The 57,671-nt window shown below is 65.5% G+C and carries 40 protein-coding genes (2 of these 40 cut by a window edge); 22 read left to right on the top strand and 18 right to left on the bottom strand.

Features of this window, described 5'->3' with window-relative positions; all coding sequences use genetic code 11:
- The 3 genes from CH295_RS01090 to CH295_RS01080 form a co-directional block, all read left to right on the top strand.
- Positions 1-1,668, top strand: partial view of a non-ribosomal peptide synthase/polyketide synthase gene (locus CH295_RS01090; protein WP_252341849.1) — the 3' portion only. Its footprint begins 19,203 nt before the window's first position; only the last 1,668 of its 20,871 coding nucleotides appear in the window; the start codon falls outside the window, past its left edge; it ends in the stop codon at positions 1,666-1,668.
- Between the two features lie 53 nt (positions 1,669-1,721).
- Positions 1,722-23,477 (top strand): non-ribosomal peptide synthetase, encoded by a 21,756-nt coding sequence (locus tag CH295_RS01085; RefSeq protein WP_094739500.1) that lies wholly within the window; start codon positions 1,722-1,724, stop codon positions 23,475-23,477.
- A 111-nt stretch (positions 23,478-23,588) separates the two neighbouring features.
- The gene (locus tag CH295_RS01080; RefSeq protein WP_094739605.1) at positions 23,589-29,459 is read left to right on the top strand and encodes a non-ribosomal peptide synthetase; all 5,871 of its coding nucleotides are present in this window, start codon (positions 23,589-23,591) and stop codon (positions 29,457-29,459) included.
- A 71-nt stretch (positions 29,460-29,530) separates the two neighbouring features.
- Here CH295_RS01080 and CH295_RS01075 read toward each other — a convergent pair whose 3' ends face one another.
- From CH295_RS01075 to CH295_RS01040, 8 genes are all read right to left on the bottom strand, one after another.
- Entirely contained in the window at positions 29,531-30,466 is a 936-nt protein-coding gene (locus tag CH295_RS01075) for an esterase/lipase family protein (RefSeq protein WP_094739499.1), read from the bottom strand.
- A gap of 147 nt (positions 30,467-30,613) precedes the next feature.
- Positions 30,614-31,495: a glycosyltransferase family 2 protein gene (locus CH295_RS01070; RefSeq protein WP_252341865.1), complete on the bottom strand. Its 882-nt coding sequence runs from the start codon at positions 31,493-31,495 to the stop codon at positions 30,614-30,616.
- Positions 31,496-31,550: 55 nt separating this feature from the next.
- A complete protein-coding gene (locus CH295_RS01065; protein WP_052047376.1) occupies positions 31,551-32,405 on the bottom strand; it encodes an ABC transporter permease in 855 nt (284 codons plus the stop codon).
- A 10-nt stretch (positions 32,406-32,415) separates the two neighbouring features.
- A complete protein-coding gene (locus tag CH295_RS01060; RefSeq protein ID WP_037188330.1) occupies positions 32,416-33,273 on the bottom strand; it encodes an ABC transporter permease in 858 nt (285 codons plus the stop codon).
- Complete coding sequence (locus tag CH295_RS01055; RefSeq protein ID WP_037188328.1) at positions 33,270-34,241, bottom strand: daunorubicin resistance protein DrrA family ABC transporter ATP-binding protein; 972 nt, start codon at positions 34,239-34,241, stop codon at positions 33,270-33,272. The genes CH295_RS01060 and CH295_RS01055 overlap by 4 nt, the downstream gene beginning before the upstream one ends.
- A gap of 120 nt (positions 34,242-34,361) precedes the next feature.
- Positions 34,362-35,315, bottom strand: a complete 954-nt coding sequence (locus CH295_RS01050; RefSeq protein ID WP_094739604.1) for an AurF N-oxygenase family protein — start codon at positions 35,313-35,315, stop codon at positions 34,362-34,364.
- Between the two features lie 35 nt (positions 35,316-35,350).
- Positions 35,351-36,259: a prephenate dehydrogenase dimerization domain-containing protein gene (locus CH295_RS01045; RefSeq protein ID WP_094633686.1), complete on the bottom strand. Its 909-nt coding sequence runs from the start codon at positions 36,257-36,259 to the stop codon at positions 35,351-35,353.
- A gap of 12 nt (positions 36,260-36,271) precedes the next feature.
- On the bottom strand, positions 36,272-36,766 hold the full coding sequence (locus tag CH295_RS01040) for a hotdog fold domain-containing protein (protein ID WP_037188323.1): 495 nt from the start codon (positions 36,764-36,766) through the stop codon (positions 36,272-36,274).
- A 491-nt stretch (positions 36,767-37,257) separates the two neighbouring features.
- Here CH295_RS01040 and rpsJ point away from each other — a divergent pair, with 491 nt between their 5' ends.
- The 11 genes from rpsJ to rpsQ are packed head-to-tail and all read left to right on the top strand — an operon-like array spanning position 37,258 to position 42,558.
- Positions 37,258-37,563, top strand: a complete 306-nt coding sequence (rpsJ, locus tag CH295_RS01035; RefSeq protein ID WP_003938093.1) for a 30S ribosomal protein S10 — start codon at positions 37,258-37,260, stop codon at positions 37,561-37,563.
- A 14-nt stretch (positions 37,564-37,577) separates the two neighbouring features.
- Complete coding sequence (gene rplC, locus CH295_RS01030) at positions 37,578-38,243, top strand: 50S ribosomal protein L3 (protein ID WP_027496309.1); 666 nt, start codon at positions 37,578-37,580, stop codon at positions 38,241-38,243.
- Positions 38,240-38,917, top strand: coding sequence for a 50S ribosomal protein L4 (rplD, locus tag CH295_RS01025; RefSeq protein ID WP_008718317.1), 678 nt, complete (start codon positions 38,240-38,242; stop codon positions 38,915-38,917). Before rplC ends, rplD begins: the two co-directional genes overlap by 4 nt.
- Positions 38,914-39,219, top strand: coding sequence for a 50S ribosomal protein L23 (gene rplW, locus CH295_RS01020; RefSeq protein WP_027496310.1), 306 nt, complete (start codon positions 38,914-38,916; stop codon positions 39,217-39,219). Before rplD ends, rplW begins: the two co-directional genes overlap by 4 nt.
- A gap of 39 nt (positions 39,220-39,258) precedes the next feature.
- Positions 39,259-40,095 (top strand): 50S ribosomal protein L2, encoded by an 837-nt coding sequence (gene rplB / locus CH295_RS01015; protein WP_008718311.1) that lies wholly within the window; start codon positions 39,259-39,261, stop codon positions 40,093-40,095.
- A gap of 13 nt (positions 40,096-40,108) precedes the next feature.
- Positions 40,109-40,390 carry a 30S ribosomal protein S19 gene (gene rpsS / locus CH295_RS01010; RefSeq protein ID WP_008718309.1) on the top strand — a complete coding sequence of 94 codons (282 nt, stop codon included), beginning with the start codon at positions 40,109-40,111 and terminating at the stop codon, positions 40,388-40,390.
- Positions 40,387-40,809: a 50S ribosomal protein L22 gene (rplV, locus tag CH295_RS01005; protein ID WP_037188319.1), complete on the top strand. Its 423-nt coding sequence runs from the start codon at positions 40,387-40,389 to the stop codon at positions 40,807-40,809. The genes rpsS and rplV overlap by 4 nt, the downstream gene beginning before the upstream one ends.
- Positions 40,809-41,618 (top strand): 30S ribosomal protein S3, encoded by an 810-nt coding sequence (gene rpsC, locus CH295_RS01000; RefSeq protein ID WP_027496312.1) that lies wholly within the window; start codon positions 40,809-40,811, stop codon positions 41,616-41,618. Before rplV ends, rpsC begins: the two co-directional genes overlap by 1 nt.
- A 3-nt stretch (positions 41,619-41,621) precedes the next feature.
- On the top strand, positions 41,622-42,038 hold the full coding sequence (rplP, locus tag CH295_RS00995) for a 50S ribosomal protein L16 (RefSeq protein WP_027496313.1): 417 nt from the start codon (positions 41,622-41,624) through the stop codon (positions 42,036-42,038).
- Positions 42,038-42,283, top strand: coding sequence for a 50S ribosomal protein L29 (rpmC, locus tag CH295_RS00990; RefSeq protein ID WP_027496314.1), 246 nt, complete (start codon positions 42,038-42,040; stop codon positions 42,281-42,283). The genes rplP and rpmC overlap by 1 nt, the downstream gene beginning before the upstream one ends.
- Positions 42,280-42,558, top strand: coding sequence for a 30S ribosomal protein S17 (rpsQ, locus tag CH295_RS00985; RefSeq protein WP_032397542.1), 279 nt, complete (start codon positions 42,280-42,282; stop codon positions 42,556-42,558). Before rpmC ends, rpsQ begins: the two co-directional genes overlap by 4 nt.
- A 64-nt stretch (positions 42,559-42,622) precedes the next feature.
- On the opposite strand, the gene CH295_RS00980 is transcribed toward rpsQ, so the two are convergent.
- The 4 genes from CH295_RS00980 to CH295_RS00965 are packed head-to-tail and all read right to left on the bottom strand — an operon-like array spanning position 42,623 to position 48,794.
- Positions 42,623-43,945 (bottom strand): AIM24 family protein, encoded by a 1,323-nt coding sequence (locus CH295_RS00980; protein ID WP_094739497.1) that lies wholly within the window; start codon positions 43,943-43,945, stop codon positions 42,623-42,625.
- Between the two features lie 27 nt (positions 43,946-43,972).
- The gene (locus CH295_RS00975) at positions 43,973-47,098 is read right to left on the bottom strand and encodes an ATP-binding protein (protein ID WP_094633803.1); all 3,126 of its coding nucleotides are present in this window, start codon (positions 47,096-47,098) and stop codon (positions 43,973-43,975) included.
- Between the two features lie 17 nt (positions 47,099-47,115).
- A complete protein-coding gene (locus CH295_RS00970; protein ID WP_094633689.1) occupies positions 47,116-47,760 on the bottom strand; it encodes a hypothetical protein in 645 nt (214 codons plus the stop codon).
- Entirely contained in the window at positions 47,757-48,794 is a 1,038-nt protein-coding gene (locus tag CH295_RS00965) for an endonuclease domain-containing protein (RefSeq protein WP_094633690.1), read from the bottom strand. Before CH295_RS00965 ends, CH295_RS00970 begins: the two co-directional genes overlap by 4 nt.
- A 238-nt stretch (positions 48,795-49,032) precedes the next feature.
- On the opposite strand from CH295_RS00965, the gene rplN reads away from it, so the two are divergent.
- Genes rplN through CH295_RS00945 form a run of 4 tightly spaced genes read left to right on the top strand, consistent with a single transcriptional unit; the run spans position 49,033 to position 50,483 of the window.
- Positions 49,033-49,401: a 50S ribosomal protein L14 gene (rplN, locus tag CH295_RS00960; protein WP_032397538.1), complete on the top strand. Its 369-nt coding sequence runs from the start codon at positions 49,033-49,035 to the stop codon at positions 49,399-49,401.
- Positions 49,402-49,719 (top strand): 50S ribosomal protein L24, encoded by a 318-nt coding sequence (gene rplX / locus CH295_RS00955; protein WP_008718278.1) that lies wholly within the window; start codon positions 49,402-49,404, stop codon positions 49,717-49,719.
- A gap of 1 nt (position 49,720) precedes the next feature.
- Positions 49,721-50,293: a 50S ribosomal protein L5 gene (gene rplE, locus CH295_RS00950; protein ID WP_008718275.1), complete on the top strand. Its 573-nt coding sequence runs from the start codon at positions 49,721-49,723 to the stop codon at positions 50,291-50,293.
- 4 nt (positions 50,294-50,297) lie between these two features.
- Positions 50,298-50,483 carry a type Z 30S ribosomal protein S14 gene (locus CH295_RS00945; RefSeq protein ID WP_008718273.1) on the top strand — a complete coding sequence of 62 codons (186 nt, stop codon included), beginning with the start codon at positions 50,298-50,300 and terminating at the stop codon, positions 50,481-50,483.
- A gap of 91 nt (positions 50,484-50,574) precedes the next feature.
- Here the strand turns inward: CH295_RS00945 and CH295_RS00940 are convergent, their stop codons facing one another.
- The 6 genes from CH295_RS00940 to CH295_RS27640 form a co-directional block, all read right to left on the bottom strand.
- Entirely contained in the window at positions 50,575-51,273 is a 699-nt protein-coding gene (locus CH295_RS00940; protein WP_094633691.1) for a DUF6885 family protein, read from the bottom strand.
- A 1-nt stretch (position 51,274) separates the two neighbouring features.
- Positions 51,275-52,744 carry a type I glutamate--ammonia ligase gene (locus CH295_RS00935; protein WP_094739496.1) on the bottom strand — a complete coding sequence of 490 codons (1,470 nt, stop codon included), beginning with the start codon at positions 52,742-52,744 and terminating at the stop codon, positions 51,275-51,277.
- A 242-nt stretch (positions 52,745-52,986) separates the two neighbouring features.
- Positions 52,987-53,226 (bottom strand): DUF7683 domain-containing protein, encoded by a 240-nt coding sequence (locus tag CH295_RS00930; RefSeq protein ID WP_094633693.1) that lies wholly within the window; start codon positions 53,224-53,226, stop codon positions 52,987-52,989.
- 107 nt (positions 53,227-53,333) lie between these two features.
- Positions 53,334-54,536: a colicin E3/pyocin S6 family cytotoxin gene (locus tag CH295_RS00925; protein ID WP_212556132.1), complete on the bottom strand. Its 1,203-nt coding sequence runs from the start codon at positions 54,534-54,536 to the stop codon at positions 53,334-53,336.
- A complete protein-coding gene (locus CH295_RS00920) occupies positions 54,536-54,826 on the bottom strand; it encodes a WXG100 family type VII secretion target (protein WP_037188306.1) in 291 nt (96 codons plus the stop codon). Before CH295_RS00920 ends, CH295_RS00925 begins: the two co-directional genes overlap by 1 nt.
- Entirely contained in the window at positions 54,823-55,155 is a 333-nt protein-coding gene (locus tag CH295_RS27640; RefSeq protein ID WP_170945697.1) for a WXG100 family type VII secretion target, read from the bottom strand. The genes CH295_RS00920 and CH295_RS27640 overlap by 4 nt, the downstream gene beginning before the upstream one ends.
- A gap of 481 nt (positions 55,156-55,636) precedes the next feature.
- On the opposite strand from CH295_RS27640, the gene rpsH reads away from it, so the two are divergent.
- The 4 genes in view from rpsH to rpsE are tightly spaced (at most 34 nt apart) and all read left to right on the top strand, a layout consistent with a single transcriptional unit that may run on beyond the window.
- Entirely contained in the window at positions 55,637-56,035 is a 399-nt protein-coding gene (rpsH, locus tag CH295_RS00910) for a 30S ribosomal protein S8 (RefSeq protein WP_008718266.1), read from the top strand.
- Between the two features lie 14 nt (positions 56,036-56,049).
- Positions 56,050-56,589 (top strand): 50S ribosomal protein L6, encoded by a 540-nt coding sequence (gene rplF / locus CH295_RS00905; protein ID WP_032397535.1) that lies wholly within the window; start codon positions 56,050-56,052, stop codon positions 56,587-56,589.
- 1 nt (position 56,590) lies between these two features.
- The gene (gene rplR / locus CH295_RS00900; protein ID WP_032365631.1) at positions 56,591-57,007 is read left to right on the top strand and encodes a 50S ribosomal protein L18; all 417 of its coding nucleotides are present in this window, start codon (positions 56,591-56,593) and stop codon (positions 57,005-57,007) included.
- 34 nt (positions 57,008-57,041) lie between these two features.
- On the top strand, positions 57,042-57,671 hold the 5' portion of the coding sequence (rpsE, locus tag CH295_RS00895; protein WP_032397534.1) for a 30S ribosomal protein S5. 42 nt of this gene lie beyond the right edge of the window; the window shows 630 of its 672 coding nt (coding positions 1-630); its start codon is at positions 57,042-57,044; its stop codon lies beyond the right edge, outside the window.

Genomic DNA, 57,671 nt, shown 5'->3' with positions numbered 1-57,671 from the left:
GAGCGACCCGATCTGCTTCCGCTCTCGATCGCTCAGGAAAGAATGTGGACGATCAACCGGATCGACCCCGGTTCCTCGGCGTACAACATTCCTGTCGCGGTCCGGCTGACCGGCACACTCGACATCGACTCCCTGCGCGGGGCATTCGACGACGTTCTCGGACGCCACGAGATTCTGCGCACGGCATACCCCGATTCGGTCGACGGGCCGGTGCAGCAGATCGGTTCCGTCGCCGACGTGCGGGTCGACCTGACGCCCGAGCGGGTGGAACCTGATGCTGTGATCTCGCGCCTGACCGAGACCCTCGGTGCCGGGTTCGACGTCACGAAGTCGGTTCCGGTGCGGGCCGCGCTGCTGCAGGTCGCCGAGAACGAGCACGTACTCGCGGTGGTGGCACACCACATCGCCGCCGACGGCTTCTCGATGGGTCCGCTGATCCGTGATGTCATGGTGGCCTACACCGCTCGGGTTGCGGGGGAGATGCCGGCATGGACGCCGCTACCGGTCCAGTACGCCGACTTCGCGCTGTGGCAGCGTGACGTGCTCGGCAGCGAGAGCGACCCCGAGAGTCCGCTCGCGAAGCAACTGGCGTACTGGACGACCGAGTTGGCAGGAGCGCCGGAACAGTTGGCGCTCCCGCTGGATCGGCCGCGACCGCCTCGCCCGACGATGCAGGGTGCCTCGTACGACTTCTCGTTCGGCACCGACATCGCATCGGCGATCGAGAAGATCGCGCGCGAACACTCGGCGACGACGTTCATGGTGGTGCACAGTGCCTTCGCCGTGCTGCTCTCGAGGCTGAGCAACTCCTCCGACATCAGCATCGGCACTCCCACTGCAGGTCGCGGTGAACAGCAACTCGACGAGCTCGTCGGCATGTTCGTCAACACGCTCGTGTTGCGAACTCGACTCGATCAGAGCGGCACGTTCACCGAGCTGCTGCAGCAGGCCAAGGACAAGGACCTGGCGGCGTTCGGCCACGCGGACGTCCCCTTCGAGCGGCTCGTCGACGCACTGGGCCGGGCACGGTCGAGTGCCTACACCCCGCTGTTCCAGGCCATGCTGACCTTCCAGAACCACGTGACCGGAACGTTCGAGTTGCCGGGTCTGCGGGTGCAGGCCTTGCCCGCGGGCGACGACCAGGCCAAGTTCGATCTGCAGCTGACCGCAGTCGAAAGATTCGACGACACCGGCGCTTTGCGTGACATCGACGCGACGTTCACCTATGCGACGGCGATCCTCGACGAGTCGTCGATCGCGACGTTCGCCGATCGACTGCTGCGGATTCTGAACGCCGTCGTCTCGGATCCGGATGTGGTGCTGCGGTCCATCGACATCCTCTCCGACGAGGAAAAGGCCGAGTTCGCACCGCGAACCAAGCCCAAGACGGTGGACGATCTACCCGAACTGGTTGCCCGGGCAGCGAACGTCGCACCCGATGCGGTGGCACTCGAACACGAATCGACGACGATCGATTTCGCTGCTCTGCACGCCAAACTGGCACAGATGTCGGCAACGATGGGCTCGGCTATGAAGCCGCAGGCTCTGGTGACGGTCACACTGTCGGCACTGGTTCCGGGTATCTTGCCCGCCCTCGGTGCTGAGGGGCTGAACACCGCTCTGGCATCGTTGATCGAACGGGCGGAGTCGGTGATCGCGTCGTCGTGACGAGAACCGAGCTCGCCGGTTGTGCACGTGGATCGATCAGGAGGAAAAGTTAGATGGCGGTAGGACGTCGAAGCGATGCAGCTCTGACGGTCGAGGACCTTCCGCGCTTGGTTCGGAGCGTTGCAGCGGTCGAACCCGACCGCGTAGCGCTCGTGCACCTCGGTACGGAACTGACCTACGCCCGCCTGGACGAGGAGATCACCACCCTCGATGCGGCCATGGGCGGCGTCCTCGGCCCCGACGCGCTGGTCCCGGTCGTGCTGTCCAACACTCTCGCGGGCCTCATCGAGGCCACCGAGGGTGGTCTGGACGCCGTCGTGTCGACCGTCGTCGCGGATGCAGTGTCGGTTCTCGGCGACGACGATTCGACGTCGAGCCCGGCCGATCCCGAAGCCACCACGCTGTACACGTTGTTCGCCGATCAGGCCGAGCGCACCCCGGACGCACCTGCCCTCGTCTTCGGCGACGAGACTCGAACCTACGCCGAGTTCGCAGCCTCGGTGGAGCGTCTCGCCCGAGTGCTGATTGCACGGGGAGTCGGCCCCGATTCGGCGGTGGGACTGTCGATTCGCCGATCGTTCGATCTGCTGGTGGGTATGTACGCCGTCTCCGCAGCAGGCGGGGCCTACGTTCCGTTGGACCCGGATCATCCGATCGATCGACTCGGGTACGTTCTCGACACCGCGAACCCGGTCCTGGTCCTGACGACCACGATCGACCTGCCGCAGTTGCCCGAGGGCACCGTCACCGTTCTCGTCGACGACGTCGACCTGACCGATGTGCCGGGAGGGCGGATCACCGATGCGGATCGACGTGGCACCCTGACCGAGGACGACCTCGCCTACGTCATCTTCACGTCCGGTTCGACGGGACGTCCGAAGGGTGTGGCGGTGAGCCACCGCGCCATCGTCGCCAACATCTCCTGGCGTCAGCGCGAGTACGCGATGAGCGCTGCCGACGTCGTGTTGCAGAAGACTCCGTTCACGTTCGACGTGTCGGTGTGGGAGTTCTTCTGGCCGTTGCAGATCGGTGCCACGCTCGTGATCGCCGAGCCCGACGGACACCGCGATCCCGCCTATCTCGCCCGCATCATCGGCGAGCGCAGCGTGACCGTGACGCACTTCGTGCCGTCCATGCTCTCGGTGTACGTCGCCGAACCCACTGCTGCGCAGGCCGATTCGCTTCGGATGGTGTTCGCCTCCGGTGAGGCCCTCCCGGCGCGGACCGTCAACGCGTTCCACTCGATCTCGAACGCGGAACTGCACAACCTCTACGGGCCGACCGAAGCGGCCGTCGACGTCACGTACTACCGAACCCAGCAGGTGGAAGAGGCCTCGGTACCGATCGGCGCTGCCGTCGACGACACCGACCTCTACGTGCTCGACGAGGGTCTGCGGCGCTCACCCCGTGGAGTCGAGGGAGAGCTCTATCTCGCGGGCGTGCAGCTCGCTCGCGGATACCTCGGCCGCACCGACCTGACGGCCGATCGATTCGTGGCCGACCCGTTCGGTGAGCCGGGTGACCGCATGTACCGCACCGGCGACCTGGTGCGCCGACGCGGCGACGGCCTGATCGAGTACATCGGCCGCACCGACTTCCAGGTCAAGCTACGCGGCCTCCGCATCGAACTCGGCGAGATCGAGCAAGCGCTGCTCGCCGAGCCCGAGGTGACTCAGGCCGCTGTGCTCGTTCACGCCGACCGGTCGCAGGCACAGCTGGGCGAGCAGCTCGTCGGTTACGTCGTCAGTACCGAACCCGAGCTCGATCACGACGGCCTCGCGGACGCGGTGCGCCGTCGTATGCCCGAGTACATGGTGCCGTCGGTATTCGTCGTCCTGGACGAGTTCCCGCTCGGTGCCAGCGGAAAGCTCGACCGAAAGGCGTTGCCCGCTCCCGATTTCGCGTCGCTCGTACGCGAATACCGCGCCCCGAGCACCGACACCGAAACGGCCTTGGCGGCGATTTTCGAGACCGTGCTCGGCATCGATCGCATCGGCGTCGACGACGACTTCTTCGTCCTCGGCGGAAACTCGCTCAACGCCACCCGCGTGATCGCGCGAGTCAACGCAGAACTGGGCACCGCGGTGGATGTGCGGTCGTTCTTCGACGCACCGACCGTCGCCGAACTCGCCGCGGCAGTCGACGCCGCAGGCTCGACGCACGCGCGACCGGCGTTGGTTGCGCAGCAGCGGCCCGAACGTGTGCCGCTGTCGCTGGCCCAGCAACGGATGTGGTTCCTCAACCGATTCGAGCCGGACTCGGCTGTGAACAACATCCCGGTCGCCATCGCGTTGAGTGGTGAACTCGATTTCACGGCCCTGCAGTCGGCCTTGGTCGACGTGTTGGATCGGCACGAATCGCTGCGGACGGTCTACCCCGATCACGACGGTATCGGCTTCCAGCGAGTGCTCGAATCGGACTCGGTGGCAGTGGAATTGGAGCGAGCGACGGCCACCGGAGCCGACGTCCCCGCCGCGCTGCTCGAATTCGCGCTCAGGCCCTTCGATCTGGCGGTACAACTGCCCTTCCGTGCGGTGCTGCTCGAGACGTCCGAGACCGAGCACGTGCTTGCGTTCGTGGTGCACCACATCGCGGCCGACGGATTCTCGATGGGCCCGCTGACGCGAGACGTGGTGGCGGCCTACGTTGCCCGCTCGAACGACCAGGCCCCTCGATGGACTCCGCTCGAGGTGCAGTACGCGGACTTCACGCTGTGGCAGAGGGCCGTCCTCGGTAGCGAGGACGATCCGGATTCGCTGATCTCGGCGCAGGAGAACTACTGGCGGCACCAGCTCGGTGGTGCTCCCGACCAATTGGAGCTACCGACCGATCGTCCTCGCCCGGCTGTCGCCACCACCAACGGCGGCACGCACACGTTCGAGATCGACGCCGACCTCGTCCGCGAGCTGGAGAAGCTCGGACGGGACCACAACGCAACGACGTTCATGGTCGTGCATGCCGCACTGGCGGTGTTGCTGGCCAAGCTCGCCGCCGCCGACGACATCAGTATCGGTACTCCGGTCGCCGGCCGTGGTGATGCGGCCCTCGACGACGTCGTCGGGATGTTCGTCAACACACTGGTGCTGCGCACCGAAGTCGATCCACGGACGTCGTTCGACGATCTGCTGCGCGAGACGCGGGAGGTGGACCTCGCCGCGTTCTCGCACGCCGAGGTGCCGTTCGAGCGTCTGGTGGACGTGTTGGCCCCGGTGCGCTCGCAGGCACGGCACCCGCTGTTCCAGGTGATGTTGACGTTCCAGAACCTGGACCGAAGCTCGGTGGAACTGCCCGGCTTGACCATCGCGGCGGTCGACTACGAAGCAGACCTGGCGAAGTTCGATCTGCAGGTCACGCTGTGGGATTCGGCACCGGCCGGCTCCGAGCCCGCAGGCCTGACGGTCGCCCTGACCTATGCTGCGGACCTCTTCGAGAAATCGACGATGGACCGGTTCGGTGAGCGGTTCGTTCGTGTTCTTCGTGCGGTCACCGCAGCGCCCGCCGTAGCCGTCGGAGAGATCGACCTGCTCGACTCGGTCGAGCAGAAGTCCGTGCTGGCGTTCGGTTCGGGGCAGGCGCACGAGATCCCCGGCGGAACAACGCTGGTGGATCGGTTCGACGCTCGCGTCGAGCAGACCCCCGACGCGCAGGCCCTGGTGTTCGAGGACGATCGGCTGACGTACGCCGAGCTCGACGCGCGCGCGAACCGCCTGGCGCGGTACCTGATGTCCGTGGGTGTCGGGACCGATTCGACGGTCGGCCTCGCGGTAGGCCGCAGCATCGAGCTGCTCGTCGGCATGTACGCGATCGTCAAGGCCGGTGCCGCGTACGTACCCATCGATCCGGCTCAGCCGGCGGAGCGCAACGAGTACATCGTGAGCACGGCCGCGCCGGTACGGGTGCTCTCGAGCACCCGAGACCACGTCGAGTTCCCGGGTGTGGAGACGGTGGACATCGACACCGTCGACGTGTCGGAATTCTCGTCGGCGCCGGTGACCGATGCGGAGCGGACGGCACCGCTGCGGGGAGAGAACCTCGCCTACGTCATCTTCACCTCGGGGTCGACGGGTCGGCCGAAGGGCGTCGGCGTATCGCACGCGGCGATCGTCAACCGGTTGTCGTGGATGCAGCACGAGTACCCCCTCGGTCCGCAGGACGTGGTGTTGCAGAAGACACCGGCGACGTTCGACGTGTCGGTGTGGGAGTTCTTCTGGGCGTTCCAGATCGGCGCATCGGTGGTCGTCGCCGTTCCCGAAGGCCATCGGGATCCGTCGTACTTGCTCGATGTCATTGCGCGCGAACAGGTTTCGGTGGTGCACTTCGTGCCGTCGATGATGTCGGTGTTCGCGCCGGAGGCACTGCGCAGGCCGGACGCGGGAGCGTCGCTCCGTACGGTGTTCGCCTCGGGGGAGGCGCTTGCGCCTGCTACTGCACATTCGTTGCGCCGCGCACTCCCGCAGGTGTCGGTGCACAACCTGTACGGCCCGACCGAAGCTGCCGTCGACGTGACGTATCACGCGGTCACCGACGCGGACACCGCAGTGGTGCCGATCGGCTCGCCGGTGTGGAACACCGCTGTGTACGTTCTCGATTCGTCGTTGCGGCCGGTTCCGGTCGGAGTGTCGGGAGAGCTCTACCTGTCGGGTGTCCAGCTCGCCAGGGGATACGTGAGCCGACCCGATCTGACCGCGGACCGCTTCGTTGCCGATCCGTTCGCAGTCGACGGTGAGCGGATGTACCGCACCGGCGACGTGGTGCGATGGCTGCCCGCCGGTGAACTGGAGTACGTGGGCCGGTCCGACTTCCAGGTGAAGTTGCGTGGCCTGCGTATCGAACTCGGCGAAATCGAATCGGCTCTGTTGGATCTGCCCGAGATCGCTCAGGCCGTGGTGCTCGTCCGACGAGAACAACTGGTCGGCTACGTCGTCCCCACCGACGGCCCGGTCGATGTGGACCGGGTACGCACCGCGCTACGTGGACGTCTGGCCGAGTACATGGTGCCGTCCACCGTCGTGGAACTGACCGAGTTTCCGCTCGGCGGAAGTGGCAAGCTCGATCGAAAAGCGCTGCCCGATCCGGAATTCGAGGCAACACCCTACCGAGCACCGTCCGATCCGATCGAAGAGATCGTCGCGAACGTGTTCGGCGCGGTTCTCGGACTCGACCGAGTCGGTGTGGACGACGACTTCTTCGCGCTCGGCGGCAATTCTCTCGTCGCCACTCAGGTCGCGGCACGACTCGGTGCCGAACTGGGCACGACGGTGCCCGTCCGAACGATGTTCGAGGCAGGCACGGTGGCAGCCTTGGCTGCTGCGTTGGAAAGCCACGTCGGCCACGGAGCATCCGCGCCCCTGGTGCCGCAGGAACGCCCCGAACGAATTCCGCTCTCTCTCGCCCAGCAGCGGATGTGGTTCCTCAACCGATTCGAGCCCGAATCGGCGGTCAACAACATCCCCGTGGCGATCCGGCTCACCGGAGCACTCGACGCTGCGGCCCTGAACGCGGCGGTCATCGACGTTCTCGACCGGCACGAAGCACTGCGCACGGTCTACCCGAGTGTGGACGGAGCGGGGCACCAGGTAATCCTGCCTGCCGCATCGGTGGCACCGGACCTGACGCCCATCACACCGTCCGCCGACGGTGCGGTGGCCGACCTGATCGCTTTCGCCTCCGAAGGATTCGACGTCACCCAATCGATTCCGTTGCGCGCCAGACTGTTCCGAGTCACCGACGACGAGTACGTGCTGGTCGTCGTGGTTCACCACATCAGTGCCGACGGGTGGTCCATGGGGCCGCTGACCCGCGACGTGATGACGGCTTACCTCGCTCGTGTGGCCGGCGACGCTCCGCAGTGGACGCCACTGTCGGTTCAGTACGCCGACTTCGCGTTGTGGCAGCGCGCCGTGCTCGGCGACGATGCGGATCCGAGCAGCCTGATGGCAGCACAGGCGAACTACTGGCGTTCGGCACTGGCGGACCTGCCCAGTGAGCTGACCCTGCCGTACGACCGGCCGCGTCCTGCGGTCCAGACGTACTCGGGCGGGCGGTTCCAGTTCGACATCGATGCGGAGCTGCGCGCCTCGCTCGACGATCTGGCCCGGTCGACCGGAACCACCCTGTTCATGGTGCTGCACGGTGCACTCGCTCTGTTCCTCGCTCGTATGTCGACGTCGGACGACGTTGCGGTGGGTACCGCCGTCGCAGGCCGCGGCGAGGCCGTCCTGGACGACGTGATCGGTATGTTCGTCAACACCCTGGTGCTCCGCACATCGGTCGATCGAAGCAAGGGATTCACCGACCTCCTCGGCCACGTCCGGGACGTCGACCTCGATGCGTTCGCACACGCGGACATCCCCTTCGAGCGTCTCGTCGATCTGCTCGAACCCGAGCGCACGACAGCCAGGCACCCGCTGTTCCAGGTGGCGATCGCATTCGAGAACCTCCCGCCGAGCGAATTGCACCTACCTGGTCTGACGGTCTCGGCTGTGGACGTCGAGGTCGACACCGCCAAGTTCGACCTGTCGTTGACGCTGCACGAGAAGTCCGACGGCACCGGTCTGGCCGCCGGCTTCCTCTATGCGCGAGACCTGTTCGACGAGAAGACGATCGAGGTGTTCTCGCGTCGTTTCCGTTGGCTGCTCGAAGCGATCGTGGCGACACCGAACACCCCGGTGGGCGATCTGTCCATCCTCTACGACGACGAGTACGACCGGCTCACACACGTCCACGGTGACGACGTGTTGGCCGGTGGCACTCTGGCCGAGATCTTCGCTGCCGGAGCCGCACTCGACCCGTCGGCGACCGCAATCCGCTACGAGGGCCGCTCGATCTCGTACGCCGAACTCGATGCGACGTCCTCGCAGCTCGCCCGGGTGCTCATCGAGCGCGGGGCCGGCCCCGAAGCCGTTGTGGCTCTTGGATTCCAGCGCTCCTACTTCATGGTGCTCGCGGTGTGGGCAGTGGCCAAATCCGGGGCTGCACACCTACCCGTCGACCCGACGTACCCGCAGGATCGCATCGCCCACATGGTCTCGGACTCCGAGGCCGTACTCGGCCTGACCACCCGGGCGCACTCGGATCGGCTCGCCGACGGACAGCAGGATCTGCTCTGGCTGAGCGTCGACGACGAGGAGTTCGTGGCCGAGGTCCGCACCCGCTCTGCCGAGCCGGTCACCGACGCCGACCGCCTGCGACCCGTCACGTTCCAGAACCCGGCCTACGTCATCTACACCTCGGGCTCGACCGGCAAGCCGAAGGGCGTCGTCGTCACGCACGCCGGACTCGGCGGTGTTCTCGACGCAGCAACCGACCTGTACCACCTGAAACCGGCCTCGAGGTTCCTGCACGTCTGCTCGCCCAACTTCGATCCTTCGGTCCTGGAGTGGATGGCGGCGTTCTCCGTCGGCGCGACGTTGGTGGTCGTACCGGCATCGATCCTCGGCGGCACCGAGTTGTCCGAATTGTTGAAGGCGGAGAGGGTCACTCATACGATCATCACGCCCGCGGTGCTCGGCACGATGAGTCCCGACGGGATCGATTCGCTCGAGGTGCTCTCGGTCGGCGGCGACGTGACCACGCCCGAATTGCTCGCCCGGTGGGCAGGGGACCGGAAGTACTTCAACGGGTACGGACCGACCGAGACCACGATCATCTCCAGCTTCGCCGAGTTGACGCCCGGCGAGCCGATCACCATCGGTCGACCGATTCACGGCATGTCCGTGCTGATCCTCGATTCCCGACTCGAACCCGTTCCGACCGGTGTCGCGGGTGACCTCTATCTGTCGGGCGGTGCGCTCGCTCGCGGTTATCTCGGTAGGCCCGGTCTGTCTTCCGAGCGCTTCGTGGCCAACCCGTACGGCATCGACGGCGCACGGATGTATCGCACCGGCGACGTGGTGCGGTGGACCGACGACCTGCAGCTGCAGTTCGTCGGACGCACCGACTTCCAGGTCAAGGTGCGCGGCTTCCGTATCGAGCTCGGCGAGATCGATTCCGCGCTCACCGCCGTTCCCGAGGTCGACTTCGCCGTCACACTCGGTCACGAACTGCCGTCGGGCGTCACGACCCTCGTGTCGTACGTTCTGCCGACGCGCGGGTCCGTCGTCGACGTCGACGAGTTGACCGCCTTCGTCGGAAAATCACTGCCGGCCTACATGATTCCGTCGTCGATCATCGTGCTCGACACCGTTCCACTGACCCCTGTCGGCAAGTTGGATCGCGCCGCACTTCCCGCACCCGTGTTCGAGGCCCGTGAATTCCGAGCACCCACAACCGCGGTCGAAGAGATCGTTGCCGGAGTGTTCGCCGACGTCCTGCACATCGATCGAGTGGGATTGGACGACGACTTCTTCGCCCTGGGCGGTAACTCGTTGATCGCCACCCAGGTGGTCTCGCGACTCGGCGCGGCCCTGGACACCGTCGTGCCGGTGCGCGCGCTGTTCGAGAGCTCGACCGTCGCCGCGCTGGTGGCGCACGTGAAGAGCGCTGTCGGTTCGGGCGGTCGAGCTGCACTCGTGGCGGGTCCGCGTCCCGAGCGCCCACCGCTCTCGCCGGCGCAGCAGCGGTACTGGTTCCTCAACCAGTTCGACACGACGTCGTCGGTGGACAACATTCCGTTCGCCGTGCGGTTGTCCGGCGAGCTCGACGTCGCTGCGCTGCAGTCCGCGGTAGGCGACGTCGTCGAACGCCACGAGTCTCTTCGTACCCGGTACCCGGACTCGGCGCAGGGCCCGTTCCAGCAGGTGCTCTCGGCGTCCGAGGTGCCGATGGACCTCGCCGTCCGCGACGTGGCCGGTGCGAATGTCGTTGCGGCTGTTACCGAGTTCTTCGGGCGCGGCTTCGATGTCACCGTCGAGGTGCCGGTCGACGCGCGTGTGTTCCGCGTGGGTGAGAACGAGCACGTCCTGGCATTCGTCGTACACCACGTGTCGGCCGACGGTGCGTCGATGGGCCCGCTGGCCGTCGACGTCATGACCGCGTACACCGCGAGATCTGCAGGGGCGGCCCCGGACTGGGAGCCGCTAGAGGTGCAGTACGTCGACTTCGCATTGTGGCAGCGAACCGTGCTCGGTACCGAATCGGATCCTGATTCCGTTGCAGCGCAGCAGGTGTCGTTCTGGAAAGATGCGCTCGCCGAGCTCCCGGATCAACTGGTACTGCCTACCGACCGCCCGCGCCCGCCTGCGCAGAGTTTCCGCGGCGATGCGGTGCGGTTCACCGTCGACGCAGGCACGCACGCCGCTCTCGCCGAGCTCGGACGTACCGAGCAGGCAACGTTGTTCATGGTGGTGCACTCGGCATTCGCGGTGTTGCTCGCACGCCTGTCCGGTTCCGAGGACATCGCCGTCGGAACGCCCATCGCCGGCCGCGGCGAGCGGGCTCTCGATTCGATGATCGGGATGTTCGTCAACACTCTCGTCTTCCGGTCGACCGTCGAATCGTCGATGACCTTCCGTCAGTTGCTCGCTCAGGCCCGCGAGCGGGACTTGGCCGCGTTCGCGCACTCCGACGTTCCGTTCGAGCGTCTTGTGGAGGTGCTGAACCCGGTGCGGTCGACGGCACGCAACCCCCTGTTCCAGGTGGGCCTGTCCTTCCAGAACCTCGCCGAGTCGACGTTCGAGCTGCCGGGTCTGACGGTGAGTGCCGTCGAGGCGGATGCTGTGACGGCCAAGACCGATCTGCAGCTCTCCATCTCGGATCGTTACGACGCGGACGGCTCGCCTGCGGAGCTGTCGGCCGAATTCGGTTACGCCACCGATCTCTTCGATCGCGCCACGGTCGAAGCCTTTGCCGACCGGTTCGTTCGCCTCCTCGCCGCAGTGGCCCAGGACCCCTCGGCCGTCATCGGCGATCTCGCTCTGCTCTCGCCCGAGGAGCACACCCGGATCGTGCGCACGTGGAACGACACCGATCACGATGTCGATTCGTCGCAGACCCTGGTATCGCTGTTCGACCGACAGGTGCAGGCGCAGCCCGACGCGATCGCGGTGGTCCATGCGGGAGAATCGCTGTCGTACGCCGAGTTCGATCGTCGAATCAACCGGTTGGCTCGCGTCCTGATCGGTGCAGGCGTCGGTCCGCAGGTGACGGTTGCCCTGGCGATCAGGCGCTCGGTGGATCTGCTCGTGGCGATGTACGCCGTCGCCAAGGCAGGCGGGGCGTACGTACCCATCGACCCGGATCAGCCGGCGGACCGCAATGCCTACATTCTCGAGGTGGCCGCTCCCGCCCTGGTGTTGAGCACTGCGCGTGACGATGTCGACTTCGAGTCGATTCCGGTTCTGCTCGTCGACACCGATCCTCGACTGCTGGGTGCAGAGGTCTCGGACGCGCCCGTCACCGACAGCGAGCGCACCTCGCCGCTGCGGCCCGCGAACACCGCGTACGTCATCTTCACGTCCGGATCCACCGGCCGTCCCAAGGGCGTCGCGGTCGGTCATGCCGCCATCGTCAACCAGCTGCTCTGGCAGAGCGCCCATTACGGGCTGGGCAACACGGACCGGGTACTGCTCAAGACTGCCGCGACCTTCGATCTGTCCGTGTGGGAGTTCTGGGTCGCCACCGTCTCCGGTGGTGCGATCGTGGTCGCCGACGCCGAGGGCCACCGCGATCCCGCCTACCTCGTCGATCTGATGAACCGGGAATCGGTGACGACACTGCACACCGTGCCGTCCGTTCTCGACGCGTTGGTCACCGCGTCGGCGGGAGTCCTACCGCGGCATCTGACACGGATCCTGGCGATCGGCGAGGCGCTGCCCGTCGCGACGGCCGAGCGCGCACTGCGCAGTTCTGCTGCGCGACTGGACAACTTGTACGGACCGACCGAGGCAGCGGTGTCGGTGACCGCGCATCGAGTGGCGACCGTCGACGGCACCACGGTTCCCATCGGTGGCCCGGAGTGGAATACCCGTGTCTACGTTCTGGATTCGCGTCTGGCTCCCGTTCCGGCCGGCGTCGCCGGCGAGCTCTACCTCGCGGGTGCGCAGCTGGCCGACGGGTACTTCGCGCGGCCGGATCTGAGCGCCGAGCGTTTCGTCGCGGACCCGTTCACCCCCGGCGGCCGCCTGTACCGGACCGGTGACCTCGTTTCCTGGCGCGCCGACGGCGAACTGGAGTACGTCGGCCGTACCGACTTCCAGGTGAAGATTCGCGGTTTCCGTATCGAACTCGGCGACATCGATGCCGCTCTCGGATCGCTCGACGAGATCCGTGACGTCGCCGTGATCGCTCTCGCTGACACGGGATCGGGCGCACGGCTGGTGGCCTACCTCGTGCCCGCCATCGGGGTGACACTGGATCAGGACGGCATCCGCCGGACACTCGCCGAACGTCTGCCGTCGTACATGATTCCGTCGGCCTTCGTCGTGCTCGACGCTCTCCCACGAGGCGTCAACGGCAAGCTGGATCGACAGGCGCTCCCCGAACCACAGTTCGAGACAGCCGAGTTCCGCGCACCGACCAACCCGGTGGAAGAGACCGTCGCGGCGGTCTTCGCCGAGGTACTCGCTGTGGAGCGCGTGGGTCTGGACGACGACTTCTTCGCGCTCGGCGGTAACTCGTTGATCGCCACCCAGGTGGTCTCCCGGCTGGGGGCGGCGCTCGATACGCAGGTGCCGGTCCGCTCGATCTTCGAGTCGCCGACGGTGCAGTCGCTCGCACGCGCGATCGAGTCCGAGGTGGGTACCGGCGCGCGCCGGGCACTGACGGCTCGAACACGACCGGACTCGGTGCCGCTGTCGATGGCTCAGCAGCGCATGTGGTTCCTGAGCCAATTCGATCCGACCTCCGCCGTGAACAACATCCCGGTCGCAATTCGATTGTCCGGCAGCGTCGATGTCGATGCACTCACCAACGCCGTGCACGACGTGCTGGCGCGGCACGAAATTCTGCGCACCGTGTACCCGGAGGTCGACGGACGAGGCCATCAGGTGGTGCTCGGTACCGCGGAGGCCGGCGTGACGGTCGTCGTCGACGACGTGGACGAGAGTTCGATCGAGCAGGCCCTGCGCGACTTCGTTTCCGCGGGGTTCGATGTGACCCGAGCTGTTCCGGTGCGAATCCGGATCCTGCGGGTGAGCGAGACCGAGCACGTATTGGCGTTCGTCGCCCACCACATCGCCGCTGACGGGTTCTCGATGGGACCCCTGACGCGCGACGTCATGGTGGCCTACACCGCCCGTGCCGCGGGGGAGAGCCCGCAGTGGGCACCACTTCCGGTGCAGTACGCGGACTACGCGTTGTGGCAACGCGAGGTGCTCGGCTCCGAGGACGACCCCGATTCGCCGTTGGCGAAGCAGCTCGCCTACTGGACGTCGGCTCTGGCCGGTGCCCCGGCGCAGCTCGATCTCGCGACCGACCGGCCGCGCCCGGCGGTGGCGTCGTATCGCGGTGCGGCATACAACTTCTCGATCGACTCGACACTTCAGTCGAACATCGCTCGGGCCGCCCGAGCAGGAAACGCCACGAACTTCATGGTGGTGCACACCGCGCTCGCGGTGCTCCTCGGCGCGATGGCGGGAACCGACGACGTGACGATCGGAACCCCGGTCGCAGGTCGCGGTGACGCGGATCTGGACGAGCTCGTCGGCATGTTCGTCAACACGCTCGCCCTCCGTACCGCGATGAACCCCGCGGCAACGTTGCGCGAGCAGCTCGCCGCAGTTCGTGAGGCCGACCTGGGTGCCTTCGGACACGCCGACGTGCCGTTCGAGCGGCTCGTCGACGAGCTGGCCCCGGACCGCTCTCAGGCTCGTCACCCGATCTTCCAGGTCATGTTGACGTTCCAGAACCTGAATCGTCAGACGTTGGCCCTGCCCGGGCTGAGCGTCGAGGGAATCGATCTCGGTAGCGCGTTCGCGAAGTTCGACCTGCAGGTGACACTGTGGGAGAACACCGACGAGCACGGTGCTGCGGCCGGCATCGACGTGCAATTCGACTATGCCACCGATCTTTTCGACGAGTCCAGCATGGCGTCTCTCGGGCGACGGCTCGTGCGGGTGCTGCACGCGCTCACCGACGCACCGGACGGAGTCGTCGGCGACATCGACATCCTCGAGGAAGGCGAACGTACCCGCGTCCTCGAGGAATGGAACGCGACCGCGCACGAGGTGGATCCCGGCGCAACTCTGGTGTCGCTGTTCGAGACCCGAGTTGCGGCGTCGCCGGAGAACATCGCCACGAGCTTCGCCGACGATCGCGTGACCTACCGCGAGTTCTCCGAGCGGGTCAACGCGCTCGCGCGCCTGCTCATCGCCGAGGGAGTCGGCCCGGAAACCGTGGTGGCCACGGCCATGCGCCGCTCGATCGACATGCTGACGGGTATCTACGCCGTGCTCGCCGCCGGTGGTGCCTACGTCCCGGTCGACCCGGACCTTCCGGCCGAACGAATCGGCTACATCCTGGACACGGCGGCACCGGTGGTGCTGCTCACGACCGAGCACGACGGCGCAGGTCTCGTCACCGACGCCGCCACGATCCTGGTCGACACCGTCGACACGACAGGTCTGTCCACGGCACCGGTGACCGATGCCGAGCGAACCGCACCGCTGCGACCGGCGGACACCGCGTACGTCATCTTCACCTCCGGCTCCACCGGTCGCCCCAAAGGCGTTGCGGTCAGCCACGAGGCCATCGTCAACCGTCTGCTGTGGATGCAGGACGAGTACCGTCTCACCGAGCAGGACAAGGTCCTGCAGAAGACTCCGGTCACGTTCGACGTATCGGTCTGGGAACTGTTCTGGCCGTTGCAGATCGGTGCCGAACTCGTCATCGCGGTGCCCGACGGCCACCGAGACCCGGCATACCTGGTGAGCACCGTCGCCGAACGCGGCATCACGGTCGCGCACTTCGTCCCGTCGCTGCTGGCCGTGTTCGCCGCCGCGGACGGTGTCTCGAGCTGCACCGGTCTGCGTGCGGTCTTCGCCTCGGGCGAGGCGCTGCCTGCATCGGTTGCCTCCGCCCTGCGCGCTGCACTGCCTGCCACCGAACTGCACAACCTGTACGGCCCGACCGAGGCCGCGGTCGACGTCACCTATCACCGAGTCCTGCCGTCGGACACCGTGTCGGTTCCCATTGGTGCACCGGTCTGGAACACCCGAGTCACCGTGCTCGATGCACGCCTGCACCCGGTCCCGGTCGGGGTACCCGGGGAGCTGTATCTCGCCGGGCGGCAACTGGCCCGCGGATACCTCGGCCGTCCGGACCTCACCGCCGACCGGTTCGTCGCCGACCCGCACGGCAGTGTCGGCTCGCGGATGTACCGCACCGGCGACCTGGTTCGCTGGAACGCAGACGGCGAACTCGAGTACCTCGGCCGCACCGACTTCCAGGTCAAACTCCGAGGCCTGCGGATCGAGCTCGGCGAAATCGAAGCCGCGTTGACTGCCGACCCGTCGGTCGACCAGGCCGTGGTTCTCGTCCGCCGGACCCCGTCGGCAGGTGAACTACTGGTCGGGTACGTCGTTCCTGTCTCCGGGGAGACGATCGACACCGCCGCGGTCACCACCTCGGTCGCCACCCTGGTTCCGGAATACATGGTTCCGGCCGGGCTCATCGTGCTCGATGCCCTCCCACTCGGGCCGAACGGCAAGCTGGACCGCAGAGCACTACCCGAACCGGAATTCGGCAGCGATGCCGAATTCCGTACGGCGACAACCGACACCGAACGCGTCATTGCCGAGGTCTTCGCGGACGTGCTCGGCCTCGACACCGTCGGCGTCGACGATTCGTTCTTCGCGCTCGGCGGCGACAGCATCGTCTCGATTCAGCTCGTCTCTCGCGCGAAGGCCAGGGGAATTCAGTTCGGGCCGCGAGATGTGTTCGAGCGCAAGACTGTTGCCGGTCTCGCCGAGGTCGCCGTGATCGTCGGTGAGGGCGCTGACGCGGCCGTGCTCGAAGAACTCGACGGCGGCGGCGTCGGCTGGATGCCGCTACCTCCGTTCGGTGTGGCGATGATCGAGCGCGGCGGCGGATGGTCACGCTTCCATCAGGCCGTCACACTGGAGCTGCCGCTCGGTATCGACCGAGCCGGGATTCTCGCCACGGTGACCGCAGTGGTCGATCGACACGACGTGCTGCGGTCGACCCTGGTGCGCGACGACCGCGGCTGGGGTCTCGATGTTGCGGGCACCGGTACCGTCGACGTGGATGCACTGCTCACCCGGGCCGATACCGGCTCGGCTGCGTCATCGTTCGACGATGCAGTCGGAACGCTCGACCCCACGGCCGGGCGCATGCTCGCCCTCGTCTGGGTCGATCGAGGACCCGAGGAAGCGGGCACGCTGACCGTCGCGGCGCACCACCTCGTGATCGACGGAGTGTCGTGGCGAATTCTGGTTCCCGACTTCGTCTCCGCCTGGGCTCAGGTGTCCGGGGGAGTGGACCCGAGCCTCCCCGAGGTCGGAACCTCGATGCGGCGGTGGACGCATGCACTGGTCGACGCGGCAGCGAGCGAGGCCCGGCTGGCCGAGTTGCCGCTGTGGCGCTCGATCGCCGACACCGAGGATCCCGTGCTGGGCGACCGGCCCTTCGATCCCGCCGTCGACGTCGTGGCGACGCTCGAACGGGTGAACATCGAACTGGCACCCGACGTCACGCGCACCTTGCTGACCACCGTTCCGGAGATCTTCCGCGGTGGTGTCGGCGACGGGTTGCTGGCCGGGCTCGCTCTGGCCGTCACGAGACTACGGTCGGAGAGCGGCGTCACCGCACCGGCAACGCTGGTGCAGCTCGAAGGCCACGGCCGCGAGGAAGCGGTGGTTCCCGGAGCGGATCTGGGACGCATCGTCGGCTGGCTGACCAGCCTGTTCCCCGTCCGCCTCGACCTGACCGGAATCGATGTCCAGGCTGCGTTCGCGGGAGGGTCGCAGCTCGGCGATGCCGTCAAGGCCGTCAAGGAACAGATGCTGGCGCTGCCCGATCGAGGCATGGGCTGGGGACTGCTCCGTTACCTGAACTCCGAGACCGCTGCGGAACTGGCGGAACTCGGGACCGGACAGATCAGCTTCAACTACCTGGGTCGGGTCGACACCGGCGAGGTCCCGGACGAGATGAAGGCGCTCGGCTGGTTGCCGGCCGCCGACGGTGAGCTCTCCGCGCCCGGCGACGCCGACATGGCCGCGAACAAGACGATCGACATCAACGCGATCGTGCTCGACACCGACGAGGGTGGGGTCCTGAGTGCGTCCTTCGCATTCCCGACCGGAGCCGTGTCCGCGGACACGGTCGAGCGTCTCGCCGGGCTGTGGTCCGACGCGTTGTCGGCGCTGGCCACGTACGCCGAGGCACCCGGCTCGGGTGGCCTGACCCCGTCGGACGTTCCGCTGGTGCGGCTCTCACAGCCCGACATCTCGTCGTTCGAGGCGCGGTACCCGGATCTGGCGGACATCTGGTCGCTGTCGCCGCTGCAGCAGGGACTGCTCTTCCACGCGTTGTTCGCCGATGCGTCGATCGACGTCTACACCATGCAGGTCGTACTCGATCTGGCCGGCGAGGTGGACGCCGAACGGTTGCATCGCGCTGCGCAGACGCTGCTGGACCGGTACGACAATCTGCGTACGTCGTTCACCGCGACCGCGGACGGCGAGACGGTGCAGATCGTTCAGCAGAACGTTCGGCTGCCGTGGAACACGATCGATCTGTCTCATCTCGACGGGCTCGAACGCGACGCTGCCGTCGCCGACGCACTGGCCGCGGATCAGCGACGGCACTTCGACGTCTCCACGGCACCCCTGCTGCGGTTCCTGCTCGTCAGGATCACGCCGACCACGTACAAGCTCGCGATGACCAACCATCACGTGTTGCTCGACGGGTGGTCGTTGCCGCTGGTGATGAAGGAACTGTTGTACCTGTACGCGGCGCAGAGCTCCACGGCGGCGCTGCCTCGGGTGCGGTCGTATCGCTCGTACCTGGCGTGGCTCGATCGACAGGACCCGGCCGTGTCTCTGAGCGCGTGGACTCGGGCACTTGACGGTGTCGAGGAATCGACCTTCGTCGCACCGCCGAGTGTCGGACGAGAGATCTCCGCACGCTCGGCCGAGACGGAGCGATTCGTCGATGCCGAGACCACCGCGTCGCTCGTTGCGCTCGGTGGCAGACTCGGCGTCACCGTCAACACGCTGGTGCAAGCGGCATACGGACTGTTGATCGCACACATCACCGGCCGCACCGATGTCGTGTTCGGTGCCACGGTCTCCGGTCGTCCCGCTGCTCTTCCCGGCGTCGAGTCGATGATCGGGCTGTTCATCAACACCATCCCGGTGCGGGTGCGCTTCGATCCCGCCGACACGGTGGAGAACTACCTGGTCCGGATCCAGGGTGAACAAGCAGATCTTCTCGACCATCACCACATGGGGCTGGTCGACATCCAGCGGGCGATCGGCGTCGGGAATCTGTTCGACACCCTGACCATCTTCGAGTCCTACCCGGTGGACGAAGCGCAACTGACGCAACAGGCTGCGGCCATCGACGGCATGACCGTCGAGGGCGTGAGCTCCAACGACAACACCCACTATCCGCTGACGTTGCTCGTCGTGGCCGAGGACCGAATCTCGTTCACGCTCAAGTACATCAGCGATCTGTTCGACGCTGCGTACGTGGAATCGATCCTGTCCCGGCTCGTCGGTGTTCTCGAGACCTTCGTCTCCGACACCGCGGCGGCGGTCGGCGATATCGATCTGCTCGGCTCGGACGAACGAACTCGAGTGATCGACACCTGGAACGACACTGCGCACGAGGTCGACGCCGGCATCATGTTGACCGCGCCGTTCAGGGCTCGGGTTGCGGCGAACCCGGACGCCACGGCCGTGCTGTACGAGGGCACCGCAGTGACCTACGCCGAGTTCTCGGAGCGGGTCAATCGTCTTGCCAGAAAACTGATTTCGCTCGGCGTCGGCCCGCAGTCGCTCGTCGCTCTCGGCATGAGGCGAGGCATCGACCTGATGGTCGGCATGTACGCCGTCCTCGAAGCCGGCGGCGCATACGTACCCATCGATCCGGACCACCCGGCCGAGCGCATCGAGTACATCCTCGACACCGCGGTGCCCGTCGCCGTTCTCTCGACCAGCCACGATCGGACGGGACTGCCGGAACGGTTCCCGATTCTCGAACTGGACACCCTCGATCTCGCGTCCTACCCGGCAGACACCGTGGCCGACGCCGACCGATTGGCACCGGTACGCCCGGAGAACACCGCCTACGTCATCTTCACGTCCGGGTCGACCGGGCGACCCAAGGGCGTCGCGGTGCCGCACCGCGCGATCGTCAACGAGATGGCGTGGATGATCGACCAGTACTCGCTCGACGAGAACGACGTCTACCTGCAGAAGACGGCGACGACGTTCGACGTGTCACTGTGGGGCTTCTTCCTCCCACTCCAGGTCGGTGCGAGCGTCGTTCTCGCGACCGCCGACGGCCACCGCGACCCGGCGTACGTCGCGGAGCGCATCGCCCGGCACGGCGTCACCGTCACGGACTTCGTGCCGTCGATGCTCACGGTGTTCGCCGCGTACGCCACCGAGGAGCAGTGCCGGTCGTTGAGACACGTCTACGTGGTGGGTGAGGCACTGCCCCCGGAGACGGTGAAGGACTTCCGCGCGATCACCTCTGCCGGGATCCACAACCTGTACGGCCCCACCGAAGCCGCAGTGAGTGTGACGTACTGGGAGACGTCTGCCGACGAGGGCGCGACCGTCCCGATCGGTGCGCCGGAATGGAACACCCAGGCCTACGTTCTCGACGGCAGGCTGCATCCGGTTGCCGCAGGGACCGCGGGTGAGCTGTATCTGGCGGGGACGCAGCTCGCCGACGGATACCTCGGGCGAGTCGACCTGACGATGGACCGCTTCGTCGCGAACCCGTTCTCGGCTGCCGGCGAGCGCATGTATCGCACCGGAGACCTTGTCCGATGGCGATCGGGGCCGGGCGCTGCAGGAGTCCTGGAGTACATCGGGCGCACCGACTTCCAGGTCAAGTTCCGTGGCCAGCGGATCGAGCTCGGTGAGATCGAGACCGCACTGTTGGCCCATCCCGACGTCAACCAGGCCACGGCCGTGGTGGCGACCACCGGTGCCGGTGACCAGCTCGTCGGATATGTAGTGCCTGCGCCGGGTAGAACGCTGGACCCGGCCGAGGTACGCACCGTCGTCGGCGGCGCGCTGCCGAAGTACATGGTGCCGGCGACGGTGATGGTGCTCGCGGAATTCCCGCTGAACACCAGCGGCAAGCTGGATCGAAAGGCACTGCCGGAGCCGGTGTTCGAGGTTCGCGAGTTCCGTGCTCCCGCAACGCCGGTCGAGGAGGTCGTGGCGGAGATCTACGCGGAGCTGCTCGGCGTGCAGCGGGTCGGATCGGACGACGACTTCTTCGATCTCGGTGGTAACTCGCTGATCGCCACGCGAGTGGCGGCACGGGTGTCTGCTGCGCTCGGGAAGAAGGTCGGTGTCCGAGACCTGTTCGAGGCCTCGACGGTCTCGGCACTCGCCGCGCGCGCCGAATCACGCATCGACGACGCGAACGGTGTGCCGCTGCGTCGCCGACCGGCCGGACAGACCGTTCCGTTGGCGCTCGCGCAACAGCGCATGTGGGTACTGAACCGACTCGACCCCGAGTCCGGGGCCTACAACATGCCGCTGGCGCTCCGTCTGCGAGGCGAGCTGGATGTCGCGGCACTGCAGAGCGCCGTGTCCAGCACCGTGGAACGCCACGAGGCACTGCGCACGCGCTACCCGGAAGATGCGAACGGTTCGCCGTACCAGGAGTTCGTCGACGCCGGATCGGTCGTACCCGATCTGACTCCGATCGACGCGACCGACGACTCCGACACCGCCGAACGGATTCGCGCACTCGTCCACGAGGGCTTCGACGTCACCGTCGCACCCCCGGTCCGGGGAGCACTGTTCCGCTTCGACCCGGACGAGTACGTCTTCGTCATCGTGATGCACCACATCAGCGGAGACGGCGCATCGATGGCACCGCTGGCCCGTGACGTCATGACTGCGTACCTCGCTGCCGCGTCGGGAACCGACTACACGCCCGAACCGCTGACGGTGCAGTACGCGGACTTCGCGGTATGGCAGCGGCAGGTGCTGGGCTCGGACAGCGACCCCACGTCGATTCTGTCGCAGCAGTTGGCCTTCTGGGCGGACGAGCTCAGCGGGATCACCCCGGTCGTGTCGTTGCCGTGGGATCGGCCGCGGGCGGCTACCGCCAACCTGCGCGGAGCCAGTGTGAGTGTCGAGCTGGACGAGTCGGTACACACCGGGCTCGCCGCGATCGCGCGGGAGAACCACGCGACTCTGTTCATGGTGTTGCACGCGGTCCTCGGGGTGCTGTTGTCGCGGATGAGCGGCTCTCGCAGCTTCGCCGTCGGCACGCCCATCGCCGGGCGCGGGCACGAGGCGCTCGACGGACTGGTGGGCATGTTCGTCAACACGCTGGCGCTGCGGACGGACGTGGACCCGGATGCGACGTTCGCAGAGCTGCTGACCGCTCTACGCGAGACCGACCTGCGGGCCTTCGCGAATTCGGACGTCCCGTTCGAGCGGGTCGTCGACACCATCGCACCGGACCGGAACGCCGGGTACACCCCGCTGTTCCAGACGGTGCTGTCGGTGGAGCCCCACGGCGAGGCGCGCTTCGAGCTGCCGAACCTGGTGGTCGAACCCGTCAGCGGCTTCGAGCCGACGGCGAAATTCGACCTGCAGGTCACGGTGGAGACCCAGCACGCCGACGGGAACAGCGGCACCGGAACCCTGAACGTCGAATGGGTGTATGCCGCCGATCTGTTCGACGAGTCCACGGTCGCGTCGCTGGCGGAACGATTTGCACGCATCGCCGGTGCTGTGGCGGCAACACCCGCGGTCGTCGTCGGCGACATCGACGTGCTCGACGCCTCCGAGCGGGCGGCACTGACCGAGACCCCGCAGACCGCTGACTCCACTGCGGCACCGGCACGGTCGGACCTGACCTTGCCGCAGGTACTCACCTCGACGGTGGACGCAGATCCCGATGCGCCCGCGTTGTCGTCGGACGGAGTCGAGACCACCTACCGTCAACTCGACGAGCAGTCCTCACGTATGGCTCGGGTACTGATCGAACGTGGCGTCCGAACCGGAGTCGTCGTCGGCGTCACTGTTACCGACGCTGTTGCGGCAGTCGTGACGCGGTGGGCGGTGGCGAAGGCAGGCGGAGCCGTGGCTCCGATTGCCACGTCGAACTCTTCCGACGTTCTCGAGCGGGCAGGCGCATCCGTCCTCGTCCTCGACGGTGACGACGCGCCGAGCCGGACCGGGTCCGTCACGACCATTCACCTCGGGCAACCGGACGTCGTCGACGCCATTGCCGCGAGTTCCGCGCGGCCGGTGACGTATTCGGACAGAACGGCCGTTCTGGGACCGGACAGCCCGGCGTTGGTCGTGGACGAAGACGGCACCGTCATAGATCATGGAACGCTCGCTGCGCTGGCGACGAATGCGGTGAGCGACTGGTCCGTGGCCTACGATTCACGGCTGGCCGTTCCCACCCGGTTCGACACCGCTGCAGCAGTTCTGGCCGGCGTGATCGCTGCGGCGGCAGGTGCAGCTCTGGTGACCGACCGGGCGGAATCGGCAGAGGACGCCGCCGACCTCGTGTCGGCCGAGTGGGTGACCCATGCGTTCCTCACCGCCGCAGACATCGTCGGGGTCGATCGGCTGCAGCCCGAGGACACCGAGGCCCTCGTTGCGATCGTGTCGGTCGACGGTGACGGTGCCGAGATGAGCGGTGTCGACATTCCGGTGCATCGTCTGCCCGGGTCGATAGGAACCGTCGACCGATAGGGTGAGGCGAACTGCAACGCTCGCCGCGTCGTGGACGATGAACGGTCGTATCGGCCGACGCGTCGTCCACGACCACGCGCGGGGCAACACTGGTGAGGAGTCTTGGATCAGATGAGTTCGGATGGATCGACCGGTATACCGTCCGAGTGGGGTGGCCGAGTGGGGGGACGGCCGAGTCGCCCCCGGCCCACTCGCGCCCGGCCGACCCGAAGTCGACCCGCTCGTACGGTGTCGCTGCCGACCCTGCTCGCCGCGGCGGTGGAGAAGAATCCGGACGGCACGGCGGTGGAATTCGGTACCCGATCGCTCACCTATCGAGAGATCGACTCCCGGTCGTCCAGGCTGGCCCGGTTGCTCATCGAACGCGGGGTCGGCCCCGAGGATTTCGTGGCACTGGCACTGACCCGTTCGATCGAATCTGTCACGGCCGTGTGGGCCGTGGCGAAGACCGGTGCTGCATTCGTGCCCATCGACCCCAACTACCCGGCCGCCCGAATCACGCACATGGTGAACGACTCCGGCGTGCGAATGGGTGTCACTGCAACACAATTCGAAGAGGCGATGCCGACGTCGGTGTCGTGGATCAGCCTCGACTCGTCCGACACCGAAGGTGCACTCCAGGGGTTGTCCGACGATCCCGTCGTGGCGGACGACCGACGGGCACCGATTCGCCCGTCCACGCTCGCGTACGTCATCTACACCTCCGGCTCGACCGGTCTGCCGAAGGGCGTCGCCGTCTCCCACGCCGGGCTGGCACCGCTGACCTCCACTCAGGTCGAGATCTACGGGCTGGACTCCGATTCGCGCACACTGCATTTCGCGTCCCCCAGCTTCGATGCGTCCGTGCTGGAGCTACTGATGGCTGTGGGCGCCGGTTCGACGATGGTCATCGTCCCGCCCGGTGTATACGGCGGTTCCGATCTGGGTGACATGCTCCGCCACCACCGCGTCAGCCATGCGTTCATCACCCCGGCAGCGCTGGCCTCACTCGATCCGGCAGAGGTGCCCGACATGCGAGTCCTCGCGATCGGCGGCGAGGCCTTCACCTCGGAACTGATGTCGAAGTGGGCACCGGGCAGACGTTTCCACAACGTCTACGGCCCCACCGAAGCGTCGATGGTGTGCAACATCTCGCCACCGTTGAACGCGGGCGAAGCCGTGCTGCTCGGGCCGTCCACCAAGGACATGGGCTACCACGTGCTCGACGACCGGTTGCGGCAGGTGCCCGCCGGGGTGCCGGGGGAGCTGTATCTGACCGGTGCCGGCCTTGCGCGGGGATACCATCGACGATTCGCGCTGACCGCGGCGCGTTTCGTCGCCAATCCGTATGCGGCCGAGGGTAACTCGGATCAGAGTCGGCTGTACCGCACCGGTGACCTGGTGCGCTGGCGGGAGGTGGCGTCCGGACGGGCCATCGAATACCTGGGCCGCAACGACTTTCAGGTCCAGATCCGAGGCTTCAGAATCGAACTCGGTGAAATCGACGCCGTTCTCACAGCGCAGGACGGGGTCGATTTCGCTGTGACTCTCGGTCACCGCAGTCCCACCGGCGCAACCGTTCTCGCAGCATACGTATTGCCGGTGGCAGGGACGGACGTCGACCTGGACCGGGTGCTGGACGAGGCCGGGCGGAGTCTGCCTGCGCACATGGTGCCTTCGGTGATCACGCGGATCGATTCGATCCCGCTGACTCCCACCGGCAAGCTGGACCGAGACGCACTGCCGGAACCGGTGTTCGAGGCCGCGGAGTTCCGGTCCCCGTCGACCACTACCGAACATGTGGTGGCCGATATCTTCGTCGAGCTGCTCGGGGTCGAACGTGTCGGCCTGGACGACGACTTCTTCGCGCTCGGGGGTAACTCCCTGATCGCCACACAGCTCGCGGCTCGATTGGGTTCGGCTCTGGGCGTCCATGTTCCGGCGCGCTCGGTGTTCGAGTCCTCCACCGTCGAGGCCTTGGCGCAGGCCGCCGATTCGGCGGACGGTCCGGTTCGAGCTGCGCTCGACACGTCGAGGCAGCGGCCCGAGCGCATCCCGCTCTCGTCCGCACAGCAGCGCATGTGGTTTCTCAACCGCCTCGACACCGACTCCGCCCTCAACAACGTGCCGGTCGCTCTATTGCTCCGCGGAGAACTCGATGTCGACGCGTTGCAGGCCGCCGTGGGAGACGTGGTCGGTCGACACGAATCGTTGCGCACCGTGTACCCGGAGATCGACGGTGTCGGGTACCAACAGGTGCGGGACGAGGCCGAGACGCACGTCGGGATGGACGTGGTCCGCATCGCTCGTGACGACGCGCTCGCTGCGGTCACACAGTTCTTCACCCGGGGATTCGACGTCACCGTCGAGATCCCGTTTCGTGTCCGGCTGTTCCACATCACGGACCCCGCCGGTGCAGCACCGGAGTACGTGCTGGCCTTCGTTGCACACCACATCTCGGCGGACGGGCTCTCGATGGCCCCGCTGTCCCGCGACGTCATGACGGCGTACCTCGCGCGGCACGGCGGATCGGCACCGCAGTGGGCACCGCTGCCGGTCCAGTACGTCGACTACACACTCTGGCAACTCGACATGCTCGGCTCCGAATCGGATCCGAAGTCGTTGGCCCGCAAGCAGATCGACTATTGGCGTCGCACGCTCGACGGCCTCCCCGAGCAGTTGGATCTGCCCTCCGACCGGCCGCGCCCGCGGGTCGCATCGGGACAGGGGGCGGTGACGGCGTTCGAGATCGACGCTGCACTGCACGCCCGTGTACTCGACTGTGCACGCGAGCACGACGCCACCGCGTTCATGGTGGTGCACGCAGCGTTCGCGGTGCTGCTGGCCACGTTGTCCGGGACGTCCGACATCGCCGTGGGAGCACCGGTGGGTGGCCGCGGCGACGCACGGTTGGACGACCTGGTTGGCATGTTCGTCAACACGGTGGTCCTGCGAACGCAGATCGCTCGAGACGCCTCGTTCGGTGCAGTACTCGCTGCCGTACGTACCTCCGACCTGGAGGCATTCGACAATGTGGACGTACCCTTCGAGCGTCTTGTCGAGGTACTCGATCCGGTGCGATCGCAAGGGCGGCACCCGCTGGTCCAGGTGGCGCTGTTCTTCCAGAACTTCTCCCAGGGATCGTTCGAGCTCCCCGATCTCGGCGTCGAGGCATTCGGGTCCGGGGCGGCCTCGGCGAAGTTCGATCTCCAGGTGACGCTCACCGAACTCGGAGACGGCGCAGGTCTGGCCGGCGAGCTCATGTACGCGACGGATCTGTTCGACGAGGCGACGGTGGCGTCGTTCGGGCGGCGGTTGGTCGCTGTTCTCGAGGCGGTGACCGCTAGTCCGGATGTCGTGGTCGGTGACATCGACGTTCTCGATCCGGATGAGCGTGAACAACTCTCGTCGCGGGGGAACGGCAGCACAGTGGCTGTCGATTCGGGCGAGGTGTTGTTGGATGGTTTCGACCGCACGGTGGTCGATTCGCCGGATGCGGTGGCATTGGTGTTCGGTGAACAATCGTTGACGTATCGGCAGTTCTCGGACCGGGTGGATGCGACTGCGTCGTTGTTGCAGGAACGTGGTGCCGGGCCGGGTGTGTTGGTGGGGTTGGCGATGCGGCGGTCGGTCGAGCTGGTGGTCGGCATGTATGCCGTGCTTCGATCCGGTGCGGCCTATGTGCCGGTGGATCCGGATCAGCCGGCCGAGCGCAACGACTACATTCTCGATACGGCGTCGCCGGTTGTCGTGTTGTCGACGGCACGGGACGAATTCGTCACGGGGACAGCGATTCCGATCGTCGACATCACCGATCCGCCTGAGCCGTCCGGGTCGGTGGTGTTTCCGCGCGCCTCCGGGGACGACCTGGCGTACGTGCTGTTCACGTCCGGGTCGACCGGTCGTCCGAAGGGCGTGGCGATCGAACACCGGGCCATCGTCAACCAGATGTTGTGGATGACGCAGGAATACGGTCTCGATCCGTCGGATGTGTACCTGCAGAAGACGGCCACGACGTTCGACGTCTCGCTGTGGGGTTTCTTCCTGCCGCTGCGAACCGGCGGTCGGTTGATCGTTGCGGCCCCGGGTGCGCAACGTGACGTCGAGGCGGTCGCCGCCGATATCCCGCGGCACGGTGTGACCGTGACGGACTTCGTGCCGTCGATGCTGACGGTCTTCGTCGAAGCGGTGTCGGCGCAGTCGATCTCGTCGTTGCGACATGTTTTCGTCATCGGTGAGGCGTTGCCCGCGGGTACCGTCGATGCCTGGCGGGCCGTATCGGATGCGCGGGTGCACAACCTGTACGGTCCGACCGAGGCGGCGGTGAGTGTCACCTATCGCGACGTGTCCGAGGACGGGGCGTTGTCCGCATCGGGGGCCGGTTCGGTCTCCATCGGTGTGTCGGAGTGGAACACGTCGGTGTACGTGCTGGATTCGCGGTTGCATCCGGTACCGGCGGGCGTGCCGGGGGAGTTGTACTTGGCGGGTGTGCAGTTGGCGCGGGGTTACGTTGCGCGGCCCGACTTGTCGGCGGAGCGGTTCGTGGCGAACCCGTTCGGCGATGCGGGGGCGCGGATGTATCGAACTGGTGACCTGGTGCGGTGGTCGATGGATTCCGATCGGCTCGAGTACATCGGTCGCACCGATTTTCAGGTGAAGTTCCGTGGGCAGCGAATCGAGTTGGGAGAGATCGAGACTGCGCTGACGGCGCGGTCGTCGGTGAGTCAGGCTGTCGTCGTGGTGTCGCACTCGGCGGTCGGTGAGTCGTTGGCGGCGTACCTGGTTCCCACTCCCGGCACCGACATCGATGTCGAGGCGGTGCGGTCGGAGGCGGTGTCTGCGCTGCCGTCGTACATGGTTCCGTCGGCCTTCGTCGTGCTCGACGCTCTACCTCTCAACGCTGCAGGAAAGTTGGATCGTCGTGCGCTGCCTGCTCCGGAGTTCGAGACCCGAGAGTTCAGGGCCCCGCAGACACCGGTGGAGGAAGCTGTTGCCGGCGTGTTCGCGGACGTTCTGGGAGTCGAACGTGTGGGACTCGATGACGACTTCTTCTCGCTCGGCGGCAACTCTCTGCTGGCTGTCAAGTTGGTCTCCGCGCTGAAGGGGGCCCTCGGTGGTCGGTCTGTTCCTCTGAACTGGTTGTTCGTGGACGCGTCCGTCGCCTCGCTTGCGGCGCGAATCACTGCTGCCACGGCATCGGGAGTCGGCGGAGCGGAAGCAAGCGGGCTCGAGGTCCTCATACCTCTACGGGTAGGTGGTTCTTCGGCCCCGCTGTTCTGTGTCCACCCCATCGTGGGTCTGTCCTGGGCCTTCGGCGCTCTGGCACCGCACATTGGCGACGACCGCCCGATCTACGGATTGCAGTCGCCCGCGCTGTCCGGTGCAGAACCTGTGCCGCAGTCGATAGAGCAGTGGGCTGCCGTATTCGTGGACAAGATTCGCGCCGTGCAACCGTCGGGCCCGTATCACCTGCTGGGGTGGTCCATGGGCGGACTGATCGCGCATGCGATGGCCGTGCAACTGCAACGTGAGGGCCACGAGGTCTCGACGCTGGCCATGATGGACTCGTTCGTTGCGGGTGGATCGGACCACCTCGTCGACAGGCCGGTGTCGGTGGACGAAATTCTCGGCGGGCTGGGTATCGGTACGGACGATCACCCCGAGATCGGTGAACTCACGGTCGACTCCGTGGCCGAACTGTTGAAGTCGATGCCCGCACCCTTCGACTCGATTTCCCGCGAACGGGTCTCCGGGATACTCGACGGCATCGCACGATCGGCAGAGCTCATCGAAACTTATGTGCCGCAGACCTTCACGGGTCGGGCGCTGCTGTTCGCATCGGTCACCGACGATCCCACGGGCAACGTGGCGGCGGCGACGTGGCACGGTGCGCTGAGCGAGGGCGTGACGGTCGTTCCGGTCCATGCGACGCACTGGCAGATGGCGTCGTCGCCGGCATCGACCGAGATCGGGCCCGTGCTGGACGCGGAATTGCGCCGGTAGGCCGCTCGGCAACGACGAAGGCCTCACGACACCGTGTCGTGAGGCCCTTGTCGTTGCGTGTGGAGAAACGCTCAGCAGGGTGCAGGCGTGGTGGTTGCGTACTCGGGATCGAGTGCGGTCTTCACCATGTACAGGGGAGCGGGATCGGCAACGAGACCGACGTGGGACGTCGTCGCCGCGGGGCACACGTCCTGAACCCAGACGTTGTGCACCATCGCCGGGTCGCCGGACTTGAGGAAGGTGTTCGCGGGCGGCGTCGAGACGGTGTCGTTGCGCGTGGCGATGACGGTGTACTCCACCCCGGGTTCGACGTCTCCACCCTCGTTCAAGCTCGTAAGCGTCGTCGAACCGACGAGTTGCTGTGCACCCGCCATGTTGTATGTCAGGGGGGTGAGTGCGTCGCCGGGCAGACCGAGCGACGTGAGCAATTCGGAGAGTTGCTGCAGACCACCGAAGGTCGTGCCGTGATTGGTGGCACCGAGGGTGACCAGCGTGTGCACCTTGTTGCGGGCTGGGTCCTGCGCATCGGTGCCGCCATCGAACTTCATGTACTGCCGAGTTGCGGTGCCGCCCTGCGAATGGCCGACCATGTCGACTTGCTCGGCACCGGTTGCCGCGAGTACTTCGTCGACGAAACGGCCGATCTGTCGGCCTGACTCAGCGATGTCGCCGGAGCCCCAGATGGTCGTGCCCGGGTCGAGGAGGAGCGAGACGCCGCCGTAGTTGGGGGCGAAGACGCAGTAGCCCTCGCTCTTCAACTGCGGTGCCAGGATCTTCCACGTGGACGCATCCATCTTGGTTCCGTGGACGAGCACAACCGGACGGGGATGGGCCGCGCTGGGAACGCAGCCGAAGTCGTTGGCACCCTCGAGCGTAGGCGTGGCGGACACCGAGGTGCCGGTGGGCGACGGTGCAGCGACCGCTGTGCCCGTCCCGGTGAAGGACAGGGCACCGGCCACCGCGACAGCAATCGCTGTGGGCAGTACTCTCGTGAACTTCTTCGGCATGGCCTCAATCTCGTCTGGGGCGTGGATCCGCCGCTGTTCGCAAGCATCTGCGTCACCGACCGTAACAGCCGGACACGCGTACGTAACAGGCGTGCTGGTCAAGGGTGCCCGCCACGCAGGCCGGTCGGCGAGCGCGTGTGGTGCACATCACCAACCGATGGCTCCGTACCTGATCCCTGCGCGAAGCTCGCCGACTCGGATCACGAACGCGCGGAGCCAGTGGCCCCGTGACATCCCGGTCAGCGACGTCGGCAACAAGGGATTGCGCAGCAGCAGCGCCATCCACCAGGACGCGACTCGGCGCACTTTCAGTGCCGGGCACCCCTGTGGCCGGTAGATTCCGCGAAGCTTGGAGAAGCCGAACCCCAGACGAAAAGACTGACGCAACATGGGGCGCAGCTCGGCGCGAAGTCGATACGCGACGACCGGCTCGTCACTGAATCCCAGGGTGTAACCCGCGAGTTGCGCGCGCCAGCTGAACTCCACATCCTGGCTCGCCCTGAAGCGATTGTCCATGCCGCCGAGATCGCGGTACACCGACGCCCAGCAGGCCATACTCGCGCCGATCGCGAACGGCAGGAAATCGGTGCGGCCCTGCTTCTCCGGCTCCGTCGTGGGCGTCCACGACAACGCCCGGGCGCTGTTCAGCGTGACGGTTTCGACTGCAGTGCCGACGACATCGAACGACGACGCCTTCTGCACGAGCGTGGTGAGCCACGACGTGTGCACGACATCGTCCGAGTCGCAGAACGCCAACAGATCGCCAGAGGCGCTCTCGGCACCGCGATTGCGTGCGTGCGCCGCACCGACCTGCTGCGACGCGTCCACGCAGGTCAACTGCAGTCGATCCCGCAGGGGATGCGAAGCGACGTGATCGCTGACTCGTCCGTCGCCGGCGTTGTCCGAAATCAGCACGTCGAACGGACAGTCGACATCTTGCTCCGCCAACGCCTGCAACTGTGCGTCGAGCAGGGGATCCAGCGAGCCCACAGGAATGATCACCGAGATCGACGGATGTGCGGTGTGCATATGGTTCACGACGTCACCTCCGTTCCGGGCCGTGGGTCGACCGGAGCCACTTCGATCAGCCGTCCGACGATGCCTTCTTGTATCCGCGAATTGCCGGGATCAGAAACACCGCGGCCATTCCGAGCGACCACGCAAGAGTCTGCAACACCGGTGTCAGGACCGGACCGCCCATTGCCAGGTTTCGCATCGCATCGACCGCCACCGACATCGGCTGTGCCGCGACGACCGGTTGAAGCCATGGTGGGTAGGCCAGCACGGGTACGAAGCCGGCGTTGAAGAACATCAGAAGCGTGGCGAAGATCGACACGACTTCGACCAGGGGTGCGTCGCCCGCGACGGTGGCCAGGAATGTCACCATGACCGCGAACCCGATACCGAACACGATCGGCACCAGAATCAACAAGATGCCGGCCGGAATTCCCTGGGTGAATCGGAACCCCATCGCGACACCGGCGCAGGTGATGACGATGGTGGTGACGAGCACTCGAACTGCTTCGGCGATCATCCTGCCCAGCAGACCGGCGGCACGATGCGTCGGTGTCGTCCAGAACCGGGACAACAAACCAGACTTACGTTCGCCCTTGAGGCCGACCGCACTGACGATCGATCCGAACATCGCTCCGACGAGAGCGATCATCGGCACCTGGCCGTAGATCGCCGGCGCTCCGGTGGCCGCGGAGATCGAGTTTCCGAGCACGACACGGAACATGACCAGCATCAAGGCGGGGTACAGCAACGCCTGAATCATCGTCGACGGATCGCGCATCCATCGCATCAACAGTCGCTTGGCCTGGATCAGACTGTGGGTCCAGAGGGCGCGGACAGACCTTTCGCCCAGGACCATGTTGGGTTCGGGGAAGGTCAAGCTGGACACGCGGGTCGTGTTCACCGACGCTTCGGACATCGTCATGTCGGACTCTTCACTCTGGCCTGGAGCTCGCCCAGATGGCGAGCGGTACGAAGAACAGGATCAAGCCGGTCACCCACGCGAGCGACGGCCACAACACCTGGAAGGTGACTCCGCCTTCGGCCATATCGCGCATTGCGAAGGAGAACTGCGAGATCGGCTGGTTGCGTACGAACGGTCGGATGAGTTCCGGGAAACCACTTTCCGGAACGAACCCGCACGACGCCATACCGAGAATGAGCTGGGGGAGGGTCAATACCTGGCTGGTTGCTTCGGGACTCTTCGACAGAGTGCCGATCGCATCGGCCCCGATCGACAACGTGGTGCTGATCAGCATGGCGAGTGCGCAGAACAGCAGGGCCTGACCGAACCCTGCCGTGAAGCGAAAGCCGATGACATAACCGAAACCGAGGGCGGATACGAGCGAGACCAACGAGCGGACGACGCCGCTCGAGATTCGTGCCACGAGGGGCACACCCCGCACGACAGGCATGGTCTTCAACCGCGAGTTGAGGCCGCTCATCGCCTCGGCCGAGGCGCGCTGTGCCGCCGAGATCGCGGTGAACGCCATGGCCTGCAACACGATGATCGGCATCAGGAACTGGGCGTAGTCGATGCCCTGCAAACCCATGACGAACTTGAGAGGGAGGTAGAAGCCGACGGTGAAGATGAGCGGGGCGATGACCGCGACCAACAACTCACCCTTGGTCAGCATCGTCCACAGTGCACGCCCGGTCAGTGCCTGCCACTGCACGAATCCCGACGGTTTCGTCCTCGACCGCCGCTTCGGCTGCCGAGCCGTCGAACCGACATCGGTCCGTTGCACGGTCCTGGCCTGCGAATCGGCTACGCCTCGCGTCGTGGCCGTCATGGCGTGGTGCTCGTCTGCGAGTGCCCGGTGAGAGTGAGGAACACGTCGTCGAGCGACGGACGGCGGAGTGCGATGTCGGCGAGCACGATTCCCACCGCATCGATGCGGCGCAGAATCTCCGACAGAGTGGCTGCTCCGTCGGGTGCGGGAACGGAGAGCCGGTCCGAGGCAGCAGTGATCTCGGCGTGGACCGCAGCGGGGACCATGTCGCCCAGGGCCTCGGCGGCTGCACGGAGCTGGCCGGGATCGAGTGGAACGACCTCGCAGTAACTGCCGCCGGTCATGGCCTTGAGATGGTCCGAGGTGCCCTCTGCGATGACCGTGCCCTTGTCGATGACGATGATGTTGTCGCTCAGAACGTCTGCTTCTTCGAGATACTGCGTCGTCAACAGCACGGTGATGCCCTGCGCCTTGAGTGCTTCGACCAACGACCAGACGCCCTGCCTGCTGCGTGGGTCGAGTCCGGTGGTCGGCTCGTCCAGGAACACGACCTCCGGTCGCACGACGAGGCCGCAGGCGATGTCGATGCGGCGACGCATACCGCCCGAGTAGCCACGCACGGGGCGTTTGCCGGTGTCGGAGAGGTCGAACTCGTCGAGCAGCGCCTTGGCTCGGGCCTTCGCGGCCTTCTTGTCCAGACCCATCAGACGACCGAAGAGCTCGATGTTCTCGCGGCCGGACAGTGTGTCGTCCAGAGCCGCGTACTGCCCGGTCATCATGATCGAGCGACGTACTGCCGGCGCGTCGGCCGCGACATCGTGACCCGCGACGAACGCTCTGCCGCTGTCGGGTGCGATCAGGGTGGAGAGCACCTTCACGGTCGTCGTCTTGCCTGCACCGTTCGGGCCGAGGATGCCCAGTACGGTTCCACGCTCTGCGGAGAAGCTGATGCCGCGCAACGCCTGCACATCGCCGAAGGACTTGTGTACGTCCTCCACGTGTACGGCTGCGTGTTGTGCTGACGACATCGAATCTCCGAGCTGTCGGGGGAGTGGTGGGACCGGACCCCGTGGAGTCGAGGGCCACTACTTGATAGCGAAATTCGCCGTGGATGTTACTTGTGGGTCGTCGCTGCGGGACCTTCGCAGTCAGTCCCAGTCGATATCGATACTGTTCTCGACGTCGAGTTTTCGGCACAGAGACCGCAACCCGCTGTAGTCCTGAACCAATGCGCGTCGGCTCTTGTCCTGCTCGACGTCGGCGAGCATCGCGTCGCCGCCGCGCACGCCTTCGAGTTCGAGAATGCGTGCCCAGGTGGAGAAATCGCTGCTCGAGAACGCGTCCATACCGTCGACCAGGCCGTCCAGGAACTTCTGCCGGTCGTCGGTACCGAGTCGGTCGAAGACGATCGCAGCCATGTCGTCGGCGATCGATGCATGGCAGTACTCGTCGCGGTTGTGCAGTTTGACGGTTGCCCGGTTGATGGGCTGAATCACGTCGTCGTCCTCGATCAGGTCCAGGTACGAGGTGATGGAGATCTCCGCAACCGTCATGAACGCGAGCGAACTGATCGCGGCAGACCAGGGGTCGTCACTGGTCGCCTGCGCCGCCCGCTGCCGGCGCACGGTGGAGCTGAACGGCAGTGAGCGTTCCGACAGAGCCCAACCGCGTCCGCGCCTGGTGGCTGCGCTCGCGTTGAGGTGCATCAGGGTGTGGTACTGCTCGTCCACCATGGCCTGGGTCACCGCCACCGCGAGGGTGTCACCCATTCCGGTCTCGAACACGTCTTGCGCCAACAGGGCGAAACCGGGATGAACGACATGCTGCTCGACGTCCATCACGTTCTTGTTGAACGCGATCCAGCCCCACGCCCGAAGTCGATCCTGCTGCTCGGGAGTGGCACCGGTGAAGGTGTCGTGCTCACCGAAGGGGATCAGAGCGTCGGGGAAATCCTGCTTGGACGCGTCGAACAGGTCGTCCAGCTCGGGTTCGGGCTTCTTGACCGTCGCGCGTTGCGACCAGTTCTTCGCCAACCGTGCGACGACTGCGCTCTCGACGAGATCGTCGGAGTCGAATTCCGGCAACGACGGTTGCTCCAACATCGCGTGCCTCTGCTTCCGCACTCGTCCTACCGCGGCTATCGGCGATCACCGCTACCTCGAACGATACCGAACATCTCCGCACACAGAGCTCGATACCGATCTCCGTTCCCGCCCAGAGCGGCCTCGGCCTGCACCAACAGGCGAGCGAAGTCGGCCTCGGAACCGGAATCGACGGTCTCGCTCACCGTCTGCGTGGCTCGGCGCAGCGCAGCCCTGGCATCGGCGGCGTGCGGATTGCCTGCCTGGACGTCCCAGTAGACCTCGGGCTCACCGCCGGTGATCCGAGCCAGCACCGCGAGCATCGTTGCGTTCGGGGGAGGCGCAACGGCGTCGATGTCGACGAACGGAAGGTCCAGTTCGGCCAGAGCCAGGCCGAACGCCAGCACACTGGCGTGCGTGAGCGCCTGCGTCGCCGCGGCGAGGCGATCGTGGCGTGCTGCGTCGAGCAGGACCACTCGACCGCCCCACCGCGCGATGCTCTCCAGGAAGGCATCCACCGGCGGGCCTGGTCGGTGCACGACGGCGGCGACGGGGCGTCCGGTCATTCCGAGCGACGGGGCGAACATGGGATTGATTCCCACCGCGGATCCGATCGGACGTGCGTCCTGTACATGGTCGGAGAAGCCGGACTTCACCGACAGAGTTTCCACCAGCAGCGCGTCGGGGTGCACCGCGGACAGGTCGGCCCGCAGTGCCACGGATTCGGGCACCGCCAGAATCACGGTGGCAGCCTTTTCCAGTACCGATTCGACCCGGCGGTCGGGGGCGGTGACATCGCCGGCGAGCACCGTCGAACTACCGGGTACCGAGCCGCCGTGCACGTCCACGATGGTCACCGGCACGCCGTCCGCGATCAGGAGGCCGACCATCAAGCGGCCGACCGCTCCCGAGCCTCCGACCACGACCACGGAGTCGTCGGGCTTCGACCGTGTCCTCGAATTCATCGTTCGAGTATGTCAACGCGATGCGGCGGAGACCCAGATCGTGATGTCCGCGTGCACGACCTCGATGCCCGCGGTGTCTCGGATCGCCACGGGCACGACGATGTCGATGCCGTCGGTGATCGTCCCGAAGTCGGGGACCTCGTCCAGTTCGGCGACCGCGCGCAGTGATGTGGTGGCCTTCGTCAGGTACTGCACGGTCATGGATTTGGGAATCCACCGGTGCGAGGTGGGGACGGTCGCCTCGGCGAGCATGCCCATGGCGACCTCGGCGAGATTGCAGGCGGCGATGGCGTGGAACGTGCCCAGGTGGTTACGAATGCCGAACCACTTGGGTGCAGTCACCTCGCAGCGTCCCGGCTCGAGCGCGACGACACGGGGCAGTACGGATGCGAAGTACGGAACCCGCAGGCACATGCCGACGGAGAAGAGAGTGGAGCCGATAGTGTTGTTCGGTAGCTTCGACCAGGCGCGATAGGTCGCGCCGGTAGTGTTCTCGACGGTGGTCATGGCGCTACCTTACTGCTCGGTAAGGTAACGCGGCGGCAATCGATCGGGCCCGAGTTGATCTGGTGCCCGGTCTGCGGCATACTGGTCGGGTTGCCTGGACACGGGACGCGCATGCGTGCGGCCTGAAACAGGTGAGTCGGCCGAAAAGCCGACTGAGCAAGAACATGAGACCAGCGCTCCACGTGAGCGCGTCCGGAACACCAGCTCGATCGGTGCGGATTTCGTTCGATTCGGATGGTTGAGGCGAAAGTTTCAGCGCAGAAGAATGAGCGGAATCGCGACACGCCCGACCGCGTGGACCGGAGAACCATGACAGATGAAGAGCGGCAACGGAATCAGGTCACGCCTGGTCGTCAACGTTTTTCACTGTCGTGTGTGCACGAAGGCAGTTCGAGTCGGTGGGTTTCCCACGGCTCGGGGACTGTGCAGACGAGGTGGAGCAGGCCGAACGGCCCGTTCTACGACCAAGCGGCAAGAAAAGGACACTAAGCGTGGCGGGACAAAAGATCCGCATCAGGCTCAAGGCCTACGACCATGAGGCGATCGACGCGTCAGCGCGCAAGATCGTCGAAACGGTCACCCGTACGGGTGCCCGCGTCGTCGGACCGGTGCCGTTGCCGACAGAAAAGAACGTGTACTGCGTCATCCGTTCGCCGCACAAGTACAAGGACTCGCGCGAACACTTCGAGATGCGTACTCACAAGCGGCTCATTGACATCCTCGACCCGACACCGAAGACGGTGGACGCGCTCATGCGCATCGACCTCCCGGCCAGTGTCGACGTCAACATCCAGTGAGCGCGGAGACAACGATGACTGATAACAAGAACCGGCCTGCAACAGGAATTCTGGGCACCAAGCTCGGAATGACCCAGGTCTTCGACGAGAACAACCGCGTCGTTCCGGTGACCGTGATCAAGGCAGGCCCCAACGTGGTCACCCAGATCCGCACCCAGGAACGTGACGGCTACAGCGCCGTCCAGGTCGCATTCGGTGCGATCGACCCGCGCAAGGTGAACAAGCCCACCACCGGCCAGTTCGAGAAGGCAGGTGTCACGCCGCGTCGCCACATCGTGGAGATTCGCGTAGCCGACGCCTCGCAGTTCGAGGTCGGCCAGGAGCTCACCGCTGCAGTGTTCGAGGACGGCGCATACGTCGACGTCACCGGCACCAGCAAGGGCAAGGGCTTCGCCGGAACCATGAAGCGTCACGGCTTCAAGGGTCAGGGCGCGAGCCACGGCGCACAGGCCGTGCACCGTCGCCCCGGATCCATCGGTGGCTGCGCAACACCCGGTCGCGTCTTCAAGGGAATGCGCATGTCCGGACGTATGGGTGGCGACCGCGTCACGACGCAGAACCTCTCGGTCCACAAGGTGGACAGCGAGAACGGTCTTCTGCTGATCAAGGGAGCGATCCCGGGCCGTCGCGGCAACGTCGTGATCGTCAAGTCTGCATTGAAGGGTGGTGCACGGGCATGACCAGCCTCGAGAAGAACACCGAGACCAAGCTGACGCTCGATGTCAAGGAAGCCGGCGGCAAGACCAACGGCACCGTCGATCTCCCCGCGGAGATCTTCGACGCTCCGGCGAACATCGCGCTGCTGCACCAGGTCGTCATCGCACAGCTGGCAGCTGCTCGTCAGGGAACCCACTCCACGAAGACTCGTGGCGAGGTTCGCGGCGGTGGCAAGAAGCCGTACCGGCAGAAGGGCACCGGCCGCGCCCGTCAGGGCTCGACCCGCGCTCCTCAGTTCGTCGGCGGTGGCACGGTCCACGGACCGCAGCCGCGCGACTACAGCCAGCGGACCCCCAAGAAGATGAAGGCCGCCGCATTGCGCGGAGCCCTCTCCGATCGGGCCCGCAGCGAGCGTCTGCACGTCATCACCGAACTGGTTGCCGGACAGGTTCCGTCCACCAAGGGTGCGAAGACGTTCCTCGCCGAGATCTCGGACCGCAAGAAGGTCCTGCTCGTCGTCGGCCGCGAGGACATCGCAGCCTGGAAGAGCGTTCAGAACCTGGACGGCGTGCACCCCATTGCACCCGACCAGCTCAACACCTACGACGTGCTCAACGCCGATGATGTCGTTTTCAGCGTGGAAGCGCTGAACACCTTCATCGCTGGGCCTGCAAAGAACGAGGAGGCAAGCAAGTGACCACGATCGCCGATCCCCGCGACATCTTGCTGGCACCGGTCATCTCCGAGAAGTCCTACGGACTGATCGAAGAGGGCACCTACACGTTCCTGGTGCACCCGGACTCGAACAAGACGCAGATCAAGATTGCCGTCGAGAAGATCTTCGACGTCACCGTGACCAGCGTCAACACGATGAACCGTCAGGGCAAGCGTAAGCGGACCCGGTTCGGTTACGGCAAGCGCAAGGACACCAAGCGCGCGCTCGTAACGCTCTCCGCCGACAGCAAGCCCATCGAGATCTTCGGAGGTCCGGTCGCGTAAGCGACTGGGACTCTTCGGATATAGAGGACGAGAAGACTCATGGCAATCCGTAAATACAAGCCGACAACCCCGGGCCGTCGTGGCTCCAGCGTTTCCGATTTCGCTGAGATCACGCGTTCGACCCCCGAGAAGTCGCTGATCCGCCCGCTGCACGGTCGCGGTGGACGTAACGCACACGGTCGTATCACCACCCGGCACAAGGGTGGCGGTCACAAGCGTGCGTACCGTCTCATCGATTTCCGTCGTAACGACAAGGACGGCGTGCCGGCCAAGGTCGCTCACATCGAGTACGACCCCAACCGCACCGCGAACATCGCACTGCTGCACTTCGCAGACGGCGAGAAGCGCTACATCGTCGCACCCAAGGGCATCGCCCAGGGCTCGCCGATCGAGCAGGGTGCCAACGCCGACATCAAGCCCGGCAACAACCTGCCCCTGCGCAACATCCCGACGGGTACGACCATCCACGCGGTCGAACTCCGTCCGGGTGGTGGCGCGAAGATGGCCCGCTCCGCCGGAGCGAGCATTCAGCTCCTCGGTAAGGAAGGCCCCTACGCCACGCTGCGTATGCCGTCCGGTGAAATCCGTCGCGTCGACGTGCGCTGCCGCGCAACCGTCGGCGAGGTCGGCAACGCCGAGCAGTCGAACATCAACTGGGGCAAGGCCGGCCGCATGCGCTGGAAGGGCAAGCGCCCGACAGTTCGTGGTGTCGTGATGAACCCGGTCGACCACCCGCACGGTGGCGGCGAGGGCAAGACCTCCGGTGGACGCCACCCGGTCAGCCCCTGGGGACAGCCGGAAGGCCGTACCCGCAAGAACAAGGCGAGCGACAAGCTGATTGTCCGTCGTCGTCGTACCGGCAAGAACAAGCGCTAGGAGGGAGTTCAGAATGCCACGCAGCCTGAAGAAAGGCCCGTTCGTAGACGATCACCTCCTCGCGAAGGTTGACGTCCAGAACGACAAGGGAACCAAGCAGGTCATCAAGACCTGGTCCCGTCGATCGACAATTTTGCCCGACTTCATCGGTCACACTTTCGCCGTCCACGACGGTCGCAAGCACGTACCGGTGTTCGTGTCCGACTCCATGGTCGGCCACAAGCTCGGGGAATTCGCACCGACCCGCACGTTCAAGGGTCACATCAAGGACGACCGGAAGGCGAAGAGGCGATGACCAACTTCACCCCCACCGCCAATCCGACTGCCAAGGCCGTAGCGAAGCACGTTCGCGTCACGCCGATGAAGGCACGTCGCGTCGTGGATCTGGTTCGCGGGCGCTCCGTCGAGGACGCGCTCAACATCCTCAAGTTCGCGCCGCAGGCAGCGAGCGAGCCGGTCGCCAAGGTGATCGCCTCCGCAGCGGCCAACGCCGAGAACAACCTGGATCTCGATCCCAGCACGCTGATCGTCGCCACTGCATTCGTCGACGAGGGTGCAACCCTCAAGCGATTCCAGCCGCGCGCTCAGGGCCGGGCATTCCGGATCCGCAAGCGCACCAGCCACATCACGGTGATCGTCGAAAGCCTGCCCAAGACCGGCGGAACGTCTCGCAACCGTCGTAAGGGCCAGGCGTCCAAGGAAGGGGCTCAGTAGTGGGTCAGAAAATCAACCCGCACGGCTTCCGCTTGGGTATCACCACTGACTGGAAGTCGCGCTGGTACGCAGACAAGCAGTACTCGGAGTACGTCAAGGAAGACGTCGAGATCCGCAAGCTTCTTGCCACCGGCATGGAGCGCGCAGGAATCGCGAAGGTCGAGATCGAGCGCACCCGTGACCGTGTTCGCGTGGACATCCACACGGCACGTCCGGGCATCGTCATCGGTCGTCGTGGCGCCGAGGCCGACCGCATCCGCGGAGCACTCGAGAAGCTGACCGGCAAGCAGGTTCAGCTCAACATCCTCGAGGTCAAGAACGCCGAGTCCGAGGCTCAGCTCGTGGCCCAGGGTGTTGCCGAGCAGCTCAGCAACCGCGTCGCATTCCGTCGCGCAATGCGTAAGGCCATCCAGTCGGCCATGCGTCAGCCGAACGTCAAGGGCATTCGTGTTCAGTGCTCCGGCCGTCTCGGTGGTGCCGAAATGTCTCGCTCGGAGTTCTACCGCGAGGGACGCGTTCCCCTGCACACGCTCCGTGCCGACATCGACTACGGGCTGTACGAGGCCAAGACCACCTTCGGCCGCATCGGCGTGAAGGTCTGGATCTACAAGGGCGACATCGTCGGCGGACGGCGTGAACTCGCTGCCGCTGCGGCTCCGGCCGCCGGTGCAGACCGTCCCCGTCGTGAGCGTCCCACTCGTCCGCGTCGCAGCGGTGCCTCGGGCACCACGGCGACCAGCACCGAGGCCGGCCGCGCGGCATCCGCAACCGAGGCTCCGGCCTCGACCGAACCCACTCAGGAGGGCTGACGCATGTTGATCCCCCGCCGGGTCAAGCACCGCAAGCAGCACCACCCGAAGCGTTCGGGTGCCGCCAAGGGCGGAACTCAGGTGACATTCGGTGACTACGGCATCCAGGCTCTCGAGCCCGCCTACATCACCAACCGTCAGATCGAGTCCGCTCGTATCGCGATCACTCGCCACATCAAGCGTGGCGGCAAGGTCTGGATCAACATCTTCCCGGACCGCCCGCTCACCAAGAAGCCTGCCGAGACCCGCATGGGTTCCGGTAAGGGTTCGCCCGAGTGGTGGATCGCCAACGTCAAGCCGGGTCGCGTGCTCTTCGAGCTGTCGTACCCCGACGAGACCATCGCGCGTGAGGCACTGACTCGCGCCATCCACAAGCTGCCCATCAAGGCACGCATCATCACCAGGGAGGAGCAGTTCTGATGGCTACCGGAACCCCAGCCGCAGAGCTCCGCGAGCTCACCGGTGAAGAGCTGGTCACCAAGCTGCGTGAGTCGAAGGAAGAGCTGTTCAACCTTCGTTTCCAGATGGCTACCGGCCAGCTGGACAACAACCGTCGACTGCGCACCGTCCGTCACGAGATCGCGCGCATCTACACCGTCCTGCGCGAGCGTGAGCTCGGCTTGGCATCTGGTCCTTCCGAGGACACTGCAGGTGACGCGGCATGAGCGAGGAAAAGACTGTGACTGAAGAGCGCAACAACCGTAAGGTTCGGATCGGCTACGTCGTATCCGACAAGATGGAGAAGACGATCGTGGTCGAGCTCGAGGACAGGGTCAAGCACCCCCTCTACAGCAAGATCATCCGTCGCACCACCAAGGTCAAGGCACATGACGAGAAGGGCGACGCCGGCGTAGGCGATCGCGTTCAGCTCATGGAGACCCGCCCGCTGTCCGCCACGAAGCACTGGCGACTGGTCGAGGTTCTCGAAAAGGCCAAGTAGTACCTGCACCACAAATGCCCGCTCCCTTCCTGGGAGCGGGCATTTTGTGTTTCGGCCGCGCGGCCTATCTGCCCAGCAAGCCGCCGAGCGCCCCGCCGACACCTGCCTGTTCACCGCTACCGCTGCCGCCGACCAGTCCGCCCGGCGGTTGCTCCGACGGCTGAACCACGACGAATCCCTGACCCGCGAACTCGAGGGTGAATCTTTCTCCTGTGGTGCGCCCGATGAGTGTGCCGAGGCCGAACGAATCGTTCTTCTTGACTCTCGTCTGCAAGGAAGACGACCATGCGACCGCAGCCTGCGGATCGGCGAAGGTGGGCTGGTCGACGTTCAGCACCACCGGAATCCCGTCGGTCGTGATGGCGATCCGACCGCGCCCGGAGAAGACACAGTTGAAGAAGCCCGCGTTACCGCCCGCTGCAGCTCCCTGTACACGTTTGATGTCGTAACTCAGTGAACTCTCGAAGGCGAGAACGTTGGCACCGTTGATGGTCAACCCGTCGGTACCGTCCAGATCGATGAGGTGCACGTCCTGTGCGGCATTGGCGAGGAAGAGGTCGCCCTGACCCGTGACTTTCATCAGAGGGACACCCTCGCCCGAGAGCGCCTGCTTGAGCGCCCGGCCGATGCCACCCGAGCCCTTGGCCTCGAACTGCAGATTGCCCTGATACGCGACCATCGAACCGGCCCGGGCCATCACGTCGCCGTTCATCCCGATGCGGCACATCTTGCTGCCCTGCTTCTGAATACCCGAACCGGGAACCTCGGCGTGGGCGGGCGTGAACAGTTCACTTCTCATGGCCAGAACTCCTCGAGGGACGGGTGAATGCACGGGTGGCGAGGTGGTGGTCGGTGATGGCTCGTGCGGAGCGTCGGGCGTCGGCTCGTCGTGCTCGACACTGATACCGAACGCCGTGGCCAACCCCGCGAGTCCATCGGCGTATCCCTGGCCGACGGCGCGGATCTTCCACTGCTCGCCGCGCCGGTAGAACTCGAGACACACCAGCGCGCTCTCGTCTCCGAGCGCATCGGCAGTAAATCCGATCAGCGCGGTGCCCGACGCATCGGACACCGTCACCGCCGTCGGGCCTGCAGCGGCGAACGTTGCGGGTCCGGTTCCGTCGAGGGACGCCGCCACGGCCACGGTATCGACGCCGGCCGGGACGGCGGTGGCGTCGAACATCAGTTGGTGCCCGGTCGGTACACGGCGGTACTCGACGCCGGGGGCGGTGGGCTGGTTGTAGAACACCAGGTCCGCGTCCGTACGCACCCGACCGTCCGGCCCCAGCAGCAGCGCGGAGACGTCGACCGAGGTCGACGCCGCGAGCGTCACCGTCAGGGGGCCGGCCGGAGCGGGGCAGTTCTCCCCGCGAGCGAGGGTCTTCATCGAACCCAGTGTGCCACTGTCACGGCGTCAGGACTGCCGAGCCAACTCGATGACTTCTTCTTCGGTCGGCGGGCTCTTCGGGTGGTAGGACAGGCACAGGGGAGTGGCCGTGCGTCGGAATTCCGCGCCCTCCACCGCCGCGTAGAACTGACCGGCGGGCAGGCGTCCGACGTCGGGAACCGAGCCACCTTTCACCCGCGCCATCTCCTTGGCCGCATCGACCTGCGATGGGCTGTTGAGCAGGCCGTAGAACTGAGTCGACGCATTGCCAGCGATGCGGTTGTGCAGGCCCTTCGGGGATTGCGTGGCGAACACCAGGCCCAGTCCGTACTTGCGTGCCTGTGAAGCCAGGGCCAGGGTGCTGTGGGTGGCCGCGGTGCTCCGGTCGGACGGCGCGAAGTTCTGCGCCTCGTCCATGACGAACAGTCCACCGAGGGGTCGGTCGCCGGCGGGGTTCTTCTTGATCCAGGCGAACAGCCCCATCTGGAGTTGGTTGACGAAGCTCTGCTTCTGCTCGTCGGTGGTCAGGCCCGCGAGGTTGATCACCGATACCCGGGCTTTCTTACCCTCGGCCGGAGTCAGCAGAACAGCAGGATCGACCGGCGTGCCCGCGCCGGCGAACATCGGATCGTTCGCGGCGGCGGCCTTGAGGTTCTCGGCCAGACCGGCAGCGATGCGGACCGCGTCGCGCATCTCGCTCGCGTCCTCGGGGAACTCTTCCAACAGGTCGATGAAGTCGGACAGATCCCCGCCCTGCGGACGACGACCGAACTGATCGAGCGCCGACTTCAGTACTGCTCGACCATGTTTGGCCTTCTGCGACGTGCCGAGTACACCTGCGGCCGGTTCGAGCGAGGCCAAGGCGGACTCGACCGAGGCCTCGAACTCGTCCGCGTCACCCACGACACTGGCGAAGTCGGGAAGGGGCTGGAAGCTGAGCGGACGACCGGCGGACTTGCGCGGCGTCCACACCACGACGTCGGTGTCGCGCAGGTACGCCGTTGCCTTGGCCTCGTCACCCGGTGGCCAGGTCCTCTCGTCCTCGGGCCATGCGGTGCCGAGCCGAGCGAGGTCGTTGTTGACGTCCAGCACGATCGCCGAAACACCCTGCAGGGCGCACTCTTCCACCAATCGGCGGATCAGAACCGTCTTGCCCGAGCCGGATCCCGCGAAGATCGCCGTGTGCTTGCGCAGCGCTTCGAGTGGAATGGCGACGTCCGCGCCGGTGCTCAGTTCGGCACCGACCACGATGGACGGTCGCCGCGCCGCGGCGGGCTGCGCGGCAACGCTCGGAATCTCGGGTTCGATCAGGGCGGTGTCGTCGTCGACGACACTCACAGCGGGAAGCACGGCCCCGAAGAGTTCGACATCGTGTGCCGGCTTGCGTGCGAGCAGCCAGGACGTGAGCGCGGGGGAGTTCTCGGCCAACAGGATCGACAACGCCGCCAGCGCCCTGCGGTCCTCGTCGCCGAAGGGCACCACGATGCCTCCGGCGCGGCGCAAGGCCGCGATCGTCTGCTCGGTCTTCGCGCCGTTCGGCCACGGCTCGTTTCTGATCAGGATCAACCGTCGCCTCGGCATGTCGATGCGTAGGCCCGCCGTTGTCACTGCTCGCTCGACTCGTGCCAGCGCGGCGCGGGCGTTGCCGGACGTGACCGCGCGGAAGCACCAGTGCTCCTCGTCGTCGGTATCGGTGTCGACTGTGTGGCGCAGGCGGGCGTGCAGCGCGGGCTTGCCGCTCGGCGGTGGGTCCTGGGCCAGGCTGTCGTCGGACGACTGATGCTCGTGAATCCACGCGGTCAATCCCGCCGACAGTAGTGCCGGAACGATCGAGTCCTCGCTGTCGGGTCGCAGTGGAACCGAGACGTCGACCTGCTCGCGCAGTTGCTTGTAGCGATCGTCGAGGATGTCGAGTTCGTCGACCCGTGCCTGGGGTAGGTCCGGCGCATCGGTCGGACCCGACCTGTCGGTGAAGCTCTCCAACTCCGACGCGACGCCGGTGTCGAGGCAGTGCCTGATGTGCCGGTCGACGGCGATGAGAAGCTGGCGCGGAGTGAAGTCCGGAGCCTGCTCGAACGCGTCGGGCGCGACCGGCCACGTGGGGTGAGGAGGGACGAACCCGGCTTCGAGGAAGCATGCTGCCAGACGTCGTCCGAGAAGCAGGCGGCCGATGTCCGACGAGGGAATCGGCTTGAGCGACTGAGTGACTCGGAAACGGTCACGCATCGGCGCGACTCCGCGCGCGGCGATCAGTTCCCAGGCGCTCGACAGCGCGGAGAGCACCGAGGCTGTGCGAGGGAGGGTCTCGCGCAGCGACATCAAACCGTGCGCGAGCTGTTCGACGACCTTGTCTTCCTGCGCGTCGGCGAACTCCTGATCCGATCCCGTACGAGACTGCGCCACGAGCGTGTCGATCTGGTCGATCGCGAGAATCGTCGGACCGGTGATGGCGAGCAGGCGCGAGATGTTCTCGGCGATGCCCTGATGGCCGAGCTCGGCCCGGCGAATGCCCCAGGCCGAGAACTCGTCGGGATCGACGTCGTCGATCGACTGCAGGTACGCGTCACCGAGATCCTGAACGGCCGAGTCGGGGGCGATGGACAGCACGAGCGCGCGCAACGTGTGCTGCGACGTCCGTCGATGGCGGGGGTGGACCTTGTAGACCGCAGTGACGAAGTCGTTCAACGTGTCCGCGTCGATCATGTTCTCGCCCATGATCTTTGCGCGCTGATCGTCGGGGATCTCGCCGATCTCGCACAGGCGTCGGAGGAGTAGTGCCAGCTGACTGTCCGATCCGCGGCCGGACGGACGCATCAGGTCGTCGAGCATCCCCATCAGCGTCGAGCGCCAGAATCCAGCGGCGTCGAGCAACCTGATCAGGAAGAAGTAGCCGCCCTTGAGCTGCACTTCTTCTCGTACCTGGCCGAGCAGGTGTGTCTTGCCCGAACCGGCCGGGCCGCGCACGACGACGCCCAGCGGACTGGCGTCGTCGGAGGCGTCCGCGTCGTCGTAGGCATTCATCACCTCGAGGAACACACGTTCGTGCATTCCCGGCACGTGCACGTTCGACTGCGAACGCCACACGTCGTCGGGTGTCGGTGCCCAGCTCAACCGCACCGATTCGAGAGCTCGGATCTGCTCGTTGTCCGTCATCGTCGACTCAACGCCCATCATGGTTCGATCGAGAGAAGGTGGTTCTGCTGGTTACCGACGACGACGGCCGCCGCGCGCTCTTCGTCGGTCAGAGTCTTCTGATTCTCTTCGGGAATCAACGCCACGTCCGCAGCGCGGCGCAGGCGCGCCAGTGCGTCGTCCAGATCGGTTCTGGGTATGTCCCGCAACTCGTTTCGCAGCCTGGAGAGTCGGACAGTGCTGCCGGGTTCGCGCGCGAGCCGTGCGTAGGCCGCGCGAATCGAGGCTTCGATGTCGACGGTCGTGTCGGTCCTCTCGACGGGTGCAGGCTCGTCCGATCGGGGTGAGAACACATCCGCCGGGCGGCTGTCGGTGCGATCGAGCCACCGACGCAACCCCGCCAACACGGTGAACATGGCCTTTCCTGCGCCGGTCGATCGAGCCGGAGGTTCACCGCCGATGAGGTCGCCGCAGGTGCGCCACCCCTTGTCGGTGAGTTCGAGTGTCATCGGGCGCACAGATGAATCCACTTCGATCAGACCGGCGTTCTTCAGCTTGTCGCGGGACGGCTTCGCGAGCTCGGGGCCCATCGCTCTGAGTTCGGAATTCTTGACCGGACTTGCCTCGGCCATCAGGACGAGCAGCACAGCCGCTTCGGTCCCGTTCAGGTCTTCGGTACTCATCGAGGATCCCCCTTCGATCGTCTTCTCGATACTGCCTCGCGGATGGTAGCGACCGCACGTTGCGGATCGTCGATCACCTGAGCGTTGGTGAAGCGCAGCACCATGTAGCCGTGTGTCTGCAGCTCGTTGTCACGGACGCGGTCCTCGGCGAAGCGTTCGGGTGCGCGGTGTTCGCTGCCGTCGATTTCCACGACGATCTTCTCGGTGCGCCACAGTACGTCGACGGTGAACGGTCTGCTGAGCTCGCCGAGCCGAATCGAGCGATTGTGCTCCCTTCCGGTGGCCCACTCATGCACGTCCAGCGCTCGGTACAAGCGCTTCTCCGGATCACTGGCCGGGTGCGGATGTCCGGCGATCGGTGGATAGCTCAGTGGGCGAAAGCGATCGAGGACAGTGCTGACGCCGGTGGGCACTGCGGGTGCTCGCACCGACACCGACGGGAACCGATCCATGCCCGACGCTCCGTCTCCGATGACCCACACCGCCATCTCGGCGTGCGTGCACAACCATTCCGCTGCTGCGGCGACGACTCCGGCGTCCGTTCCGACGGGCACGACCGACACGAGGGCAGCAGTGCTTCGCTGCTGAGCGGAGGCGACTACTCGAGCCGACCCTGCGGCTCTGGTCTCGACGGTGAATGCGGTTCGACGCGGCGACCGTCCCGCGACTGCGGCGTCGGCGAGGGCCCCGACGTACGGACCGAAGTGCGCTGTGTCGCCGGCGAACCGTATGGCGGCGACGCGTGCAGCGCGCCGATCCAACGTCGCCGAGCCTTCGTGGTGGTCGAATTCCGTGAGCAACAGCGGAACCGAGTCGACTGCCGCCTTCTCGAGTTCTGCGACCACCGCGTCAACGAGATCGACGGCACGGTTCGCCGTCGCGGGATCGACCGCGAAGAACACGATCGAGGGCGCGTCCGACGGCAGAGGGTTCACGGACTCGGCGAGTTCCCGCTCGGTGGCACCGTGCAGTCGGACGACCCGATCCAGTGGCAGACTCGACCACCAACCGCCGTCGTCGCCCGTAGACGTCATCGCCGCGCCCCGCTGATCCGAAGATGTCCCATCTCCGAAACCGTACCGAGAGTTCTGTGTTCGCAGGCGACGGCCGGTGCTCGAGCGATGGCGATTTGGATCCTGGAGGCCCGTTCCCCTACACTTGACCGGTTGCCTGTGGCAGCGGTGTGCCTTCGTGCGCTCGCTCCCGGCAGCCGACCGCGCGTGTCGGGACGGAAATCCGGCACGTACGTACATCCAGGTCAAGGAGAAGTTAGTGATTCAGCAGGAGTCGCGAGTACGCGTCGCTGATAACACGGGCGCGAAGGAAATCCTTTGCATCCGCGTTCTCGGTGGTTCGTCACGTCGCTACGCCGGAATCGGCGACATCATCGTAGCTACGGTGAAGGACGCCATTCCCGGTGGAAACATCAAGAAGGGTGAGGTCGTCAAGGCCGTCATCGTCCGCACCATCAAGGAGCGTCGCCGTCCGGATGGCTCGTACATCCGTTTCGACGAGAACGCTGCGGTGCTGATCAAGCCCGACAACGATCCCCGTGGAACTCGTATCTTCGGCCCGGTCGGCCGTGAGCTGCGTGAGAAGAAGTTCATGAAGATCGTCTCGCTCGCCCCGGAGGTGCTGTAAATGAAGGTGCACAAGGGCGACACCGTTCTCGTGATCGCAGGCAAGGACAAGGGCGCCAAGGGCAAGGTCATTCAGGCCTACCCCGCTGACTCCAAGGTTCTGGTCGAGGGTGTGAACCGCATCAAGAAGCACACCGCGGTCTCCGCCAACCAGCGCGGCGCATCCTCGGGTGGCATCGTCACTCAGGAAGCCCCGATCCACGTATCGAACGTCGCAGTGGTCGACTCGGACGGAAACCCCACTCGCGTGGGCTACCGGACCGATGAGGAATCCGGCAAGCGCGTTCGTGTTTCCCGCAAGAACGGGAAGGACATCTGAGATGACTACCACCGAAAACATCGCGGGCGAACAGCCCCGCCTCAAGGCGCGCTACCGCGCCGAGATCAAAGACGCCCTGAACACCGAATTTGCATACGAGAACGTCATGCAGATCCCCGGCATCGTCAAGGTCGTCGTCAACATGGGTGTCGGCGACGCCGCCCGTGACGCCAAGCTGATCAACGGTGCAGTTGCCGACCTCGCTGCCATCACCGGCCAGAAGCCGGAGATCCGCAAGGCTCGCAAGTCCATCGCACAGTTCAAGCTGCGCGAAGGAATGCCCATCGGCGCACGCGTCACCCTCCGTGGCGACCGCATGTGGGAGTTCCTCGACCGTCTGGTCTCCATTGCCCTTCCCCGAATCAGGGACTTCCGCGGCCTCTCGGGCACGCAGTTCGACGGCAACGGAAACTACACGTTCGGCCTCAACGAGCAGTCGATGTTCCACGAGATCGACGTGGACAAGATCGACCGTCCGCGCGGCATGGACATCACCGTAGTAACCACCGCAACCAACAACGAAGAAGGCCGCGCGCTGCTCAAGCACCTCGGCTTCCCGTTCAAGGAGAACTGAGTCCATGGCGAAGAAGGCATTGGTCAACAAGGCCAACAAGAAGCCGAAGTTCGCGGTGCGTGCATACACTCGCTGCAACCGCTGCGGCCGTCCCCATTCCGTGTTCCGCAAGTTCGGCCTCTGCCGTATCTGCGTGCGCGAGATGGCACACGCCGGAGAGCTTCCCGGAGTTCGCAAGAGCTCCTGGTGATCTGAGGCCTCCGGGCTTCACCACACCACGCTGATGGGCGTGGGTTCCGACAGGAACCCACGCCCATTTCGTGTTTCTCAGGGCTCCCGACTCATACCGACCACAGGTCGTGTCGTAGCTCCAGCGAGCGGACCAGACCTACCGCCGCATGATGAACCTCGTTGTCGACGATCAGCAGCAAACCACGCTCGGACATCGCCGACGCGAAGGCGTCGGCGGAGACGGTCCTACATCCGGGCGGCATATCCGAGTCGCCGAGTTCCCGATAGGTGTCGGCAATCGCTACTACGTCCGCGACCGGATCGAATCCCCAGACGGTCACGAAATGTCCTACGCTCCAATCGAATTCGGTCAGTTCGGCAGTGTGTACATTCGCCACCAGGCCGAATCGGAAGGGCGCGTCGGCAAGGCGAGCAAGTAGCAGGCGCAATCCCTCGGCACCGGGCCCCCTGATCGGAACGACAGCAACGCGGTGGTCGGTCGCAGTCTCGATGCCCGCCGCAAGACCTGCCGCTGTTGTCCCGGCCGTATCGGTCGATACGGCCCTCGGCAACACATCCCACCCATCGGTGAGCCGGGGCGTTCCGGGAGGACGGGCCGACTCGATCTCGCCCGGCCAGATCGCGGATCCCGATGCCATCGCAAGTGCGGTGACGTCCGGTGCGTCGTCGCCGATGACGGCTGTCAGCGCTACCGATGCCGAGAACGGTCCGCAGAGTTGATCCGGTTGCGGCAGAACACGATCGAGTGCAGAGACGATGGAACCTGCGCCGGGGAACCGTCGCAGCATGTCAGTAGATCCAGCGCAACGATTCGAGCAGTTCGTCCTCGGTATGGCTCTCCGCCCACGCTGCATCGGCGTCCCGGCACGCAACGAACGCGCCCAGAAGTTCTTCGCCCAACACGGCTCGGACCAGTGCTGACGACAGTAGGTTTTCGCGCTGCTGCGCGTGGGTCGTCGCGAGTGGGGAGATGCCCGCGGCGTCGCGTCGGGCATCATCCCAGCTGCCAACATCTTCCTGAACCGGTGGCGGCAACTGCGCGCCATCTGCCACACCCGACAGGCCGGCCGCGATCGTGACGGCCAGCGCCAGATACGGATTGGCGGACGCGTCGCACGCCTTCAACTCGACGTTGGTGTGTTCCGGGCCGAGAAGGGGAGTGGCCGGCACGAGTCGCACTGCAGCCTCCCGGTTTTCGACGCCCCAAAATCCGAAGGCACCGGCCCAATAGCCGGGTCGACGGCGCAGCAAGGACCCCGAACTCGGTGCCGTGATGGCCGTGAGTCCCGAGAGTTCTCGAACCAGGCCAGCGATGTACGACCGCCCGGTCTCGGACAATCCGTGCTCTCCGTCCCCGGTCAACGCGTTGTGTCCGTCGCGCACCAGTGATGTGTGCAGGTGCCATCCGTTACCCGCACTGCTCGACGAGGGCAGAGGCGCGAAGCTTGCCCTCAGCCCCTGAGCTTTCGCCGCTGAGTGGATGGTCTGCCGCGCGAGTACTTGCGCGTCGGCCGCAGCAAGTGGGTCGAGTGGACTCAATGCGATCTCGATTTGGGAAGCGCCGTACTCGGCATGAATCTGACCGATGTCGAGGCCATTCGCAGACAGCGCCTGGAGCAACAGAACGACGAATTCGTCGACATCGCGTACTGCGTTCGCCGAGTAGGCGGGTCCGCGATGAGCGGACAGGCCGTCCGATTCGCGAGTCAGCGCGAACTCGATCTCGAATCCGGCCCGCACCTCGAAACCGGCATCGGCCGCCAGTTGCACCTGCCGCTCGAGAACCGCGCGTTGATCGTAGGGCCAGGGAGAGCCGTCCGCCGAGAGCTGCCGACCGTGCACCCAGGCCAAACCTGGTTGGCCGGCAAGTGGGACCACGCTCGACGCGTTGTCGATCACCGGAATCAACCGCACATCGCCGGACGGAGTCGACAGTGCGTCGTGGGCGAACGTGATCCCGTCGTGCGAATCGAACACCGCGAACACCGCGGTGACTCCTACTCCGCGTCGCGCGACTGCCGTCAATTCTGCGGTGGGCACGGTGCGTGATCGGACGATGCCGTTGTTGTCGACCCAGCCGATGGTCACGCCGACGATGTTGCGGTCGCGCAGAGTGTGGGTGAGGTGGTCGATGTCGACTGCCTTCGAGTCCGCATGGTCCGACGTTAGCGAAGAAGTGCTCGTCGGGGTGTCCGACTGGGCCTGCGGGTTGCGAAAAGGCTTGGCTACGCGGAAGCTGAGCGGTTGCCCGCGCTTCATCGTCTCTGCGGTTGAGCCCAGGGCGGCGTCGACGCGGCGGTGAGTCTCACGGACGACATTGGAAGAGGTTGAAGCGTGCCCGAGGCCTGCATCTGAACCTCCGGACCGTGTCAGGGCGCGTTGTGATGTCAGGTGCCGAATGACAGTTACTGGTTGTCGACAGTCATGCTCCCGAGCACGTGAATTTCGGGCCGGTTTTCAGTCGCGTTACAGCTGGCCTCCAGGTGCCAGACTGCCCTTCCTCAGTCGGTGAACAGGCCGATGAAGTACTCATTATCGGAGCTGATCCTGAAATCGCCCTCGATGTACTTGGCGAACTTCGGCACGTCGGCCAATGGGACTGGGTACGGTCCCATTTCTAGTGGAAGTTCAGTTTCATCGACGTCAATCAGTTCTCTGATTTCGTCTCCGGTGATAGCAGTCAGGGGATAGCTGTCCGCGATCAAATCGGTTTGGTTATCGTATGATTCCAAGTACCACATTGTCCTCTCCTTGTTGGTAGTAGTCAGATCGTGCTGCCTTATTCTCGAGCGGTCGTGAACCGGCGTCGTCTCCGGTTCGAGTTACCAAGATGTCGGGCCTCGGTTGGTCATCGACCAGGCTTTCTAGTGGGATCTGGGGGCTTGGTTTGTGCTCCGGTATTCGGATCGAATTCGCCTAAGTGCTTGCCGTTCTTGCTGTATTTCTCGACTGCGCCGTGTTGGCTATCCCATTCGTAGATGTTCCCTTTGTCGTCAGTCCACCGCGTTCTGCGGTTGAGCGGTTTTCCTCGTGTGGCGTTTGGAAAGCCTGGCAGACCGCCCCGGGGCGCGGGATGGTAGTGCCAATTTCCCCCACCAGTGTTTGCGTTGAAGGTCGTCGGACTTGCTTGTAGGAGCGGTTGCACGTCCATCGCAATTCCGATGGCCGCCGCCCCGGTTGCCACGGTGACACCGACGGCAATTGCGGACGCCGCTTCCACTCCGGTGAGGACGGCGATGACACTTCCGGCGATGACGCTGCCCGTCGCGCCGGTAACGGCGACCGTTCCCACGCCGAGGGTGAAGAAGCCGGCAACTGCACCGGCGATCGTGCCGGCAACGATGGCGGTTCCCACGATATCGATGACGCTCTGGTGAGCGTCCTGAATGGTCGAGGCCCATTCGCCGCAAGCGCTCGCGAGAGTGTCGAACTGGTCGGCGACGTTGTGCGCAGCGCTGTAGACACCGTCCATTCGGGCGAGGGCCTGCGGCACTTCGTCGGAGGCAAGTTCCTCCATGTCGGTCCACGCGGAGTTCGTGGCGTCGCTCGCTCGTCTCAGCTCTTCGGCGGCGGTGCGCCACGCGCTTCCGAGACCCCGCAACTTCTCCGGATCACCGTTGGGCCACATGTGGCCCTGAAGCCATCGCGTGATCAGCCCCCACCCCATCGGGGCGTCGGTGTCGCCGCCGTAGGAACCGTTGAACCGCGGTGTACTCGTATGAGGAAGTTGTGGGGGAGCGGGCAGCGGCGGGGTCGGCGGAACGGTGTTCGCATTCTCTGCGTTGGCGTGGTTGACGCCGGTTGTTGCAAGCAGGTCGTGGAGCTTGCCGAACGCATTCGCGATGTCGGTCCCCGCGGTGACTGCGTCGAATGCCGCGGAGTCGTAGCTGTCTGCCCAAGACTTTCCGGCGTTGTCGGTGCCTGCGCAGCCCCAGTTCCGGTGGAGTTCCGCGGCGAGATCCGCTATCGCGCCGCTCGAGATGGTCTTGGCGCTGCTGTACTGGGAGGCCGCATCGGTAAGGATGTGCGGGTCGACGCTGATCGGGGCCATCAGGGCCACATTCGCTTGTTGTGGTCGACGGCTGCGCGGTAGCGATCATGGGCGCCTCGCGCCAGCGTGCCGAGTTGCGCCAGCGCGGTTCGCATATCGTTCAATTCCTGCCGGAGCAGCTCGTGCTTCGAGCGGTGAGCCTCAGCCGCTTCGCCCTCCCATTCGATGCCGAGATCGTTCACCTCGCGCTCCACATCGGCGATAGCCGATTCGATCGTGGCTCCAACTATGTGTGCGCGATCGACAAGAGCGAGAATCTGCTCGACGTCGGCGACGTAGCGCGCCGTCAACGGTCCAACCGAAGGCCGGAATCCACCACGTGTTCATCGATCACGTTGTCCGATGCGGCATATTCGGTCGCAATGCCATCGAGCAGCCACGCGTCCTCGGTGAGCGCGCCGCATATCTTCCGAGCCGAATCGACCCACTCCGCCCACAGAACTGCATGGGAATCGGCCGCAGCGCCTGTCCAGGAGGTCTCCAGCAATTCCTCTGCGGCGAGACGGACGAGATCGATGTCATCCCACAACACGGCGGCGAGGCCGGACATCCGAGCAGAGGCACGGCGGATCCGATCGGGATCGGCTTTCACAGGGTCGTGCGGGACGAACCCGGCCATGGTGGGACGTCGACCGTCCTCGCAACAGAATCGGTTGTGCGCATCGAACCCCCCGGAGCGATGAAATGATGTCGGAAGACTACTGCACCGAACCGACTGGCTCGGCCGTACCCGCCCCGTCCTTCCGGCATGGTGTTCGTCGAGCGCTACCACGCCCGATTTTGAGAACGGCACCCGGTTCCCTACACTAGAGCGGTTGCCCGGGCTTCGTCGTGCCTGCACGCGAGTCCTTGCAATAGAAACGCAACCTCGAGTTCTCCGTACGTCAGCATCGAAATGCGGAAGCTCGAAACACCTGGCAGTGCAGCGATGCATTGCTTGGAGCGCAACCCCTGACCGGCAACAGTCGGTCAGGACATGTTCACTTCGTTGTAGGCCCACGATGTGACGAGCCAGGCCCGCCGGGTTCTCGAGAATCCAGGGGCACCAGCTCGCGCATGCTGCATGGGAACCGCTGCGAGAAAGGTGCACAGGTCACACCATGACGATGACCGATCCAATTGCAGACTTCTTGACCCGTCTGCGTAACGCCAATTCGGCGTACCACGACGAGGTGAAGCTTCCCCACTCGAAGCTCAAGGCGAACATCGCCGAGATCCTCAAGCGCGAGGGCTACATCTCCGACTACCGCACGGAAGACGCCGAGGTGGGCAAGACCCTCATCGTCGATCTGAAGTACGGCCCGAGCCGTGAGCGCAGCCTCGCCGGCGTGCGACGCGTCTCCAAGCCCGGTCTCCGGGTGTACGCAAAATCCACCAATCTGCCCAAGGTTCTCGGCGGCCTGGGCGTGGCGATCATCTCCACGTCCACAGGTCTGCTCACGGAGCGTCAGGCGGCCAAGCAGGGTGTGGGCGGAGAAGTCCTCGCCTACGTCTGGTAGGGGAGGCCACCACCATGTCACGTATTGGAAAATTGCCGGTACCGGTCCCCGCTGGAGTCGATATCACCATCGACGGCCAGAACGTTGCGGTCAAGGGCCCCAAGGGTGCCCTGAGCCTGACGGTCGCCGAGCCCATCCAGATCGCTCGCGCCGACGACGGCACCATCGCCGTCACCCGGCCCGATGACGAGCGCAAGAGCCGTGCACTGCACGGACTTTCGCGCACTCTCGTCGCGAACCTCATCACCGGTGTCACCAACGGTTACACCAACAAGATGGAGATTCACGGCGTCGGTTACCGCGTCGTACTCAAGGGCAAGGACCTCGAGTTCGCACTCGGTTACAGCCATCCCGTGCTGATCGAAGCACCCGAGGGCATCACGTTCACGGTCGAGTCGCCCACGCGATTCACCGTTGTCGGCATCGACAAGCAGAAGGTCGGTCAGATCTCTGCCAACATTCGTCGTCTGCGGCGTCCGGACCCGTACAAGGGCAAGGGCATCCGCTACGAGGGTGAAGTGATCCGCCGCAAGGTCGGAAAGACGGGTAAGTGATATGAGCCAGCAAACAGCAGACAAGGCGAACGTCGTCAAGCGCACTCCGCGTGGCACCGACGTCTCGACGAAGCGTCGCCTGTCGAAGGCACGTCGTCACTTCCGCCTTCGCAAGAAGATCTCCGGCACGCCCGAGCGTCCCCGCTTGGTCGTCAACCGGTCCTCGCGTCACATCCACGTGCAGTTGATCGACGACCTCGCCGGCCACACGCTGGCCAGCGCGTCGAGCATCGAAGCCGATGTGCGCGCCCTCGAGGGCGACAAGAAGGCCGTCAGCGCGAAGGTCGGCGAGCTCATCGCCAGCCGCGCGAAGGCAGCCGGCGTCGAGGCAGTCGTGTTCGACCGCGGCGGCAACAACTACAGCGGCCGCATCGCGGCACTCGCAGACGCAGCCCGTGAAGGCGGGTTGACGTTCTGATGATGACAATGACTGACAACGGAAGGACAGCCTGATGCCGGGACGTCAACGGCGTGACGGCGGAAGCGGCCCCGCCGGACAGAACAGTGGCCCCAACGCAGGTGGCGACAACAACCAGCGCGGCGACAACCGCGGTGGCGGTCGTGACCGTCGTGACAACGGCCGTGGCGGCAACGCTGCGGACAAGTCGAACTTCATCGAGAAGGTCGTCACGATCAACCGCGTCTCCAAGGTGGTCAAGGGTGGTCGACGCTTCAGCTTCACCGCCCTGGTCATCGTCGGTGACGGCAACGGACTGGTCGGCGTCGGCTACGGCAAGGCCAAGGAAGTTCCCGCGGCCATCCAGAAGGGTGTCGAGGAGGCTCGCAAGAGCTTCTTCCGCGTCCCGATGATCGCCGGCACCATCACGCACCCCATCCAGGGCGAAGCCGCAGCCGGCGTCGTCATGTTGCGTCCGGCCAGCGCCGGTACCGGCGTCATCGCCGGTGGCGCTGTGCGTGCCGTGCTGGAGTGCGCCGGTGTCCACGACGTGCTGTCGAAGTCGCTCGGTAGCGACAACGCCATCAACGTCGTGCACGCGACCGTCGCAGCCCTCAAGGGTCTGCAGCGTCCCGAGGAAGTTGCGGCTCGCCGCGGCCTGACCCTCGAAGAGGTTGCACCCGCC

The organism is Rhodococcus sp. 14-2483-1-2 (genome assembly GCF_002259405.1).
Lineage (GTDB): Bacteria > Actinomycetota > Actinomycetes > Mycobacteriales > Mycobacteriaceae > Rhodococcoides.
The sequence above is the reverse complement of the archived record's forward strand: the minus strand, read 5'-3'. Positions and strand labels throughout refer to the sequence as shown.

Coding starts and splice junctions, on each gene's coding strand:
- rplV (WP_037188319.1), top strand. CDS start 40,387: ATGACCAACTTCACCCCCACCGCCAATCCGACTGCCAAGGCCGTAGCG.
- rplC (WP_027496309.1), top strand. CDS start 37,578: ATGACTGATAACAAGAACCGGCCTGCAACAGGAATTCTGGGCACCAAG.
- rpmC (WP_027496314.1), top strand. CDS start 42,038: ATGGCTACCGGAACCCCAGCCGCAGAGCTCCGCGAGCTCACCGGTGAA.
- CH295_RS00925 (WP_212556132.1), bottom strand. CDS start 54,536: ATGGCCCCGATCAGCGTCGACCCGCACATCCTTACCGATGCGGCCTCC.
- CH295_RS00965 (WP_094633690.1), bottom strand. CDS start 48,794: ATGACGTCTACGGGCGACGACGGCGGTTGGTGGTCGAGTCTGCCACTG.
- CH295_RS01075 (WP_094739499.1), bottom strand. CDS start 30,466: ATGCCGAAGAAGTTCACGAGAGTACTGCCCACAGCGATTGCTGTCGCG.
- CH295_RS01045 (WP_094633686.1), bottom strand. CDS start 36,259: ATGAATTCGAGGACACGGTCGAAGCCCGACGACTCCGTGGTCGTGGTC.
- CH295_RS00945 (WP_008718273.1), top strand. CDS start 50,298: ATGGCGAAGAAGGCATTGGTCAACAAGGCCAACAAGAAGCCGAAGTTC.
- CH295_RS00975 (WP_094633803.1), bottom strand. CDS start 47,098: ATGACGGACAACGAGCAGATCCGAGCTCTCGAATCGGTGCGGTTGAGC.
- rplE (WP_008718275.1), top strand. CDS start 49,721: ATGACTACCACCGAAAACATCGCGGGCGAACAGCCCCGCCTCAAGGCG.
- rpsS (WP_008718309.1), top strand. CDS start 40,109: ATGCCACGCAGCCTGAAGAAAGGCCCGTTCGTAGACGATCACCTCCTC.
- rplP (WP_027496313.1), top strand. CDS start 41,622: ATGTTGATCCCCCGCCGGGTCAAGCACCGCAAGCAGCACCACCCGAAG.
- CH295_RS00980 (WP_094739497.1), bottom strand. CDS start 43,945: ATGAAGACCCTCGCTCGCGGGGAGAACTGCCCCGCTCCGGCCGGCCCC.
- rplX (WP_008718278.1), top strand. CDS start 49,402: ATGAAGGTGCACAAGGGCGACACCGTTCTCGTGATCGCAGGCAAGGAC.
- CH295_RS01055 (WP_037188328.1), bottom strand. CDS start 34,241: ATGTCGTCAGCACAACACGCAGCCGTACACGTGGAGGACGTACACAAG.
- CH295_RS01065 (WP_052047376.1), bottom strand. CDS start 32,405: ATGACGATGTCCGAAGCGTCGGTGAACACGACCCGCGTGTCCAGCTTG.
- rplB (WP_008718311.1), top strand. CDS start 39,259: ATGGCAATCCGTAAATACAAGCCGACAACCCCGGGCCGTCGTGGCTCC.
- rplD (WP_008718317.1), top strand. CDS start 38,240: ATGACCAGCCTCGAGAAGAACACCGAGACCAAGCTGACGCTCGATGTC.
- CH295_RS00970 (WP_094633689.1), bottom strand. CDS start 47,760: ATGAGTACCGAAGACCTGAACGGGACCGAAGCGGCTGTGCTGCTCGTC.
- rpsH (WP_008718266.1), top strand. CDS start 55,637: ATGACGATGACCGATCCAATTGCAGACTTCTTGACCCGTCTGCGTAAC.
- rpsQ (WP_032397542.1), top strand. CDS start 42,280: ATGAGCGAGGAAAAGACTGTGACTGAAGAGCGCAACAACCGTAAGGTT.
- CH295_RS01070 (WP_252341865.1), bottom strand. CDS start 31,495: ATGCACACCGCACATCCGTCGATCTCGGTGATCATTCCTGTGGGCTCG.
- CH295_RS01085 (WP_094739500.1), top strand. CDS start 1,722: ATGGCGGTAGGACGTCGAAGCGATGCAGCTCTGACGGTCGAGGACCTT.
- rplF (WP_032397535.1), top strand. CDS start 56,050: ATGTCACGTATTGGAAAATTGCCGGTACCGGTCCCCGCTGGAGTCGAT.
- CH295_RS01040 (WP_037188323.1), bottom strand. CDS start 36,766: ATGACCACCGTCGAGAACACTACCGGCGCGACCTATCGCGCCTGGTCG.
- rplR (WP_032365631.1), top strand. CDS start 56,591: ATGAGCCAGCAAACAGCAGACAAGGCGAACGTCGTCAAGCGCACTCCG.
- CH295_RS01050 (WP_094739604.1), bottom strand. CDS start 35,315: ATGTTGGAGCAACCGTCGTTGCCGGAATTCGACTCCGACGATCTCGTC.
- CH295_RS01060 (WP_037188330.1), bottom strand. CDS start 33,273: ATGACGGCCACGACGCGAGGCGTAGCCGATTCGCAGGCCAGGACCGTG.
- CH295_RS01080 (WP_094739605.1), top strand. CDS start 23,589: ATGAGTTCGGATGGATCGACCGGTATACCGTCCGAGTGGGGTGGCCGA.
- CH295_RS00935 (WP_094739496.1), bottom strand. CDS start 52,744: ATGAAGCGCGGGCAACCGCTCAGCTTCCGCGTAGCCAAGCCTTTTCGC.
- CH295_RS00940 (WP_094633691.1), bottom strand. CDS start 51,273: ATGCTGCGACGGTTCCCCGGCGCAGGTTCCATCGTCTCTGCACTCGAT.
- CH295_RS00930 (WP_094633693.1), bottom strand. CDS start 53,226: ATGTGGTACTTGGAATCATACGATAACCAAACCGATTTGATCGCGGAC.
- CH295_RS27640 (WP_170945697.1), bottom strand. CDS start 55,155: ATGGCCGGGTTCGTCCCGCACGACCCTGTGAAAGCCGATCCCGATCGG.